Source organism: Pseudacidobacterium ailaaui (genome assembly GCF_000688455.1).
In the GTDB taxonomy this organism is placed as follows: Bacteria; Acidobacteriota; Terriglobia; order Terriglobales; family Acidobacteriaceae; genus Pseudacidobacterium; species Pseudacidobacterium ailaaui.
The window spans coordinates 3,367,320-3,424,990 of the sequence record NZ_JIAL01000001.1; the positions used below are offsets into that span (position 1 = coordinate 3,367,320).

Consider the following 57,671-nt stretch of genomic DNA (forward strand, 5'->3'; position numbering starts at 1 on the left):
TTCCCACGACTGGAGACGAAGACCAGGGAATCATTCGCCTTGATTACACGTTCAATTCAAGGCAGCAACTCTATGGCCGGTACTTTATTGTGGATTACCGGAATCCCGCAGTCTTTGATGGCAAAAACATTCTGGTAACGACGAATCCGGGAAATCTTGAACGAGCACAGGCATTTACTCTGGGTGATACCTGGACCCTCTCTGCGAATCTCGTCAATTCGGCCCACGCTACCGTGACTCGTCGGCGCGATGACCGCGGTCCGTCGCCAAACATGATCAACGGAAGCAAACTAGGCATCAACACATATTTTTATGTACCGAATGATCTGAGGCTGTCTGTCAGCAATGGCTTCAATACGAGTTGTGGCACCTGCGCTCCTGGATTCTTCAACGTAACCACCGGTCAAGCCGCAGATGACGTGGATTTCCTCAAGGGCCGACACCAATTTGCCTTTGGCGCTGACTTCATCCGCACGGACAATAATCTGCTGACAGGTTATCTTGAAAACGGCTACTACCAGTTCAATGGCCAGTTTTCCAATGACCCCTTGCTGGATTTTATGCTTGGCGCGATGAATGGCTATGGACAGAGCCGTCCGCAACAGGTGGCCATGCGCGAGAGCATTGTCGGAGTTTATGGGCAAGACACGATCCATGCGAACCGTCATCTGGTAGTCAACCTGGGCCTCCGCTGGGAACCGCAGCTTTTCCCGCATGATTATTTTCACCGCGGCAGCACGTTTTCGCGGGCGGCCTTTGATGCGGGCCAGAAAAGCACGGTTTTCACCAATGCGCCGGCAGGGTCTTTCTATTATGGAGACAAAGGCGTTCCGGCAGCCTTCACGCAAAATACGCTCACTAATTTTTCGCCGCGCTTTGGACTGGTGTTCGACCCACGCGGTGACGGCAGGCAAACATTCCGCGCTGGATTTGGATTGCTCTACGACTCAGGAATGCTTTATGCAACCCAGCGACTCACCTCCAATCCGCCTTTTGTGAATGAAATTGATTTAACCGGAGCCAATGGGCCGGGCGGATCTATCCTGTTCAATCAACCCTGGTCGGGCTATTCCACCGGCAACCCATTTCCGGTGCCGTATCCGCCGCCTTCCAATGTGAGTTTCCCGCAGTTTCCTCTATTTGTTGTGCTTCCGAAGCAGGTAAAGCCCACTTACATTGAACAATGGAACGCCAGCTATCAGCTAGGGTTTGCAAACAACTGGCTCTTTTCGATGTCTTACTTGGGAAACCGAACGCTCCACGTTTGGGGAGGGCTCCCCATCAATCCGGCTGTATATCTGCCGGGCAATTGTGGTTCTGCTGCATGTTCGACCACAAAGAACACCAATCAGCGTCGAGTTCTCTATCTGGCCAATCCGGCCCAGGGCCAATACTATGGCAGCATTTTGTTATTGCGCGACAGCGGAGTGGCCAACTACAACGGAATGCTCGTCTCTGTAGAGCACCGGATGGCTTCCAACTTTACCATCCTTGCGAATTACACATGGTCTAAATGTCTCAGCGACACGGATTTTGACGGGGACATTCGCCAGTCAAATTACCAAAACCCTGTAAATCCCGGGCCGACTATTCTCATTGCAATTTTGATGTTCCTCATCTTTTCAACCTCACCGCGGTTGCCCTGAGCCACTTTTCCGGAAGCTGGCAGCAAAAGATTTTCGGCAACTGGCAAATCGCGCCGCTTGTCCGGATTTCCAGCGGAATGCCAGCGAATATCACCTCGGGGCAGGACTATTCCTTAACTGGGACAAGCATGGACCGACCGAATCTTATCGGCGATCCCTATCTCTCCCACCGGACCTGCACCCAGGCCGTCTGCCAGTGGCTGAACCCGGCTTCCTTTGTAAAAAATGCTGCGGGAACCTTTGGCAATATGCCGCGCAATGGGGTGCGCACTCCAACCTATTTCGATGTTGATGCCGCGCTGAGCCGCATCTTTCCGGTCACGGAACGCTGGCAGATTGAAGGACGCTTCGAGTCCTTCAATCTACTCAACCACCCGAACTTTGGAAATTCAGCAGGAAACCTTTCCACAAGCCTGAATTCAAGTTCTACTTTCGGAAGAATCACCGCAGCCGGAGATCCGCGCATCATGCAGGCAGCATTGAAAATTCGCTTCTAGCATGGCGGCCTGTCTTCGTTCCGAAAACAGGCCGCTTTTCAAGTTGTGCGTCTGGCATCGATTGCTTCACGCATGGCATAAAACGCGGGCATCGGATGATACTCCGCATCAAAGGGCAAGGGACGCTGCGGCTGACCGTCGCTGCGTCCATGCTCATGATTGAGCCATGTGTACTTGTCGGTTATGCCCCAGGTAAGTACGGCGGTGACGTTGGGCTCAGCCAGCATCATCCGCAGATAGTCTCCGTACAGGCTGCCAACCAACTTGTCGCGCTCGGCAGGCGCTCCCTGCAGCTTGTGATCCGAGACGTCAAGTTCAGTAATGAACACCTGCATGTCCATCTTTCTTAATTCACGTACAAAATCGCGCAGTCCGTTTCCGGGTCTTTGTTCTCCAGCCGTCAGATGACTTTGCACGCCCACAGCGTCTATGGAAACACCGCGCTTTTTCATGCCTCGAACCAAGTCCAATACCCTGCGGCGCTTCTCTGTTTGTTCCGGCGTATCCAACTCGATGCCGTAATCGTTATATGTCAGCAGCGCCTTCGGGTCTGCCCGCCTTGCCGTGCGAAATGCGATGTCAATGTATTCCGGCCCCAAGAGCATTAACCACGGAGACTTACGCAAACCATCGGGACGCCCGTCTTTCGGTTCGATGGCCTCGTTGACCACGTCCCAGGAATGCAGCCTTCCCGCGTAATGACCGGCCACGGTGCAGATGTGTTCGGTCAGGACCTGCTTTGCATTGTCCTTTGTCACCATAGAGTGAAACCAGTCTGGAAGCGCCTGGTGCCAGCAGAGATTGTGCCCGCGGACCCGCTGCTGGTGCGCATCGGCAAAGGCCAGGATCGTATCTGCCGGGGCGAAATCGTACCGGTGCGGGGCCGGATGTAGCGCCTGCCATTTCATCGCGTTCTCAGCCACCAGAAGATTTTCCTGTTCCGCTACAGTCTCTGCATAGATGGGCTCGCCGCGTAGCTTTTCTGGCACAACGGCACAGCCTACCAGCAGGCCGCGTGCTTCAGCATGAGCACGCAATGTATCGGGTGGCGGGAAAGAAGGCAGCATACGGGCCATTCCTGCGCAAAGAGCACCACGAACAAACTCCCGGCGCGCAAGTCTTTCTCTCATTGTTCCAGGCCCCGCGACGTAAACTTCCTGAACCGGTCCATTTCTGCGGTCCAGCGCAAAAACCGCAGAAGCTGCCACTTCTCCTGCCACAGGAAGGAAATGACCTCCCGCGTGTGCAGGGTTTCGGCCCTTTTGCCGGAATATGTCTCGATGCGCCACTTCAGATATTCGCTCTGCCACGGCCTGGTGCGGTGGCCGCGAGTTGCATTCCACAGAAAGCGCAGCGGGGCAAGCATCACCTGCATCATACTGCATTTCCGTTTGCCGGATGCGCGCCCTTTTCCTACACTTTCAGCCATGACGATTTCAGCACGTACTCTGGGAGCGCTGAAGCTGCAAGTGCGCGAATCGCTGATTGCCCGCGTCCTGCAACTCCCCATTCAGCAGTTCATTCATACACAAGGCGTCAGCAGCGCATTTCTGCTGGCTGCTGCACTGCTTGCGCTGATTTGGGCCAACTCACCATGGAGTGCGTCCTATGATCACATCTGGCACATTCATCTCACCCTCTCCGGCTTAGACCTGCCCGTGCACGAATGGATCAACGATGCACTCATGGCCCTCTTCTTTTTCCTTGTTGGCATGGAAATCAAGCAGGAACTGATTCATGGAGAACTCAGAGACCTGCGCCAGGCCAGCTTACCCATCTTCGGCGGCCTCGGCGGAATGGTCTTTCCTGCACTGATCTACGCGCTTTTTAACCATGCCCGGCCCAGTGCGCATGGCTGGGGTGTTCCCATGGCTACGGACATTGCTTTTTCCCTTGGTGTCCTGGCCCTGGTCAAAAACATTCCCTCAGAGCTCAAAGTCTTTCTGCTTTCTCTGGCAATTGCCGATGACATTGGAGCCATCGCCGTCATCGCTGTTTTTTATACCGACACGCTCCATCTTCAGGCCCTGCTCATTGCCGCCCTTCTGGTCATTGTCATCCTGCTGTGTCGCAGAATTGGTATCCGGCGGCAGATTTTTTACGCTGCGCTCGGTTTTGCGGTCTGGCTTGCGACCCTGCGCTCGGGCATCCATGCCACAATTGCAGGCGTTGTTTTAGGATTGCTGGTGCCGGTTACACCAAGTGTCCCGCTGGACCAGTTTTCAAGCGTCTGTAGCGAAATGCTTGAGGAGTTCAAAAAGGCGGAGGCCGCGGGGGACACTTCCCTTGCCAGCCGCCAGCTTGGGGCCATGGAATACCTCATCGCCAACACCGAATCCCAGGCCGACCGCATCACAAGAAAGCTGCACGACTGGATTGCATTTCTTGTTCTGCCCCTGTTCGCACTCTCGAATGCAGGAGTGACCTTTACCCTCAATACCTGGAAGGCCCTTCTGCACAGCCCGTTGGCATGGGGAGTGCTGCTCGGATTATTGGCCGGAAAGCCCCTAGGCATCACCCTTTCCTGCTGGCTCGCTGTCCGGACGAAGATCGCCAGCCTACCGCCGGCAGTGAACTGGAGGCAGATTGCCAGCGTCGGCGTAATTGCCGGCATCGGCTTTACCGTCTCACTTTTCATCAGCGCACTGGCCTTCTCGGATCCTGTGCAATTGGGTGCAGCCAAGACCGCTGTTCTGCTCGCTTCCCTGCTGGCTGGAGTTTCCGGCTATGTCTGCCTGAATCGCTCTACGCGAAAAACCGGCCCCTCGCAGTGATAGGCCCCAGGGCGAGCCATTTTTCAGGAACCCGGCGAGGGCCTTTCGGTGTCTAACAAAATAGAGTGAGCGAGACACTCGGCCGCCGGCGGTTTTTAGGAAAATTCGGGCCTGGCCGCATGGCGGAAGTGCCAGACTCTTCTCCGGTTTGTTACTGTAGAAGGAGTAATCTGGGGTGCAAGCAGGAACAGCAGTGGGAAATCTTGCAGGCGTCATCGCTGTCCGGCCTGAAGAGGCCGAAATCGTTGCAGAGCTGAAGGCCGGCTCTGAAGAGGCCTTTGCATGGCTGATTTCTACCTATCATCAGCCCATTTACAGCGTGATTGCACGCATCCTGCAGAACCCTGCCGATGCTCCGGACGTCACTCAAGACGTTTTTATCAAAGTCTTCCGCAATATTCATAGCTTTCACGGTCATTCCAGCCTGCGCACATGGCTTTATCGCATTGCACTGCATGAGGCGTCGAACCGGCGCCGCTGGTGGTCGCGCCACTGTCGCCAGGAAGTGACGATTGAGGCGGAAACAGGACCCTCTTCGGAGGGACAAGCCCTCTGCATCAAGGACACCCTGGTGGATGAGCATAGCTCTCCCTTTGATATGGCAGCGAATGAAGAAATTCGCGCCCATGTGGAAGCCGCCTTACGCGAGGTCCCGGAGCCGTTCCGCACCGTTCTCGTGCTGCGAGACATCGAAGGATTTGCCTACGAAGAGATCGCTGAGGTCCTCAACGTTCATCTTGGCACCGTGAAGTCGCGTCTTATGCGAGGACGCGCACAACTGAAGGCACGCCTTGCCCCCTTTGCCGAAGCCGCTGGTCGAATCCCCGGAGGAGCGGCGCGGTTTTCTGCTGTTGCCTGCCCAAAGGAGGCATCATGAGCACGTGCTCCAGCATTCGTCCTCAGTTTTCTGAATACCTCGACAGCACGCTTTCCGGAATTGCCATGCAGAAGGTCGCCCGTCACCTGGAAGCATGTGCAAAATGTTCCGCCGAATTTGCCGGCTGGCGACATGCCCAGCAAATGCTCGCAGACCTTGGCCCGGCCAAGGCCCCACCGGACCTTGCTTTGCGCCTGCGGGTTGCCATCTCTCAGGAAAAGACCCACACACCACGCCAGAGCCTGGCCCGCTGGCAGGTCCGCTGGCAGAACACGATTGCTCCGTTCTTATTGCAGGCCGCAGCTGGGTTTGCTAGCGCCGTTCTGTTGGTAGGGACTGTCGCTTTTCTGGTCGGCACTGTGGCAGCCCCGGTGCAGGCTTCGGCCCGCGATGATGAACCCCTGGGAAATGCTTCGGCTCCGCGCTTCTTGTATTCCATACCCGCGGCCACTCCGGCAGTCGTTGGCGAACGTGAAAATCCGGTCATTGTGCAGGCCTACGTGGACGGGACTGGCCGCGTCTACGACTACCGGATCCTCTCCGGACCAACGGATGCCCATACGCGCGCCATGGTTGAAAATCAACTGCTTTTTTCCGTCTTTGAACCGGCCCGGTTTTTCGGCCAGCCAGTCCCAGGAACGGTACTGCTCTCCTTTGCCGGCGTCTCCGTGCAGGGGTGAATGGGAGCAGCCTGCCCGGCAGTTTTTGAAATCCTCCTATCTGGCTGTTACATCTAAAGTTACAGAGATTACCCTGGAAAGGAATTTTCATGGCAAAAACCAAAGCGTATGCCGCATCTGCGGCCAAGGCGCCGCTTGCGCCTCACACAATTGAACGCCGCGAGCTGCGCGAGCATGACGTTGTGATTGACATCCGGTTTTGCGGCATCTGCCACTCAGACATCCATCAGGCACGCGATGAATGGGGGGGCGCCACGTTCCCCATGGTCCCCGGCCACGAAATCGCGGGCATCGTCAGCGCCGTCGGCCCCAAAGTCACCAAGTACAAAGTTGGCGACAAAGTCGGCGTAGGCTGCTTTGTGGACTCGTGCAGGAAGTGCACAGAGTGCCAGGCCGGGCTGGAACAGTATTGCTCTGTGCATACTTCCTGGACCTACAACGGAACAGAGCAGGACGGCACGACACCTACCTATGGCGGGTACTCTGAACGCATCGTCGTAGATGAAAACTATGTGCTTCGTCTGCCCGACCATCTGCCGCTCGATGCTTCGGCACCGTTGCTCTGTGCTGGAATCACACTCTACTCACCCCTGAAGCACTGGGCTGCCGGCCCGGGCAAAAAGGTGGCCATCGTCGGACTGGGCGGCCTCGGCCATATGGGCGTAAAGATTGCCCACGCCATGGGTGCTGAGGTCACGGTCCTGAGCCAATCGCTTAAGAAGCAGGCAGACGCCAAGCGGCTTGGGGCCACCCATTTTTACGCCACCTCTGACCCGGAGACCTTCACCAAGCTTGAACGCCACTTTGACCTCATCATCAACACGGTGTCCGCAGAGATGGACTACAACCAGTACCTGGAGCTGCTCAAGGTAGACGGCACGATGGTGCTGGTAGGCATCCCGGAAAAGCCGCACCAGATCCAATCTTTCTCCCTGATCATGGGACGGCGTAGCCTGGCCGGATCTGCCATCGGAGGCATTGCGGAAACCCAGGAGATGCTGGATTTCTGCGGAAAGCACAATATCGTCAGCGATATCGAGCTGGTCCCGATCCAGAAAGTCAATGAGGCCTACGAGCGCGTGCTCAAAAGCGATGTCCGCTACCGCTTTGTCATTGACATGGCTTCCCTATCCTGAAAATTCCTGCGTTGGCGGGAAGTTCTAACCCTGTCTGCGCGGGGAACTAAAGGAAGAAAACCTCAGGCAAGGCCCGTCAACCGGGCCTTTGCCTTTCAGGGGCCATCTGTGTTTGTTTGAAGGGCACGGTTCTCCATTGGAGAAAACTTTTCCAGTCTGGGACATCACCCAAAGGACTGGTGCTCTTTCCAGAACTCAGGCCATGGCTTGCGGGGAGGACCACAGACAAAAATGTCTCGATGATAACGGCCCTCCTCATTTTGAATTCCCTCCGGATAAGGGACCTGGGCCGCCAGTCGGCAGCCAGTCAGATTCTTGTCTACCCATTCACGGGAAAAACCTACCACGATCAGAGTGGACGGGGGAGGAACAGGGTATCCTCTCAGCCATGCAGAATTGGTGATCCCCATCGGTCGTTGGAGGTGATAGGACGGTCCGAGAATCTCCAACGCACCCTGCTCGCCATAGTTGGCAGTCAAAACACCCAGACTGCTCTGCTGCTGCGGAGAGAGTGAATCGCGGACCTGTGCCACAGTGCCGACCAGCTGGTCCCACCCGATCTCCTCTCGCAGGTCTTCATTATGGGCGAGAACGAAGTTTCGCAACGGTCCGCTTGACGCCAGGGGAATCACGAGCAGGCAGATATAGATGCCACAGGCAGCCAATCCGGTGAAGAAGACGGTCCGGACAGTGCGCCGCCAGAAAGCAGGGAGTGAAGCGCTCCAGCGCTCCGCGACTACCGCCCCCATAGCAATCAGCACGGGATATGCGGCGCCCGAATAGTATCCCCGTCCCCTCGCCACCCAGAGAAGTCCCACCGGAAGGATGTACATCCAGGCCAAAAGACGGTAGCGCGCGCTGCGCAAAAAAGCCAACAGCCCTGCCATCCACAGCGGCACCGCAAACAAATTGGCGCAAATCAGAAACTGGTCTCGCAGGTAATGCTCCGCCCTCCCGATGCTGACATCCCGGCGGTGGATATATTGCAGAAAATGATAAGAAATAAAGCCATGATGGGACTGCCATACAAAATTTGGCAGAAAGACCAGCAGGGCCAGCGCTGTCCCGGCCCAGAACCACGGGTCCAAAAAGTAGCGGCGCGCCCGTGTCAGCAGCATTCCGCCCAAAATGCCTGCAAGGTCGAAGAAAATGGTGTATTTGGTCAGCAGGCCAAGACCTGCCGCTGCTCCAACGGCGAGCCACCAGCGCGGGTCGTCGTCTTTAAGCAGACGGACAACAAAATAAGCAATCAGCACCCACCAGAGATAGTCAAAGGTTGTGTACTGAAACTCGGTGCCCTCAAACATCGGCAGCGGAGAAAGCGCCACCGACAGCGCCGCTGCTGCCTGAGCCAGCCGGCTGCCGCCCAGACTGCGCGCCATCAGGCCGGAGATGACAATCACGATCGCCTGGGCCAAAACGGAAAACAGCCGCAGACCCGGAAGCCAAAGGCCAAACAGGCCCATGCTGATGCGTTCCACAAACGGCGTGAACGGGGGATAAGCAACAAATCCCCATTCCAGGTGCCGCGCATCGCTCAGAAACTGGAATTCATCGCGATGGATTGCGTAGCGATGGTTGGTGAGCAGGTGAAGCAGCGCCACAGCAGCTGCGATGCCCACCAGTGCCAGCGTGCCCTTGCTTTCCGAAACAGCCTTTTGGGGAAGAATTTCGGTTTTCACGTTTTCTTGAGTTTTACGCAGGCTATACCATTCCAGTTCCGTTTCCAAATAAAAACGCCGCAGAGAAGAAAATCTGCGGCGTTTTCTTTGCCAGTCCGGAAAGCAGAAAGTTAAACCAGGGCTTCTGCCTTGACTCCGAGCTTATCGAACCATGAGTGGGCGGCCTTCAGAGCACGGTTTACATTTTCGATGTTCTTCACACCCTCAGTGTTCAACCACTCTTCAAAGGCCTTGGCACCCTGCTTGGCATAGACGGGAATTCCGTCTTTCCAGGTCGCGCGACCGCAGAGCACACCATTGAAACTGGTACCGCTCTCGGCTGCCAGCTCCAGCGTCTCAATGAACACCGGGTTCGAAACTCCGGCCGAGAGATAAATAAATGGCTTGTGGGTCGAAGACGCAGCGGTGCGGAAGTGTTCCAGGGCCTCAGCGCGAGTGTAGGCCTTCTGGCCTTTGAATGCTTTCGTTCCCTCTACATACTCCATCTGCACCGGGACCTCGACCTTCAGCACATCCACGCCATAGCGTTCTTTGCCGAACTCCTCCATGGAGCCGGTCACAATCTCAGGCTTGCGCTTTGCATAGGCGAGTCCCTTTTCGTCTTCGCCATGGACATCGTAGCCGACCGTCTCCAGGAAAAACGGAATGTCATGGGCGCGGCATTCGTCGCCAATGCGTTCCACCCAGGCATGCTTGTGGTCATTGATGGAAGGCTTCTCAAAAGGAGTGTAATAGAGCAGGATCTTGATGCAGTCTGCACCCGCCTCCTTCAGGCGGCGGACCGACCAGACATCCAGCAGGTCTGGCAGGCGACCGGGCAGCGTAGCGTCATAGCCAGTCTTTTCGTATGCCAGCAAAAGGCCCTTCCCATTGCGCCTTTTTGAAGCGGGAAGACCATATTCCGGGTCCAGAAGGATGGCCGAGGCGTGTTTGGTGAGCACTTCCGTGACCAGGCTCTTGAATTCCTCAAGCGCCGAATCAGGAACGTCTGCTCCCTTCTCCTTTGCCAGCGCTTTTTTGAGCGAACCGCGCTGGTCCATAGCGGCTGCGGCAATCACGCCGCGCTCGTCCGAGACTGCCTTGAGTCCGGCCAATTTTCCGGGTGTCAATTTTGTGGACATCGTAATTCTCCTGCTCTTTTTAATCGGTTTCGGGAATTTCGAAAAAGAGTTCCACCCCAAATTGTAAATCAGAGCGGCCATCGCCTTTCTTATCAGACCCGCATCTGGTTTCCTTTCGGGGTGGAAAATGCCTGTTGCAAGGAGGTGTCCGAGCAAATCTGCAGAAGGAGAAAGGCCACAGGCCTAGGCCATGAAATTGCGGAACTCGCACCGGACTTTTGCCTCAGCCTATTGATGCAAATATGAGGCAATCTCTTGACAGTGTTTTTTAAGCTTCTTAGCATTCGGCTGCGGAGTGCAGGACAGAAAGACCTCCTATGAATCCCAGGCGAAAGAAGACCTTGTGGCTTTCTTACCAGAAACCTTCCTTGTGTCTCTCTCTCCTGATGCTGTTTGGGTTGGCCGGCCAGCCATGGCTCTCCTCACAGACCGTGCCTGTGCCTGCCGTAGATACATTTTCCGGAAAACCCCGTGTTGTGGTGCTGAGTGATATCGGCAATGAGCCGGACGATCAGATGTCATTTGTGAGGCTGCTGCTCTACTCGAATGAAATCGACCTGGAAGCGATGATTGCTTCCACTTCTACCTGGCAGAAAACTGCGGTCCACCCGGAAACGATGCTGTCTCTCATTCGTGCCTATGGATTGGTCAGGCGCAACCTGGAACTTCATGCATCCGGCTGGCCTTCGGCCGACGATCTGGAACACCGCGTGTATCCAGGACAGCCCGCTTATGGGCTTGCAGCGACCGGTCCCGGAAAGGCCTCTGCGGGATCGAAAGCGCTGGCACAAATCATAGAAGAAGCCGACCCGCGGCCGCTTTGGATCTGCATCTGGGGCGGAGCAAACACGCTGGCCCAGGCGCTCCTGGACTTGCGTTCGGCCCAAGGTACGGAGAAGATGCATCGTCTTGTCTCACACCTGCGGGTCTACTCCATTTCGGATCAGGACGATGCCGGACCATGGATACGGCGCGAATTTGCTGACCTTCCTTATATTGTGTATCCCAGCAGGCCCAATGGCGAAAACTACTACCAGGCCACATGGACCGGCATCAGCGGAGACATTTATTACCGCAATGGCGAAGGTGCGGACACAACCGTGGTCACAAACGAATGGCTGGATCAGCACATACGCTCAAAAGGCCCCCTGGGCAGGCTGTATCCCCGATATCTATTCATTATGGAAGGAGACACACCGAGCTTTCTTGGGTTACTGGACAATGGACTCAACGCATACCGCCGGCCTGACTGGGGCGGATGGGGCGGCCGATACGTCTATCTCCAACCATTCGGAGAACCTCATCCTATCTGGACCCAGGGTGGAGATGAGTTTTCGCGAGCCACGTCGCAGGACACGGTGACTGGGGCCGATGGCCGGCTGCATGTCTCCGACCAAGCCAGTATCTGGCGATGGCGGCAAGCCTTCCAAAATGATTTTGCCGCCCGTATGGACTGGACCATTGAAGATTTTGCCCATGCAAACCATAATCCCCGCGTTGTTGTGAATGGAAAAAATGGGACATCACCTCTGGAACTGCAGGCGACGTCTGGACAAACCATCACTCTGGATGCCAGGGGCACCAGCGACCCGGACCCGCATCAGACGCTTTCCTATCGGTGGTTTTTGTATCCGGAAGCCGGATTGACAGGGACCCATGGGGCGGATGTTTCTCTCGACGGAGCAGAGGGCCCTGTTGTAACGGTAAAAGTAAACTCGCCGTGCCGTCCCCTGTGGCTGCCAGCAATCCCGTGCCAGGGACCGGGAGTCATGCACATTATTCTGGCGGTCACAGATGACGGAACGCCAGCTTTGACTTCCTATCGCAGGATCATCCTTACTGTTGGGGCCAAAGAATAACTGGAAAACGCCATTGACCTCGGAAGGCTCGATCGGTGGCGGGAAAAACGGAGATCGAACCCCCGACTTTGCTCCCCGTAAAAAACGGGCAGACAAACGGACCTGCGCTTGCATTGCGTATGGGTAACACATCCTTCCGCAAAACCAGCGCACTCAAGTAGATTCACATTTTGGCTTGGAAAGATTTCGCGATCTCTTTTTGAGGAACTTGTTGCTAAAGCACACAATTCAAACAATTTGCAAAAGGCAAGAAGCACAAACCGAGAGCAAATCCGCTCACTGCGTGGTGATTTCAACAAAGTCCTAGACTCTCATTTCTGCGTCAAACTTACTCAGAGAACAACCTGTCCCTTTCCCAGAGGTGATCCGATGGTTCGTAAATCTCTCCAATATACCTGCGTCATGGCCGCCATTCTGGTCAGCAGCGTGGCAGCCTTCGCGGTCCGCGTTGGTGGCCCCGCTCCAGACTTTACCGGGACGGACTCCAATGGTAAGACACACAGACTCTCTGATTTTCGAGGGAAATTTGTCGTCCTCGAATGGACAAACAAGGACTGTCCCTATACCCGCAAGCATTACGAGAGCGGTAATATGCAGGCCCTCCAGAGAGAGTGGACGGCCCGAGGCGTGGTCTGGCTGACCATCCTCTCCTCTGCCCCAGGCCACCAGGGCTATATGACGGCCGCAGAAGAAAATGCCTACCTTGCCAGGGAGAAAGCCTCTCCAACAGCGGCGATCCTCGATCCGACCGGTGCCATTGGCCATGAGTACGAAGCCAAAACGACACCGCATATGTTTGTGATTGACCCTTCCGGAAAGATTATCTATGAGGGCGCAATTGATGATCATCCCACAACGGATCCTGCAGATATCAAAAGCTCGAAGAATTATGTGTCTGCGGCCCTGACGGAAGCGATGAAAGGCCAGCCTGTCGCCGTCTCTTATACACGCCCTTATGGGTGCTCCGTGAAATACGCGGGCGGAGAATAAACCCGCAAGAGCAGATCGCAGAAAATCTTGCGCGGATGCTGTCCCGGTGTCCTCATGGCTCGCTGTCGTACCATCCAGCATCTGTTCGGGATCCCTGTCCTGATTCACATCGGCATCGCCCTCGTGGCCTGGGGCAGGAAGCCGGACGGCAAAGCTTTGTATGATAGTTGGATCCGCTATGGAACAGACAGTAAAAATCGTTGAATGCCCCCGCGATGCATGGCAGGGACTGCCCAAAATCATCCCGGCCGAGGTCAAGGCCGATTATCTGCGTCTTTTGCTGGCCGCCGGATTCAAGCATCTGGATGCTGTTTCCTTTGTCTCTCCAAAGGCCGTGCCGCAGATGGCCGACTCGGAACAGGTCCTCGAATATCTGGATCCACCCGAAGATGCCGAGATCATCGGAATCGTCGTCAATCCGAAGGGTGCCGAACGTGCCATAGCCACTGACGCCGTCCGTACCCTTGGCTTTCCCTACTCCATCTCGCCCGAATTTCTGAGGCGCAATCAGGGGCAGACTCCGGAGGAGTCTTTGGATGTGCTTGAGACGATTGGGCAGATGACATACAAGGCAGGTCTCAATCTGGTGGCATATCTTTCTATGGCTTTTGGCAACCCTTACAACGATGACTGGAGTGTGGAAGAAGTCCTGGCCGCTTGTGATCTTCTTGCAGACATGGGAATCCGACAGATTTCTTTGGCGGACACAGTCGGCCTGGCGACGCCGGAGGAAATCTCACAGCTTCTGAGCGCCGTCATTTCCGTCAATGAAGGCCTCGAAATTGGTGTACACCTTCATGCGCGTCCGGATGATGTGAAAGCCAAGGTAGAAGCCGCGTACCGTGCCGGATGCCGCCGCTTCGATATGGCCATGGGCGGACTCGGAGGCTGCCCTTTCGCTCAGGATACTCTGGTTGGGAACCTCGCTACTGAGCTTGCAATCCAGGAACTCGAGCGGCTTGGGGCCACCCTAGAGCCATTGCAGCCTTTAGGCAGCATTCTGGAAGCAAGCCGCAAGATTGCAGATAAATTTGGCCCGACAAAACATTAAATCAGCCAGAAATGGCAGGGGCCGGAAAGTTACCAGTCAATCTTTTCCGGAAAATATTCTGCAATCAGATCGTCGTAATACGGCTTCAGTTCTTTCAGATTTGGCTTGGTGTGGCCTTTTGAGTAAAGGTCGTACGGATTAAATTTACGCACCCACTCAAACATCTCCTCGTCATGCTTGCTCATCAGGTGTTTGTAAGCTCCATGCTTGTGGGCCGGATAAAACGAGTGGTAACGCAGCATGTAGAGGGCTGGCTCTGGCAAATAAGGCTTGGCCACATGATAGATGTATTCATCGTGTCCCCAGGACAAATGGACATTGTCCAGACCACAGTGGGGCTCATAGATGCCATATTTGGTTTGATATTCGGGGACCTTGCTGTCAGGGTTCGCATCAAAATACTCGCGAAAGACAATCTCATCTGACCAGGCACAGCCAACCGGGAATGTGTCTCCCACAACGGCCCACTGCGGTTCTCCGTAAAGGCAAAGCACTTTGCCCAGATCGTGAATGAATCCGGTCAGCACCATCCAGCGGGGATGACCGTCACGCCGGATGGCTTCCGAGGTCTGAAGCAAGTGTTCAATCTGGGTCAGGTCCGTGTCCGGGTCACTATCATCCACCAGGGTGTTCAGATACTCAGCAGCCTCCCAGATACTCTTTTTGCCGCGGCTGAGGCCGAGAAACTCTTTCTTTTTCTGGAGCACGAAATCGAGTGTCTGATGGGTGTGGTTCAGACGATAAAATTCCGCCACGCCAGGATTTGCGGCGGCATCATAGTTTCGGAACTCCTCCTGTGATTTGCCTTCCTTGTAACGACTGGCAACAAAATCGTCCCAGTCATCGAGGTGCTCCAATGGTCTTTCCGGGGTCACAGTATGCATCGCGAAGAATTCCTCCACTTATGGGATGCCATTATAGGGGTGTGCAACATTGGTTGTCATGCCTCATTTTGACAGTATGGCAGCGATACCATTAGGGTAAATATCCAAATGCTCAAAGCAATTCTGACCGACGCGCAGTTCTGGATCCCGGCTTGTGTTCTGGTCCTGGGAATCCTGCTGCTGGCCTGGTTACATTGAAATGAAATTCCGGGAGTCTCTGTGAGCCATTTCGACGCGGCAAAGCCGAAATCGGCTGCCGCCTTCACCCATAAGCTGGGGGTAGTTTGTGCTCTTGCGGCTGGCGTATGGCTGGGGGGCGCCGAAGCACCCACGAAGCTGGTAAATATCGGCATCTCTCCATTTGCCATCTCGCTGGCCATGGTCCTGGGCGTTTTTGTTGCCCGCTGGACACTGCCGACGCTACTGAAGGGCACCGATTTTGTCTTTCATGACTTATTTACCCGACCCCATTTGATCATTTGGGCTGTCCTGGCAGGAGCACTCTGGGCCGTGGCAAACACGCTGACTGTTTTTGCCATTCGCGATGTGGGACTCTCCATCGCCTTTCCGCTATGGAATGCAAACAGTCTGGTCGGCATTTTCTGGGGATGGTTGCTTTTTCAGGAAATGCGCGGGGCCGGGTTCAGAACTGTGACGCGAGTGCTGGGAGGCGCATTCATCATTGTCATTGCAGCAACTCTGCTGGGTTATGTGACCGTCCAGCACAACCATTCCCCTCATGCGCAGGCTCTGCACGGAGTCGCAGCGGCCCTCGGCGCCAGCCTGCTTTGGGGGACCATGTATGTTCCTTACCGGAAGGCGTATATCAGCGGAATGAATCCGCTCTCATTCGTTACGGTCTTTACCTTGGGCGAAGTGGGCACAATGGCCTTGCTTGCAGTAGCGTTCGGAGGGGGAGCGGCGCAGCTTCACAGGGAGTTAAGCGCTGCGCGTCATGCAATCTTCTGGATCTTCCTGGGCGGCTTCTGCTGGGTGATTGGCGATCTTTTTCAACAGTACGCAACCAAGTACATCGGCATTGGACGTGGAATCCCGCTCTCCAATACAAACCAACTCTGGGGCCTGGCCTGGGGCGCTCTGGTATTTGGTGAACTTGATCACGTGAGCACGCCCGACCGCTGGCTTGTTCTGCTGGGGTCGGTCATGATGATTCTTGGGGCGATGTTCATCAGTACTGCAGTTGCCCCGGCACGGGAGCAGGACTCCGGAAGAGACGCGATCTCCCGTGAATGCGAAAAATACGGCCTCAGCTTTGAACAATGTATTGCGACCCAGCTTGGTCATGCCCATGGACAGCAAAAGGGTCGCCGGCCCTGGTGGGACCTTTTGATTGTAGCCGCAGCAATTGCTGTTTTTCTTTGGCTGGGGCTCAAAGTACAGATTCCGTCATTGGATATGAATTTCTTCTGGATGGGAGTGCTTGGCGCAATCCTGCTTTTTGCGGCCTTGAGTTGTGGATGGTTGCTGTGGAAGCACACACGTTTCTCTTAGCCGCAAGTCACAAAAGCCGGTACTTGAGAGACGCGCTGGTTATTTTCCTGTGTTCAATGCCCGGATGAGGCCCATGTAAGTGTCTGTGATCGCAATATCAGGAAATCCGTCGCCGTTTATATCAAAGATCCCATATTGATTACGCGAATATATAGGAATCGGAGAACTTCCGGAAACGAAATATTCCTCTGCATTGTTAAACGTTCCGTCACCATTGCCCTGGAAATATTGCACATGTCCGAACTCTGTAAACAAGACATCTATATTTCCATCACGATTGAAATCTCCAGTCAGAACTGCATCAGCTGATCCCACATACTGGACAGAACAAGTAAAGTTCGCCGGTGGGCCAAATGTTCCATCACCTTTACCCAAAGCAACACCAATGCCGGCAAAATATGGACTTTGAGAAAGTTGGTATATTCCATAGATCAGGTCAGGAATTCCGTCATGATTCACATCCGCTGCATTGACATCTCCAAAGATATTCGGAGCACTGTAAGGAATGTCTTTGGAGAAGCCGCCTTTCCCATCTCCAAGCAGAACATGAATCTGCACATTGTTTACATCAGAAAGCGGAACTCCGATATAGGCCACATCTGGAAAACCGTCCCGATTAAAATCGCTTACAGTGATTCCGTCTAAAAACATGATGTTACTTGGAAGCGGATTTGTAATCTGGAAAGTGCCGTCGCCGTCACCGAGTGCAATACCCCACTGCCCCACAAGGTCGAGCTTGCCGTCTTGATTCATGTCGGTCAGATAGGCCGTATATGACTGCAAAGCATTGGACAAATTCAGGACTTTCTGCATCATAGGCGCACGAAAGGTCCCATCCCCGTTGCCTAGATAGACGACCACATCATAACTTCTACTATTTGCAATCGCGACCAGATCTAGCTTGCCATCGCCATTGACGTCGCCCGCAATCAGTCCGTAGAACGTTCCTGGAGCGCTCAGTACAACGGGGGCGAGGAAATAGCCTTTCCCTGAGCCAAGAAAGACACATAAAGACAAATTACATGGTGTAGCAGCATCCATGATGCCGTCTCCGTTAAAGTCTCCAGAGGCCAATGGTTGCGCATTAAGATTGCCTTGGGCCACAGTTTCCATGGGCATTTGGAAAAGACCGGTTGGAGTACCTAGTGCAACACTCAGATACGTTCCACCAAATTCAGTGTCCTTCGACCAGATAAGATCCGTATTTCTGTCACCATTGACATCAGCTCCTATCTCATTGCCATAGCCAGAAAGAACTTTGGCAATCGTAAAAACGCCGTTGCCGTGCCCCTCATAGACATATGGACCAACAACAAAGTCGACATTTCCATCATGGTTGAAATCGCCAAGCACAACAGCGAAGTCGCCATAACCGTTCTGCTCAACATAGCGTAGTGGTTTTTGAGAGTTTGCGTCGCTAAACGTACCATCTCCGCGATTCAATAAAACGCTCACACGTGTGGCCTGGGAAAGAATTAAGTCTGGGCGGCCATCATGATTGACATCAGCAATTCCAACGGCCCGCGTTGATGAACTGAGAGAGTCGTAAGCAGGAGGTAGGATCGAGGGTCCAACCTTTACCGTGCCATCGCCATTTCCCCATAACAGCTGTATGCCGCTGTGTGATTGGACAATAAGATCCAGTTTATGGTCGCCATTCATATCTGCCGCGCCATAAATCGTGTAATATGAGCCCGCTACAACTTGCCCCGAGATAAAAGTGCCGTTTCCATTATTTCGGAGAATTTCCACTCCTCCTGGCACGATAGCTATGATGTCTGGTTTCTGATTATTTTCAAGGTCTGCGGGCAGTATGCTATAGACAGCAACATTCAACAGATACCGTTGTGGGTCTTTGAAGGTCCCATCTCCATTGCCTTGATAAACGTCCAGCTCAGTACCGGGAGGGTCGTTGCCTGGTATGCCGAAATCGGAAGACGCAGCGATGATATCAAGGTGGCCATCGTGATTCACATCCGCAAGGCGCACTGATGTCGGAACATTATTGGTAAGAGCGTTGGGAATGGACATTTCCGTGAATGTACCGTCACCATTGCCCTTGAACCATTTCAGGAAGGGCGGAGGGGTTTCTTGTTCAAAATCCAGACCAACGACCAAATCAGGTCTGCCGTCGCCATCGATATCGCCGGCATCTAAGTCATACACCATTGAAACTGCGCTTGTGCCGATCGGCCAGCTTATCGGAGATACAAATCTAGGCTGTGCCAGTTGCGAATGAGCTGAAGTTGATAGAACAAGCAGGGTGAACACAACGGTTAGATTGGGCTTCACGGCAAGGGCCTCCTTAGCGAGTTGGGGCTTATGACTCGTCAAAAAGCAGGCAAGATAAGCGAAGCCGATGCTATTTCCGATGATGAAAGGGCGTCAAGAGCGGTTTGCTCCCGAAATCATGCGAAGAAATTCTCACGCCTTAATTCTTACGAGTGGTCTTTCCGGTACTTACCATGTTTGCAAAGATCCGGTAGGCACCCGGAACTCCTTCTGCCATCTGCCGATAGAGCGCATATGCAACGTAGATATAGACTCCTTTACCATAGCGGGCATAAAGCAGTCCGCCTTTCTGTGGGTCTTGCCCGGGATCATGGGTCTCTAAAAGTGCTGCGTAGCGTGGGTCCCAGGACTGCATGAAGTCGTGTCCGCGCTCCTCCACCCAGCCGTCAAAATCAGCTTGTGTAATGTGATTCGGCCAGGTCAGCAGAGGGTGGTCTGGATCGAGAATTGCTACCGCCGAGTTCTCGTCGACGACTTTCTCCTGCATGCTTCCAAGCGTGTATGGAAAGGGGCCATAGTTGTGGTCGAATTCCAGCCCGTTGTACTGGACGATCATGGTCCCGCCGTTCTTTACATACTCTAGAAGCCGCAGCGTCGCTGTCGCCAGCTCAGGCCGTGCTGCATAGGTCCGAATGCCCAGCACAATCGCGTTGTACTGGCCCAGATCGCCATACAGAACTTCATCTCTGGTCAGCAAGTGGGGCTGAACGCCGATTTGTTCAAGCGCCCGCGGAACTTCATCACCCGTGCCCATGATGTAGCCGACCTTCAACCCCGGAGCGACCTTCACATCAACAGCGCGGGCGCGATAGGTGGCCGAATGATAGTAATCATATGGGCGAAGCCCCGGATAGCCTACAGGCTGCACGCTTTCGCTGAACTGCGCATTGCCACTTTGCGCAATGGCCTTGATGGTGTAACTGGCATCGCTGGTCAAGTGTGCGGGATGAACCATAAATGTAACAGTGACAGAATCATTTGCCTGAAGATGGAACTTCTGCACCCCAGGTTCGGCCGTCCAATCGGGAGGAAGGTCCAAGTGCAGTTCTCCATCGGCAGCATCCTGCTGCTCATTCGTAAGAGTCACATGCAGAGGAAAGGACTTTTCTTCCAACGGGATGACTCCAGCGCCAGTTTCAAAGCCCACAGAAATCTGTGGCAAAACGACTAAGGGCTGGTAGACCGCGCCTGTACCGTGCTCCCAGTGCACTGTTTGGACTACCTGACCGACACGCACTGGTACGCCTCGATAATCAAATTCGGCCCATCCTTCTACCGGATATGGAGCAAGCGGACGGTTCAGCCACCGTTTGTCATCAATGTTGTAATAAGGCTGCTCTATCGAAGGGCGACTGAAATATGGCTTTGTAACCGAAGCATTCCGCGGCACATGGACTTTGAAAAGAATGTCTGCTTCAGATGCACTGGAGGACAGAGGTCCTTCCTCACGCTCTACCGGCCAGTTTTCGCCATCGGGTGTTACGAGCCATGTCCTAGCAAGGCGCAGGTCTCCACCCGGCGTCCAGGGTTGCGCACTTGTAACGTGCAGGCGCACATGAAAATCCATACCAGGGGTCGCGTGGAGAAAGGTCATCTGCGCGGCAGATCCAAAGAATGGATTCTGGTCCGATTGCAGGTTCGGCGTTACCAGCGCATTCATCTGTAAACCAAGCGCCTCTGCCAATGCTGTATTGAACTGGGCCAGTTTAATCTGCAGCTCGTGGTCAATGTTTGCCTTGTCATCGGCATTTAAAGAACTGGCATCGACATCATGGACCAATTGTTTTGTTCTAAGGTATCCATCATGCAGAGCAGGCAAAATCCTTGACGGGTCAGAGGGAACATAGGAGTAGAGCGCCTGCGTGACGGCAGCTTGGATCGCACGCAGTCCGTCCTTGAGGAATGGAGCGTCGCCGTGAGCCAGTGAGGCAATGCCCATCAGAGAGACGTCAATCCCGTCAAAAAAAGAGGATTCATGTTCGCTGGCCGGGACGCGAGAGCCATAGCGATGGTAGGCAACATTGAATGGGCCGGGCAGCGGTGGATTTCCTCCACCATTCTGGGACTTTTGCAGCGCCCATCCTTCTCGCGCCATCTGCAGGTAAGAAAGTCCAAGCACCGGATCGAACGCACCCTCAGGAATTTCGACGCTGGCATCCGGAACATCATCCATCCATTGACCGTTCACGTAATCGCGCAGATGGAGTGGAAAGGATTTTCCAGTCGCATAGTCAAACATGCGCTTGTTCGGGCCTTCTCCACGAATAGAAAATGAGGGTACGCGTGCATAGACCTTCAGCGGGGTCCATGGACGCAGCCCTTCGGCAATCTGATCAGGAAACACATGGGGATCGCCGGCAGCCTTGAAGGCCTCCTGTGCCATCTCTCCGGCCACCTGATGATGACCATGACCATCTGTTACATTTCCAGTGAAAACAGATGTAAGCACCAGCGGCCGGTTGATGCGGATTGCGCGGACGACATCATAAAGTACACGGTCATGGCCCCATTGCTGAAAGGCTTCTTCCATGGTTTTTGAAAAGCCGTAGTCGGCCACGCGCGTCCAGTACTGCTCTGTGCCGCTGTATTCATCGGCCCGCAGCAGTTCATTGGTGCGGATCAGGCCCAATGCATCATATGTCTCGCTGGACATCGCATTCTGGCCGCCCTCACCGCGCGTCAGCGTCAGCATCGCAACACGTGCACCGGCCCCACGTGATTCAAGCGTCAACATACCGCCGTCTTCATCATCCGGATGCGCCACGATCATCATCAGGCTGGCCCAGGTTTGCAATTTGCGCAATGTCTGCCACAGTCCGTCTGCACCCCGATCCTGCGGCAACGTGTCCGCATCGGGAGCCGCTGCGATTTGCGTGGCCCAGGGAAGATTCTGTGCCTGGGACGTAAGTGTGGCGGCAAGCACGAGAGTGGCAATCTGCTTGAGTCTTCTGCTGGCTGGCTGCATCTAGTTGGCTAGTCTCCAGAAAGAACGGGAATGGCTACAGTGTACAATCCATCCACTGCATTGTTTTTTTGATGAAGATCAGACCATGACGTCGCAACTGAAACGCCAGCTTGGGCTGGGTAACGCCATCTCGCTGAACATGATGAACATGATTGGCGTGGGACCGTTCATCACCCTGCCCCTTGTTGTGGCCGCAATGGGCGGACCACAAGCCATGCTTGGCTGGATAATTGGGGCGGTGATCGCCGTTTGCGACGGCCTCGTCTGGGCCGAACTGGGAGCTGCGATGCCTGAGGCTGGCGGTTCGTATGCTTTTCTCAGGGAGATCTATGGGAGGGATGGCGCTGGGCGATGGATATCATTCTTATATATTTGGCAGCTTGGCTTCAGCGCGCCGCTCTCGATTGCATCCGGCTGCATCGGTCTGGCACAATACGCAGGCTATTTGTGGCCTGGGCTTAACCACACGTTGCCTTCTTTTTCTCGTCTTCCGTTGCCGGTTTTTTCTCATCTTCGCTGGTCAAGTGTTGTTGCAGCAGCCACGTGCCTGTTACTGCTTGTCCTTCTATATCGCAACCTCAATACTGTCACGCGCCTTGCCTGGGCTCTCTGGACGGGCGTTCTGCTGACCATCGGATCGGTGATTTTCGCTGGCATGACGCACTTTCATCTTTCGCAACTCGCCATTGCTCCGGGGGCGTTCCATGGATCGCCATCCTTTTTTCAGGGACTTGGCGCAGCCACACTGATTGCAACCTATGACTACTGGGGCTACTATAGTGTCTGCTTTCTAGGCGGTGAGGTCCGCAATCCGGGGAAAACCATCCCACGCGCTGTGTTGTTTTCAATTGCCATCGTTGCCGTGCTTTATCTGGCCATGAACATCAGTGTCCTGGGGGTCATTCCCTGGCAGGAACTTGCCAAGCAAGGGGACGGACGATATGCGGTTGTCGCAATTCTGATGCAGAGAACATTCGGAGCAACAGTTGCGCGTATTTTCGCCTTGCTTGTGATGTGGACGGCTTTTGCATCGGTCTTCTCTCTGCTTCTGGCCTATTCACGTGCGCCTTACGCCGCGGCCCTGGACGGTAACTATTTCCGTTCCTTTGCAAGGTTGCATCCTCGTCACGGATTTCCAGATTTCTCTCTCCTGGCCCTTGGCATTGTCGCCGCAATCTTCTGCTTCTTCGATCTGTCGCGTGTCATTGCGGCATTGGTGGCCATTCGCATTCTTCTGCAATATGTTCTTCAGCAAGCGGGCGTGATTCTGCTGCGCATTCGCAGGCCAGACATGGAACGCCCTTTCCGTCTATGGCTCTATCCCCTGCCACCTTTGTTTGCTCTGGCTGGATTTCTTTTTATTCTCTTCTCGCGCCGAGATGCCATGCGTGAGTTCGTTTATGCGGGCCTGGTCGCCGCAACGGGAAGTATCCTCTATTTTGTACGCGCGTACCGACAAAACAAATGGCCATTTATCGGTCATCAGCCCTGAACCCTATTCTTCCATTGCGGCTGTTACCTTTTCCGTATTTTTTCATCCTAATGAGTGGGGCGGAGGTATTTTCTCACTTTTATGACATCCAAACATCCATACCAGGTGTGGGCCGCGTATTTTAGTCTGTTGGAAAGAAAGCAGGTCGCATAATGCTCATCCGCAAGCCAAACGATATTCCTTCCTCCGAAATTACACCTAAGTCCGTATATCTGAACCGTCGGCAGTTTCTTGCCTCAGCGGCAATCGCTGCGGGCGGGGCCATGCTTTCGAAAGCCCACGCCGAAACGACAAAACTCAATACCGTCAAAAGTGCATATACCGTCCCCGGAGAAGACCTGACACCCTACGACTACATCACGCACTACAACAACTTTTACGAATTCGGCGTGGAAAAGAGCGACCCCGCAAAGAATGCCTGGCGCCTGCAGACCCGTCCATGGACTGTGACTGTGGAAGGGCTGGTCAACAAGCCAAAAACTTTTGATATTGATACATTGCTGAAACTCCGCCCGCTCGAAGATCGGGTTTATCGGTTTCGATGCGTAGAAGCCTGGAGTATGGTCATTCCATGGGTCGGCTATTCATTTTCTGAACTCATTCAACAATGCGAGCCCTTAAGCAAGGCAAAATACGTGCAGTTTCTTTCTTTGGCCGACCGCAAACAGATGCCCGGACTCAGCCAGTCGTCTATTGACTGGCCCTATTCTGAGGGACTGCGCATGGATGAGGCCATGCACCCACTCACGCTGCTCACATTTGGCTTGTACGGTGAAATCCTTCCCAACCAGGATGGCGCACCCGTACGCATTGTTGTTCCGTGGAAATATGGCTTTAAGTCTGCGAAATCCATTGTGAAAATCCGTTTTGTGGAGAAACAACCTCACACGGCCTGGAACGATGAGGCGCCAAATGAATACGGATTTTATTCCAACGTGAATCCTAACGTAGACCATCCGCGCTGGAGCCAGAAATACGAACGCCGTATTGGAGCGCCCATTTTCAAACAGCGCCGCCCGACATTGATGTTCAATGGGTATGCCGATCAGGTAGCCAGTCTCTATAACGGAATGGACTTAAGAAAGTATTATTAAGTACGGGCCAAGTGGAAGATTTTATTGAGAAACCAGGAGCCGGCCTCACGCCAGAAGATCCCTTAACATGTCAAACCGCTTCATTATCTTTCTGAAGGTATGTGTTCACGTTGCCTGCCTTGCTCCCATAACGTGGCTCGTCATCCAGTTCTGGCGGGCAAGCACAACTGCACCGGATGCCCTGGGTCCTGATCCCATTGCAGCGGTCACGTTTTTTACGGGAAAAGGCACGTTACGCCTTCTGGTGCTCACGCTGGCCATTACTCCTGTGCGCCGGCTCATTTCGAAACTTGGCTGGACGATCCGTTTCCGCCGGATGCTCGGACTTTATGCCTTCTTTTACGCCTGCCTGCATCTGCTGACCTATGTCTGGCTTTATTCCAATTTCAGCCTGAGCGCGATGGTCAGCGACATCAGTCAGCGGAGGTTTATCACCGCTGGACTTACCGCCTGGCTGCTCATGCTGCCGCTCGCTTTGACCTCTACCGCCTGGGCCATTCGCAAGCTGGGAGGCAAACGCTGGCGTGCGCTGCATAGCCTGGTATATTTTGCAGCCATTGCCGGGACTGTGCACTACTGGTGGGGGGTAAAGACTGGCGTAAAGACGCCACTGAAGATCACTATCGTGCTGGCAACCCTGCTGTTCTCCAGAATCGTCTTCCGGTTGATTACCCCAAAATATAAGCCAAAACCGCAAATGAGGCAGCCTGCGCAACTCTAGGAGAGAAATTGCTGTCTACAGAAGTGTCAGGAGAAAGTCATGCTGCACACCTCTGCCTTACTGCGGACCCTCGCTTCAGCGCTTCTTCCCTGTAGCCTTCTGTTCGCACAAAGCACGTCACATCATAGATCGACAACAAAAACGGAGTCTTTTCGTCCGCTCAGCAACCAGGAAAAAGCCCAGCACATCCTGGAGCGTTTTACCTTCGGCCCCCGCCCAGGAGAAGTAGCGGCCGTAACAAAGCAAGGCTGGGATGCATGGTTTGAGCAGCAACTGAATCCTGACACGATTCCTGACACAGAGTTGGACAAGCGGCTGGATGCATATCCGGCACTCAAGATGAGTCCTTCAGAAATCGCAGCCAGCTTCCCTGATGCACAGGCCCTGCGCCAGATTGAGATGGGCAAACGCGCCATGCCCCAGGACCCTGTCCTGACCGGAGCCTTTGAAGTGGCACTGGCAAAGTATGACGAGCAACAGGCAAAAAAGAACGACAATCAGGCACCGCCACCCATCGACCTCCCGCAGCAGTCGCAGCAAAACAAACAGGAACAGCTTGCTTCTGCTCAGATGCTCGCCAGCCAGGTCCTTGGCTACCCCAAAAATATGCGCATGCAGGCGATCATGAAGCTTCCGGTGGAACAGCGGATTGTTCTGTGCCGCAATATTGCTGAACCGCAGCGCAGCCTCTTGCTCAATGATTTCACCCCCCGCGAGCGCGAGATCTTCTACATGATGGCGGGCGGTGGAGGTGGCGGCCTCGGCGTTGTCCAGAATGAAATGATGCAGGCAAAGGTCCTACGCGCCATTCTGAGTGAGCGTCAGCTCCAGGAAGTGATGACGGACTTCTGGTTCAATCACTTCAATGTCTTCATGCACAAGAATGGCTTTGAGACATACTATCTGCCTGATTACGAGCGGAACGTCATCCGTGCACATGCACTCGGTAAATTTAAAGATCTTCTTCTGGCCACAGCCGAGCATCCTGCAATGCTTGACTACCTGGACAACTGGACCAGCATCGGCCCGGATTCTGCTGCTGCAGAAAAGTCGAGACCAGGGAAGAAGCAGGCCGACCGCGGCCTGAATGAAAACTATGGCCGCGAAGTCATGGAGCTTCACACTGTAAGCGTAAATGGAGGATATACACAAACCGACGTCACCAATCTGGCAAAGATATTCACAGGATGGACGATCGATCACCCGCAGCTTGGCGGCCCTTTTGTATTTGATGAACGCAGACACGAACCAGGCCCCAAGAAATGGTTCGGCCATACTGTGAAAGAAGATGGTTTCAACGAAGGAGTACAAGCGCTCATGTGGCTGGCCGCACAGCCGCAAACAGCGCACTTTATTAGCTACAAGCTCGCGCAGCGCTTTGTTGCTGATGATCCACCGCCAACGCTGGTAGACCGCATGGCCAGGACATTTCTTTCTTCCGACGGAGACATTCGAGAAGTCCTGCGCACCATGGTGCATTCCCCCGAGTTCTGGTCACGTACCAACTATCGCAATAAAGTAAAAACGCCGCTGGAGTTCGTTGCCTCTGCCTTTCGTGCCACCGATACAAACCCGACCAATCCTGGTGCCTTGGTCACAGTGATTGCACGAATGGGTGAGCCGCTCTACCAGATGCAGCCGCCTACCGGTTATCCAATGACAGCCGACCATTGGATGAACTCCGCTGCCCTCGTAGACAGGCTGAATTTTTCGATGGCGCTTGCAGACAACAGGCTCGGAGGTATGAAGTTTGATGCACCACACCTGCTTGCAGAAGGAATGCTGACGGCACCAGCGATCTCATCGGAATCAGCACATACGGAATCTGTTTCATTGACAGCCACTCCGCCCCCCGCAAATGGCCAGGACGAGGCACTCTCTCTCATGGAGCAACTCCTGGTTGCGGGCGATGTCTCTTCAAAAACCACCGCAGTCATCAAACAGCAGCTCGCTCAGACCCAGGTAAAGGACCCGATCCAATTGCTTGACACAATGACAGCACTCATCCTCGGTTCGCCCGAGTTCCAGATGCGCTAAGGTAGCTTGGATTGATTGGGTGACCGCCGGGAGCTATCGGGGCACAGCGATGTATAGCAGCTTCACCAGCGCACATCATCAAAGCGCATTCGGGTCAAGCGATGGGAAAGTCACTTATCGTTGTTCGCGGCGAAAATGCCCCGCAAAACCTGGGGCCGAACAAGGGTATCCGGATCTGCGATGCCGAACATACGCTGCAGATCAGACTCGCGAAACTCCCGGTATTTGAGTCTGGGAGTGAGTTTGAAAACGTAGAAACATTTCTCACTGCCCAGCTGCGACTCCGCAGTTGGACCAAATCCTTCTGAACTGAACGTCAGCTCGATGGCGACAGCTTCGGCATCGGCATTGACGGCGATGCGGCCGAGGTCCGTCGACATCTCTTGAGGGTCGCACGAGGCATTGTGTACACGGCACCAATCGTAATCCCGAAGTGCTGCGAGGCGCTGCTGGAACTCTTTCCGCAAACGGTCGTTCGCGGGCGGGAACAGGTTGCGTTCGCGGCCAGTAGCAGGGTCAAGCAACGCCAAGCGTAATGGATGAGTGGGGGCGAAGTGGACCTCGCTCCGCTCGAAAAGAATTTCAGAACCGAGCGCCGCGATTTTCCAGCCACTGAACGCTGAAACCAGCTTCAGGTTGGAAGCCAAAATGATCGTGCATTCTGCCGAGGGCGAAAGATGAGTACCTATTAGGAGCAAACCTGCCGCTGTGCTGATCGACGCGGAGCCGAAGCAGTCCTCCACCATCGGCTTCTGGCCGGGAGTCAAACCGGCCGTAAAAGGCACATTCACTTCTCCTTCGTTAAATTCGCGGCGATACCACTGCCGCGCAGTCTTGTCATAGCGGAGCACATGGAGTGGAGGTGTGAGGAAGTCGGTGCCGTTGTACTGGTAGTAAGCAATGACAAACTGCGAAGGTTCATTGAGAACTCCATATGAAGTAATTGTCGTGGCCGTGTCTACATCGGGCGGTGAGAAAGGAAGGGAGTTCTGATGCAGAACTTCGGCAAGCGTAGGCCAACCAGACCGTTGGGCTGAGCACAGTTCTGGTGTGATGAATAATGTGCAGGCAACAACCAGTGCAGTCAATTTTGCCAAGCCGACCCCCAACGAGCGGGATTCCAGCATGATCCCCATTATGCAGCGGGCCGCTCGGCGGAGACAACTGAACAAAACACAGTTGGCCGTTGGCTGCAAGTTGCACGACCGGTAAGACACAGAACGCCTTTGGGCCTGTTCCTAGCAGGAATATCAAGTTTCCCTTGAAGGACTACCTGACGCAGCTAGAATTGCCGTGAAGGTCCTGTTTCAGTAATCGAGGCATCAGGAACTGGAAAAAAGTTTCCGCATCTGAGGCAAGACATACATTTGTATTGGGAGTCCCGGGCCCTTCCTTTGTTTTTCCCTCTTCACTTACGCTGATGTGCATGGCAGTTACCGGACACAACTCAGGCTTGATCGCAAAGGCGACAGCCATTACGTCATAAAGGACTGGTGTTACCTGATGCGATGCCCTTTGCCATTCGGCAGTCAGCACCAGCAATGCGTCTGTAAGCGGAGTGCTCACCGTTGTCAACATCTCCCGCTTTGTTTCGTCCAATGCGAGCTGCGTTGAATCCAGAGGCATCAGGTAAATCGGCACGCCGGACTGAAACAGCTTTCTTGCCGCAGCAACATCCATGGCAATGTTGTATTCCGCATCCGGTCCATGAGCAGGTGTCAGCCCCGTATCTCCGTACCCGCGCCGGATGGAGCCACCCATCATCACGATGCGCTTGAGTTTTTTAAAGGTCACGGGGTCGCGATCCATCGCCGCGCCAATATTTGTGAGGGGAGCGATTGCGAGCAAAGTAATTTCGCCAGGATTTTTCCTGATTGCATCCAACAAGAAATCTACCGCATCTCCATGGACGCGGCCCTCGCCGGCACGAGCCCAGACTTGCTGTGAAAAAACATTCTCTGTTGTAGTTTTCACTCCAGACAGAACAGGAACATCACTTCGTCCTGCCAGACACAAAAGACGGTCGAGCATCTGACTGCGCAGTTCTGTATTGCCCCATGCTGAGGTGATTCCAAGAATCTTCAGCTCAGGGCTGGCCAGTGCAAGGGCAACAGCATAGGCATCATCAATATCATCGCCAATGTCCGTATCCATGATGACCTTCTCCTGCGCAAGCATCTGGGAGGAAATGGTAAGCAAGGTCAACAGAAGCAAAAAGGACAGTTTCATTCTCATGGTTTCTTCATAGTACAAAGAAGCAACGTTGGGGCGAACAGAAACAACCTTTGCCATCTCACCTCCCCAGGTGGCACAATAAACGGTTTGCCTGAAGGAGAATTCATGGGAGCAGCCACTGTAGCCACCGATCTTCGGATCCTTATCGAGGGGCCTCATGTACATCGCAATCTTTCTACGCCGCAATTGGTCGAAGCTTCCATTGCGCGGGGAGAGGCTAGCCTTGCCGCCAATGGCGCGCTTGTGGCACTGACCGGAGCGCGCACCGGAAGGTCCCCGAAAGACAAATTCATCGTAGAAGATGATCAAACACGAGACCGCATTCACTGGGGAAAAGTAAACCAGCGTTTCGATTCAGATAAATTTGAGGCCCTGCTGGAGCGCGTGATCCGGCACATGGCCGAACGGGACCTCTATGTGATGGACCTTTACGCTGGCGCTGATCCTGACTATCGGCTGCCCATCACGGTCATTGCGGAATATGCATGGCATGCCCTGTTTGTAAAACAGCTTTTTGTGCGCCCGCAGCCCTCAGATTTCGAACATCACGCAGCCAAATTTACCGTCATTGCCGCTCCTGAATTTGAGGCGATACCGGCCCGTGACGGAACAAAATCAAGCACATTTATACTGACTGATTTCACGCGAAAAATTGTCCTCATCGGAGGAACGAAATATGCAGGCGAAATGAAAAAGTCCATTTTTGGCGTTTTGAACTTTCTTTTGCCGCAACAGGACGTTTTTCCCATGCACTGTTCAGCCAATGTCGGTACAGATGGCGACACTGCACTCTTTTTCGGTCTTTCCGGAACAGGTAAAACCACCCTGTCCGCTGACCCGGCGCGCCGTCTTATTGGCGATGATGAACACGGATGGAGCCCCGCTGGCATCTTCAATTTCGAGGGAGGATGCTATGCCAAGTGCGTTGACTTGTCCGAAGAAGAAGAGCCGCAGATCTATCGCGCCATCCGCTTCGGAGCCGTGCTTGAAAATGTTGTCATCGATCCGGTCACCCGCGTTCCGGTTTACTCAGACATCCGATATACAGAAAATACTCGCGCTGCCTATCCAGTGGAATATATTGAAAACGCCGTCATCCCAGGGACAGGTGGACATCCCAGAAATGTGCTTTTCCTGACTGCCGATGCTTTTGGCGTTCTGCCGCCGATTGCAAAGCTCACACCGGACCAGGCCATGTATCATTTCCTTTCTGGATATACGGCGAAACTCGCTGGCACGGAAGCCGGGCTTGGCAGCGAACCAGTCCCTGAATTTTCTACCTGTTTTGGAGCACCTTTCCTGCCGCTTCCGCCGCGGGTCTATGCAGAAATGCTGGGCCGGAGACTCAGAGAGCATCATGCACAATGCTGGCTTGTGAATACAGGATGGACAGGGGGTGCCTTCGGCACGGGCAAGCGCATGAGTTTAAAGCATACGCGCGCCATCGTCCATGCTGTGCTGAATGGTAGCCTGTCCAAAGCCGAGTACGCTACGGAAAGTGCTTTTGGTCTCTCCATCCCACTCTCCTGTCCAGAGGTCCCGGCTGAAGTATTAAACCCGCGCAATGCATGGGCCGACAAGCATGCTTATGACAAGCAGGCACACATGCTGGCGGCAAAATTTGCAGAGAACTTTGCGAAATTCGATGTACCGGAAACGATTCGCGCAGCAGGACCCAAGGCGGCAAAATAGGACCCGGCAGAACCAGAATATAGACCGACACAAACACTATGTTTCTGCGTAAATTGGAAATCCTGATTACCGGTCCCGAAGGGACCGTTCGCCCATGCCCGGTTGCCTGGATTGATAACTTTGCGATGCGGAACTTCACGAATGATCCGGTATTCGACGACACTCTTCCCGTAACGGATGGCTTGATGGAAGCCGGCTTTCGCGTACCCCTTGACCGCCTGGAAGCAGCAATGGACAACTGGCTACACCGCAAAGGATATCTGAAGCCGCAGGAAGGGTTGCGGGTCCTGGAGAGGCAAACAAGATAACCTCTACCGTACAGCATTCCTTCCTGTTGTCGCACCAGTCCACAGTTTTTTTGGTTCCCCGACCTCTTCAGCGGTTTCGTTCTTTCGAGCAAATGCATCTCAGAGACAAAGAGAACGTTCGTCCATTCCTACAAATGAGGTGTTTGAGATGAAACTGGAAAATATGAAAGCACTGCTGCTAGACGAACTACAAGACCTGCACTCGGCTGAACTGCAGATTACGAAAGCATTGCCGAAAATGGTGAAGAGTGCATCGAACGAAAGATTAAAAGAGGCATTCCAGTCACACCTGGAAGAAACAGAAAATCATGTGCAACGTCTGGAAAAGATCCTGAAGCACATGAAGATGAACGCTAAGGGCAAAACCTGCGAAGGAATGAAAGGCATTCTGAAGGAAGGCGAAGAGCGGACCAAAGAACATGGTGATCCGGCAGTTATGGATGCAGGTCTGATTTCGGCCGCCCAAAGAGTGGAACATTACGAGATTGCGTCCTACGGTTCAGCCCGGACTTATGCAGAATTACTAGGTGAAAATGAGGTTGTTCGCTTGCTGGAAGAAACACTGGAAGAAGAGAAATCTGCCGATGCAAAACTTACGCAGATTGCAAACCAGATTCACCAGCAGGCGAAAGCGGCATAATTCCATGTCTTAAGCGGAGGAGGCGTTCTGGAATCAGACCTCCTCCGCATTCGTCATCTTTTTAGAAAGAAAAAAGGAGAACTGGTCCCATGTATCTGCTTCTTGCATTGATTCTTGTACTTATCTGGATTGGGAGTTTTGTGCTCTATCATGTAACCGGATTTCTGATTCATCTGCTACTGATTTTTGCAGTGATTTCTCTGGTGCTTCACTTTTTGCGAGGCAAGAAAACAGCCTAGACGAAAACGGCGCCTCCATAGAAGCGCCGTCATCAATTCAATAAAAGTTGGATGCAAACTCTAATTTTGCTACGATTCCCGTTCCTCCATCAGGAGACGGTACACAATCCCACCGGCAACCGCCCCCAGAATCGGCGCAACCCAAAACAACCAGAGTTGCTGCAAAGGCCACCAATATCCGGCAAAGATGGCCGGACCCGTGCTACGGGCAGGATTCACAGATGTATTGGTGATCGGGATGCTAATCAGGTGGATGAGTGTCAGCACGAAACCGATACCCAGGGGCGCAATGCCTGAAGGAACACGCTTGTCAGTAGCTCCCATAACTACCAGGAGAAAGAAAAATGTGAGAACAAACTCGGCTACAAAACAGGAAATTAGGGAATAATTTCCTGGGGAATGGGCTCCATATCCATTGGAAGCAAAGGTGCTTGAGGCGGCATCGAACGACGGGTTTCCCGTTACGATCACATAAAGGACCCCGGCCGCTGCGATCGCACCAAGCACCTGGGCCACAATGTATGCAGGCAGGTCCTTTACAGGGAAGCGTTTGCCCGCCACCAGTCCGCAGGTAACTGCGGGATTAATATGGCAGCCGGAAATATGCCCGATGGCGTAGCACATGGTCAGCAGCGTAAGACCAAATGCAAAGGCCACACCAAGAAATCCAATCCCCAGCTCAGGAAAAGCCGCTGAAATCAAAGCGGCCCCGCACCCACCAAAGACCAGCCAGAAAGTGCCCAGAAACTCCGCAATCGAACGCCTGATTAGTGACGACACAGACTTCTCCTCCCTTCCGGTTCTTGCGCCTGAATGGCCGCTTCGAATCTCGCAAAGACGTTATCACAAAAGTCTTTCAATCTGGGAAATATTTTTTGGGTTCTGGAGCAGAACGGCACACCCGGATCGATCATTCCATGCGAGCTATTATGATACTTCTCTTCTTCCCAGGCTGGTAATCATGAATGCCGCGGCAAGAATCATTCCGCCACCTATCCAAGCATATGGACTCAACTTTTCTCCAAGCAGCTCAACTCCCAGCACCGAACCGAGGGCAGGCTCGATATTGAGAAAGACCCCGGCCCTGGATGCAGGCACCCTGGCAATACCCCAGTTCCACAAAAACATCGCGCTCGTATTACAAAGCAGTCCACTTCCCAGAAGTGCCATCCAGGCGCGAGAACTTACGTTATGCACAGGGGGGAGTCCATTGCGCAACACAACCCAAATCGTCAACATGAGAGTGCCGCTCAACAGCACAAAGGCAGTCACTTGCAATGGGGAGTGCGTTCGCATAAGAAATTTGTTCAACAAGACCCACGCCAGCGCAACCAGCAGCGAAAGGACCACCAACAGATCTCCGGCCAGAGTAGGCCCCTGGGCAGCATTTCCTGCGCGATTATTACTTCCCAAAACAATAAGGGTCACACCGGCAGAGGAGGCAGTTAGAGCAAACCAACCGATGAGGTCCAGTCTTTCATGTGCAAAAATGCAGGCGCCAATCGCTAGGATTACCGGCATCGTCCCTACCATCAGGGCGGCATGGCTGACCGTGGTCCACGCCAGTCCCTGAAATTGCACCAGGTATTGCACTGGAATTCCTAAAAAGGCCGCAATCAGTAAGAGTCGCCACTCTCGCATAGAAAACCGCGGGCGCCGCAGCACAAAAAATAACGGTGGACATGCGAACCAAAAGCGATAAAGCACCATGTGCGGAACAGACATTTCTCTCAGCACGATTTTGCCAAAAAAGAACCCCAATCCCCATAAACAGCCTGCAAGAGCACACGCGCCATATCCAGCAAGCAAAAGGTCTACATGGCGTTTCTCAAGTTTTCTGTTGACTTCAGTAAGTGTTTGATTCATCTGGATGCAGTTTACTTGTTTTGCTTCATAGGCAGATACAACTTCTTCCCTTGTGGATTTCAATACGAGACAATGACATGGGTATGCCTCTTGGAAGAAGACTTCAGACTGAGGAAGAAAAGCGCAGTCATCCCCTGTTGCGCCTGATAGCTGTATTTTTATCGCTGGGAATTGTTGTGGTCGTCGCGGGAACCCTGGGAGGAGCGTGGTGGCTGAAGCACGCCATGCGTGATTCGCTGCCGCAACTTGATGGCAGCTTGCGCTTACCAGGTCTTTCTGCGCCGGTAACAGTGCGCCGCGATCAACACGGTGTTCCTCATATTGAAGCATCGTCACTCGACGACCTGTTCGAGGCGCAGGGATATATTACCGCGCAGGACCGACTCTGGCAGATGGACATGGCCCGTCGCATGGCAGCAGGCGAGGCCGCCGAGGTCCTGGGCAAAAGCCTTGCAGACCATGACCGCCTGGAGCGTGTGCTCCAGATGCGGCCGACGGCAGAGCGCATGGCTGCGAGTCTAACCGAGCGTGACCGCCGCTTTTTTGAAGACTATGCACGCGGCGTCAATGAGTTTCTTGATAGTCATCGTGATCATCTGCCTGCAGAGTTCCGCCTGCTCATGTACAAACCACGCGCATGGCAGCCTGTAGATTCTATCCTTATCGGCCTGAGCATGGTGCAGATCCTGGATGAGCACTGGCCTGAGAAACTGGAACGCGAAAAGGTAGAATCGCGGATTGGCCCAGGCCTGGCTGCAGACCTTTATCCAACCGGGTCCTGGCGCGACCATCCGCCCACGGTTACACCACCGGACCTGACTGCGCCACAGCCTGTCATTCCTGAGGCCCCTCTGGATGAATCCCAAACCAAATTGAAGGACCTCCTTAAACTGCGCGAAGTCATTCGTGGAACACAAGAGATTTGCAGGGAATGTCTTTCGGGATCAAATGAATGGGTCGTTTCTGGAGCCCACACCTCCAGTGGCAAACCACTGCTGTCAAATGATATGCATTTAGAGCACGGTATTCCCAATACATGGTACGAAGTAGACCTGAGAGCGGGGGATTTCCATGTTGCCGGTGTGACCATTGCCGGTATGCCGTTTGTTACGGCAGGACATAATCATCACATTGCGTGGGGTTACACCGCCCTTTATGGAGACACGCAAGATGTGTACGTGGAGCAGACCAACAGCCAAGGCGAGTCCCTGGGCGCAGATGGTTGGCATCCGATTGAACACAGTAAAGAAACCATCCACGTGCGTGGCGGCGCTGATATTCATTTGGATGTGGAACGTACCGAGCATGGCCCTGTTCTGAATCCATTGCTGCCAGGTGAAACACGCACTCTCTCTCTTCGCTGGACCGCATACGATCCCAAAGCTGCCGCGATTCCGCTTTTTGACCTGGACAGCGCCAACAATTGGGACGAGTTCCGTCAGGCCATCAGCAAATGGTGGGGGCCCACGCTGAACATTGTTTACGCAGATGATCAGGGGAATATTGGCTACCAGGCAGCCGGATTGATTCCCTATCGCCCCGCCGGCCTGAAGGGTGTTCCCGTGGCTGACCATCAGCATGAATGGCAGGGCTTTGTTCCCTTCGACCAAATGCCCAGCACGTTCAATCCAACGGATGGCATATTGGCGACAGCAAATTCCCGGATCACTCCTGACAACGCTCCGTATCAGCTCACTCTGGAATGGGCAAGCCCGTATCGCAATGAACGCATCTGGAAATGGCTTTCTGGCAAAGACAGGTTCACGCCCTCTGACATGCTGAAGCTGCAAACGGACATTTACTCCGAGGTAGACCAGGAACTTGCACAACGCTTCGCCTATGCGATTGACCACTCTTCGAAAGCTGATGCGCGCCTGCGGCAGGCAGCGGACCTGATGCGTACATGGAGCGGTGAAGTTGCAATTGACTCTGCTCCGGCAGCAATTGTTGCTGCCGCCAAACATGTTTTCTGGCCCATGCTTCTCAAGCCAAAGCTGGGTGAAGACTGGCAGCTCTATCAATGGGCCGAAAGCGCTTTTGCACAGGAGGAGATCATCATGCATGCGCCGGCGCAGTGGCTTCCTAAAAACTATGCCACGTGGGACGACTTTCTGGCCGCGTGTGTCTCCGAAGGACTGAAAGAAGACCACGCTCCGGCTGATTTAAACACGTGGCGCTACGGATATGCACATCCGGTAGAACTTATGCACCCGCTCTACCGCTTGCTTCCCTGGTTCAAAAGCTGGACAGGCACCGGGGTCCAGCCACAATCTGGCGATACAACTACAGTCAAACAGGTTGGTCGCACCTTCGGGCCCTCGCAGCGCTTCACCATGGACTGGAGCAACATCGACGGATCAACCGAAAACATTGTGATGGGTGAATCCGGCAACCCTCTCAGTCCCTACTACCGCGACCAGTGGTGGTACTGGTACAACGGCAAAACATTTTCTTTGCCGTTTACGGACGGCGCTGTAAATGCTGTCACCGTGCACACACTACGGTTGGTGCCGTGAAAATATCCTTCCGCTTCCCGCAGACTCTGTCTGACCATGCCACACGACGATATCGCAGTCACTCCCTGCTCTTCTGCTGCGCCTTCATCGCTGTATTGCCGCTGGTATGGCGAGGCACTTCGTGCGGGCACGATTTCGATTTCCACCTGCAATCGTGGCTGGAAACCGCGCAGCATTGGCGCGAGGGAGTGTTCTATCCACATTGGGACGCATCTGCCAACTATGGAGCAGGCGAGCCGCGCTTTGTATTTTATCCGCCAGCTACGTGGATGCTGGGCGCACTTTTGGGAAAGATCTTCCCGTGGAACTGGGTGCCTGCCGCTTTCACATTTCTTGCTTTTCTTGCATCTGGCGCTAGCTTTTACAAGATGGCACGCGCGTGGATGCCAGAGGATGCAGCCACTGCTGCGGCCTGCATTTATGTGCTAAATCCATACCTGCTGTTTGTAGCCTACGAACGCACTGCCTATGGAGAATTGCTTTCGGCCGCCCTGTTTCCTTTGCTTGTTGTGTATGGATTGCAGAAGGAAACAGGACTTTTACCGCTTGCATCTATAATCGCCGCTCTATGGCTGACAAATGCTCCCTCGGCTGTGATGGGAAGCTATTTCCTGGCCCTCATTACCATCCTTAGCGCTTTGCGCAGCTCAAGCCTCGAATATGTGGTGCGCTCCACAAAGGCCTTTCTTCTTGGAATTGGACTCGCAGCCTTTTATATCGTTCCTGCCTATTATGAGCAGCGCTGGGTAGAAATCTCACGCGCAATCGGTCCGGGAATGCGTGTAGAAGACAGTTTTCTTTTTGAACACACGGGAGCTGTCTTTCACGATCAGGTCTTGCGGAGCGCTTCCTGGATCGCTGTTGCCATGTTGACCGCAACGTTCATCGCTGCCTGGCTGTCCCTCAAATTCGACCGCATGTTTTGCTCGCAAAAGGACCTTCTCTTTCCTCAGATGGAAAACTGGACACTGTGGCTGGTCATGACCTCCGCGGCCACGGTCATCCTTTTGCTCCTGCTGCCATTCAGCCGCTTTCTTTGGTATCACTTGCCTGAACTCGTCTTTTTGCAATTTCCCTGGCGTTGGCTGCTCGTCCTCGGGGTTGCCATGTGTACGCTCATCGGACTGGCGTTCCGCGGCCATCTGCAGGAAGCAGGCACACGCCGAAGTATCCTCACGCCATCTCTCCTGGTGATTTTGACTGCCGCAATCCTGTCATTCCTTGCTGCTAAGGTTTTCTGGCAACCGTGCGATGAAGAAGACAACGTCGCCGCGCAGCGAATGGCCCTTCAGTATGACGGATTTGAAGGAACGGATGAGTACACCGCAGCAGGCACTGACAATAGCAGTATTCAGCGTCACCGTCCGCTGGTTGAGACTGTACATGCTGCGGATGCAGAACAAGGTGAGAGCGGCAACACAGAGAACCCAGAATGGCAGCCGGAATCCCAGCAGAGCATTCCAGCCAGGATAAAGATCCTTAACTGGCAAACAGAAAACAAGACGATTGAGATCACCACGAAGGCTCCGGCCGATGCGCTTCTTCGGCTCGTGGATTATCCCGCCTGGCGGGTCACCTTGAATGGAAAACTGAGCGCGAAGCGGCCGCACCGCGAAGACGGCCTGATGGTCCTTCCTCTGCCTTCTGGAAAATCCGTGATTTCCATCCGATATACAGCAACCACGGACGTGAAACTGGGTCGTATCTTCTCTCTGTTGGCCTTGGGCATTGCCATTTTGCTTTTTTTGCGGACAAAGAAACAACGGGAACTTCGGGTATGATGAAAAGAAATGCAAGCCGAAGTAAAAGATCTGCTGCAAGCAGGCCAGGAACTGACTGATGCCGCACTGGAGCGGCTGCTACCTCCGGAAACCCAGGTTCCCACTTCCATTCATAAAGCCATGCGTCATAGCACTTTTGCCGGTGGAAAGCGCCTGCGCCCGGTACTCTGCATGGAAGCAGCCCGCATGGTTCGCGGAAATGGTGTTTTGCCCGAAGGAGTTGAGGAGCTGGGCGCAGCGATTGAGATGCTGCACACCTACTCCCTCATTCACGACGATCTACCCGCCTTGGACAACGATGACCTTCGCCGTGGAAAACCCACGTGCCATGTAGTGTTCGGGGAGGCCATTGCGATTCTCGCCGGTGATGCACTCCAGACCCAGGCTTATCAGGTTCTGGCCAGATTGCGTTGCCCGGCCCCATCTGTTGTTGAAATCATCCGGCACATCTCAGAAGCAACAGGCACGGTCGAGGGGATGATTGGCGGCCAAGTCCTCGACCTGGAGGGTGAGGGATCCAGGCCCACTGCCGAATTGGTTGATGCGATCCACCGTGCAAAGACCGGAGCACTCATCCGTGTCAGCGTTGTAACGGGCGGAATTTATGCCGGCGCAACCAAGGAAGATGTGGATCGACTGACGGAGTTTGGCCGGAAAGCCGGATTGGCGTTCCAGATTGTAGATGACATTCTGGACGTAACGCAAAACTCTGAGCAACTGGGAAAGACCGCAGGCAAAGACTTGGCCAGCGACAAAGCCACGTGGCCTGCCGTCTTTGGAATTGACGCATCAAGGAAGGAAGCAAATAGGCTCATCCAGCAGGCCTTCGCGGCGCTGGCCCCTTACGGTCCCGCTGCGGAGGGACTGAAGTCTGTTGCTGCTTATCTGGTAGAACGGACCTATTAATTGGGCCGCAGAATTCAGCTAAGCCGCCGTGAATGCTGGAGATTCATCAGCTTATTGCATTGCGCAGCTTACTTCCCTGTTTCGCAACTTCGTTGACAAAGTCTTCTATACGCACCAGCAAATCCTGCCCTTTTCGCAGGTAATGAGGCAGGCTTTCCCATAATTCTTTGGCTGCTTCAGGATTCTCCAGGAGTCCAACCGTCGCGCCAGCAGCAGCAAGAACCAGAGCTGTTTTGCGTCGCCCTGCCAGAAATAGGCAAGCACCGGCCACCAGCGATCCCGCTGCAGCTGTCCTCTGCCAGGAAAAATTTTGTACCGTCGTCGGAGCGTTTTCCTTAATTTCGTGAGAAATCTTTGTCAGACCCATAGCTACTCCTGCAAAGAATGGGGATTGGCTTACTCAATCAAGATCGAAATCACGCAAAGGCTTGCCTGTGTCCGGTGTTTCTTTGGCTTTGCGAAGAGCCTCGGCAAATTTCTTTTCCAAAAGATCGTTTTTATGCTTCTCCGCGTCCACGGCCTGGCGAAAGAGACTCTCGCGGCGCTCATCCTGCTCCCGCATGGCTTTGGCTGCGGTTTCAAAGTCCTCGAACGTTTTCTTACGAGGAGCCGGTGTATGCGCAATGATTGCGCGGGTCTCCGGATCAATCTTCAGGATTGCCCCGCAATCCGGGCATGAGACTTCGAACGCGGATGGTTTCTTAGATGACATCAATCAGAATTTTAGGCCAGTCCAGATGGATTCGGCCAGTCGCTCAAAGATAGATGACTTTGTGACCCGGACACTCCTGTGCTGCTTGCTGCAGCAGAGTTTCCATCAAGCTGTTCCCATAGCGCGATAAAAAGTACCCCGCGCCAATGGCCCGCTCCTGTAAATGCCGCTCAGGAAACAGGGCCAGATACACCGCTTCCACTTCTCGCCGCAAGCCGGACTCTTTCTGCAACTGAAAATTCGCCGCCATCCGTCGCAGACGGTTCATCTGATAACGCATTTTCGAAGCGGCAACAGCAGCAGAACGGCCCAATCCTGGATCCAGGGAGTGCATCCAGTCCGTCAAAGACTTCAGTTCGGCATCCAAAGCATTTCCTGCCGCAGCAAGTTTCTTTTTGCCCTCAAGGGGCATGGAACGCGCCCCGATGCGTTGCGCCAGGTCCTCAGGACGTAGCACGAACAGATCGCTTAAGGTAATTTCATATTTCGCCATGATTTCGGCAATCTGTGGCTCAACGAAAGTTACGCTCAGGCGGGGCAGTACCGCCGTGGTCCGCCCCAAGACCCTTTCATAAATGACCTGTGATTGAGCAAAATATGCGATCTCGGCCGGACCTGCAATATACAGGGACGTGGGCAGAATGAAATCCTGAAATACCGGACGAAGCAAGGCATTGGGACTTAAACGTTCAGGTTCCGCTTTAAGAATCTCTAGTAAGTCTGCACTGGTGTAGGTCTTTTTTCCTGCCGACCATTCCCCATTCTTTCTCCGCAAGGGCTGCCGCTTTTTTGTTTCCTCATCCAGCAAAAACAACAGACTGCTATGCGGGGCCACCAGAACCTGGGTGTGATATCCAGCCTCTACCAGCTCTTTGTCCCGCGCCAGAAGGGCATTTCTGATCGGCTCTGCATCCGTAATGGCCTGCTGAAAAACGGGCGCTCCGAGAGCGTGAAATTGTTGGTCAGATGCATCGATGACGATCAGACCCTGAGCAGAGAAGATTTGCGCGAGTAAAGATCCAAAGGCCTGGGCAAAAGTAGCGTCCGGCTTATAACACCGCTCCAGGATCTGAAAGAATTCACTCCCCCCTAGAATCTCTGCAACCTGGTCTAGCAGGCTTTGGATACCGGGGCCCAATTTCAGGCCGCCCACCGGATTTCCGCCGTTTTCCAGTTCCAACCTGTATGTGCGCAGCTCACGACGTAAGGGAAAAGCAATATGGTCTGCCTCTGCCAGGTCATGGTCTTCAGTTGCAAGCCAAAAGATGGGAACGTGTGAAAACCCAGCATCCGTGGCATCCTGCGCCTTGCGCACGGCAGTGACAGCCTTGAGCAGTGTATATAGCGGGCCGCCCAAAAGAGTGACCTGCTGTCCGGTCACGACCGCTCCTGCACCATTCCGCAAGCGCTCGATATTGGCAAGGGTCTTCTCTCCGGCGCCGAAGGCCAGATTTTGCCTGCGCAAAAGGTCTGCGATGGCCGAGCGCGCTTCCGGTGCCATCTGTGGAGCCTGCACCATCCATTCACGCGAATATGGGCTTTGACGGTAAAAAGGCAGAGGAGTGTGGCTCTGCGCATAATCAGTAAACAACCGCGAGAGATGCGGCAATATCGTGATTGGGAAACACTCTACGTGCAAGTTCTCGTTCTCCACAGCGAAACTTGTATCCAGTCTCTCACGCGTACGGTCTCAAAGTGTCTTCGGCAGGTCTTGGACCTGCCGAAGCAATTGCCTCAGACCATCGCGTCGCCGGACCGGCAATGTTTCGATCGCATATTGGGCAAGCGCACTGTAAATCTCTTTGAGCATCGGATGCTCGCCGAGCACCTGAAGATGCAGTCTTATTGTAGAAAGGTCGCCACGGAAAAATGGCCCGCTGAAGCTACTGGCCGATCCGCGTTGCAGAAAATTGCGGATTGTTGCCTGTCCCAGCGTGCCAACCCATTTTTCCGCCAGTTTTTCCGGTAAACCAGCCATTCTTGCCATCTCCGCCGCCGCTGTGATTTCACTCAGCAATAAAGGTGAGGCCATGGTGGCCGCTGCATGATACAGGGACTTCTTCTCCGCCTCGATTCGGAACGGTTCACCTCCCAATTTGCGTAAAAGCTCCTCCAGAGTTTCCAGTATTTCTTCCTGCCCCTCCACTGCATACATGGTGCCTTGAAGAGGCACGGGAATGCGTGAGGGAAAGCTCATCACAGGCGCAACCGATCCGACCCGGGCCCCGACTCGCTTTACCGCTTCGAGCTCCTTGGCCGTGAGGGCCCCGCTGGAATGCACCACGATTTGCCCCGTCATATCTCCTCGATGCAGAGCAATTTGATCGGCCAAGGCGGCAATCTCGTCATCGCGCACGCATATCCATATCACGTGTGCATCCAGCGCAGCCCTCTCCAAAGAAACCATCGGAAGATTTCCAAATTGTGCTGCCGGCTTACGGACAACCACTTCCCGCAAAGGCACTCCGGAAGCCAGGCAGCCATTCGCCAGAGAAGTTCCCCAGTTCCCCATGCCAACGATAGCGACATCAATCTGTTTTCTCATGTTCAGGATGATACGGTAGAAAAAACAGCTGTTTTCAAAGAGGAAGCTATGCCATCTAAGCCAGTTCTTACTGCCAAAAAGGCAAAGGTTGACGTTCTTTCATCTAGGACCGCATTTGAAGGCCCGCTTTTCCGGGTCGAGATTGATGAGGTCCGCGAACCTGGCAATCGTATTTCGCGTCGGGATGTAATTCGTCACAATGGATCGGTTGTCATTCTGGCTGTAGATGACTCCAGAAAAAGAGACCCTCTCATTGTGATGGAGCGGCAGTATCGGCACGCAGCCGGGCAGTACATGTGGGAGATTCCGGCGGGAAAAATTGAAGAGGGGGAGAAACGTCTGGCAGCAGCAAAACGCGAATTGCGCGAAGAAACCGGGTACAGCGCAAAAACGTGGACAAAGCTCACCCGCTATATTCCCAGCCCCGGCTTTCTGGGTGAATGGATGCAGATTTATCTGGCCGAAGGGCTGACTTTGGGAAAAACTTCTCCTGATGAAGACGAGTGGCTTGAAGTGAAACTGGCGCCTCTTTCTGAAGTTTTAACCAACATCGAAGAAGGCAAAATTCTTGATGGGAAAACACTGATTGCTGTACTGCTTTTTACGCATCTGCGCGCAAAGCACAAGCGCAAATAAATGATATTTCTGTCTCATTCTGAATTTTGACTGGTTTTACAGGTGTGATTTGTGCAATTTCCTTAAAAAAAGGAAAACCAAAGCCCGCCTGAATGCGTCTTTACTTTCAAGCAGGTTGTTTCCCCAACCGCACTCTGCTTGAGAAGGAAGGACGAAGGCTCGTGTCTACATACAAAGGCAAGGTGAAGTGGTTCAACAACGCCAAAGGTTATGGATTTATCGGACGTGACGATGGACCAGATGTATTTGTTCACTACAGTGCAATTCAGTTGGATGGGTACAAGAGCCTGAAAGAGGGCGACGAAGTGGAATTCGACATTGTACAAGGACAGAAAGGCCCGCAGGCCGACCAGGTAGTGCGTACGCGCGAGGTGGCTTGATCCGTAATCCAGCAGCCTATTCAACAAGAAGTGCCAAGAACCAATCCATCGCGTAAAAATTCACCTTGAGCGGTGAACATACCAAAATCTGCCCAGACCCAGCTTCTTTGCTGGGTTTTCTGTTTTTACAGTGCTATGCGCGATAATGCTTTCGATGGACAACCGCACGATCGCGCAGCTGCTCTACGAAACCGCTGATTTACTTGAAATCAGCGCCGCTGATCCTTTTCGCATCCGCTCGTATCGCCGGGCTGCAGAGGCAGTCGAATCCAGCACCACGCAACTTAGCGAGATCGCCGGAGACGCTAAGAAATTGCAGGAAATCCCAGGGATTGGCAAAAGCATGGCTGCAAATATTCAAGAGATTGAGAAGACCGGGACCCTGCCCCTGCGCGAGGAGCTTTTAACAAAATACCGTCCCGGCATGTTGGACCTATTGAAACTCCCGGGCATGGGCCCGAAATCAGTCGCACTTTTTTGGGAATCGCTGCAAATTTCATCCATTGAAGAACTCGAATCTGCCATTGCCGAAGGCAAATTGGCCTCACTGCCGCGGATGGGGGCGAAACAAATAGAAAAATTGCGCAAAGGCATTGAAGACTATAAAAAGAACAGCGGCCGCTTCCTGGTCGATGAAGCTGAGATCGCTGCAGAAAAGCTCATTTCCTATCTGCGCAATTTCGACGGAATGGACGTTATCACTCCAGCCGGGTCTCTGCGACGTGGACGTGAGACCGTCGGCGACCTTGACATCCTGGTCACGGGAAAAGCCTGCGCGGAGGACAGGGTACAGGCTGCGGTGGACTATACAGCAGCCTATCCGCCAATTGTTGACCTGATTGCCAAAGGTCAGAACAAGGTGAGCTTTCGCCTGCGCGCTGGACTTCAGGTAGATGTGCGCTTGCTTCCGGAAGACTCTTACGGTGCGGCCCTTCAATACTTCACTGGCTCCAAGATGCACAACGTTGCCATCCGGCAGCGGGCCCTGAAGCTCGGCTACACACTCAGTGAATATGCGCTGGCCCGCGTGGAAGACGGCAGCGTTGTAGCGGGAGCCACGGAAGAGGACATCTACGCTGCTCTAGGTCTGGATTGGATCCCGCCCGAATTGCGGGAAAACAACGGTGAAATCGAGGCTGCCGAACAGCACCGTCTGCCTGCTCTCATAAAATTGAGCGACATTCGTGGCGACGTTCACATGCACACGAATGCGACCGATGGAAAGTGCAGCATCCGCGAAATGGCCGAAGCTGCGGTTTCGCGTGGATATGAGTACATCGCAATCACTGACCACACGAAAAATCTCGCCATGACGTTTGGCCTGGATGACACTCGCACAATCGAACAGATACGCCGCATCCGGGAAGTGGAAAAAGAGATGGGTGGACGCATCCGCATCTTCGCGGGCATGGAGGTGGACATACTGGCCGACGGTCAGCTCGACCTGGCTGATGAAACGCTTGCGCAACTGGACATCGTAATTGTCAGCGTCCATTCACTTTTCAACATGCCTGAAGAGGAAATGACGGAGCGCGTTCTTCGTGCCCTGGAAAATCCCTACACGCGCATCCTGGCCCACCCTACAGGAAGGCTTCTTCTTCGCCGTGAAGCATACAAGATTCATCTGCCTCGGATACTTCGCCGTGCCGCAGAATTGGGCGTTGCCGTTGAACACAATGCTTATCCGGACAGACTGGACCTCTGCGATCGCGACCTGCGCATGGCAAAAGAGATGGGCTGCAAAATTGTTATCAATACCGATGCACACCATACCAGCCACATGGAAAAGCTGCGTTACGGAATGAGCCAGTTGCGTCGTGCATGGCTTACAAAAACTGATGTACTGAATACATTGCCTGCAGACGAGTTCCTTGCGGCTCTGCGTCCAAAACCGCAGACACCGCTCCAGTGAGCGCAAGCCTGTACTCAACTCTTGTTCGCACACTGTGTGGGGCCGACTCCGGGCCCGGCAAGGTGGTCCTTTGGCAGGATAAAATGGAAGAAAGAACATTCCTGCTTTTTGCCCTGGCAGCTTGGGGCCTTGTTGTTACTATTCTGCATCCCTGTTTCGTTCCCAACAGAACCGGAATGCGTTACATTTCATCTAATAGGGCTGAAGCGAAAGGAACGCCGTGACCTCTAAGGAAGTGCGAGACAAAAGCGAACTTCGGAAACTCCCCATGATGCCCATTCGGGACATGGTGATTTTCCCCTATATGATGACGCCCTTTGTCGTAGGGCGTGAAACCAGTGTGCGGGCCCTGGAAGAGGCACTCACTGGTGACCGCAAGATCTTTCTTGCTACGCAGCATGATGCACGTGTCGATGAGCCAAAGGCTGAAGACATCTATTCCGTTGGAACCATCGGCAATATTGTCCAGAGCGTCAAGATGCCCGACGGCAACATTAAAGTGCTGGTAGAGGGTTTGGAGCGTGCGAAGGCGGTCGAACTAAACGATTCTGATGGTTTCTTTGTGGCCACGCTGCGCGTTCCTAAACTTGAAGCCGAACGGCCGTCAGGCATTGAACAGCTCACGCAGCGCGTCACTTCCCTTTTTGAGCAATACATCAAGCTGCAGCAATCTCTGAACTATGAAACCATCATTGCTGCTGTGCGCACCGATGAGCCAGGAAAGCTGGCAGACACCATCGCCGCCAATCTGCAGCTTGAAATACCGGAAAAACAAGAGCTTCTGGAAATCTTTGAACCGGCCGAGCGTCTTTTACGGCTGGCCGATGTGCTTGACATCGAAATTGAAAAGCTCAACATGGAGCGCAGCATCCAATCGCGCGTAAAGCGGCAAATGGAGCGTGCGCAAAAAGAGTATTACCTGAACGAAAAGATCAAGGCCATCCAGAAAGAACTGGGTCGCAGCGAGAAGAGTGAATTTGACGAGCTGAAAAAGAAAATCGAATCTGCTGGAATGCCAAAGCCGGTTTTCGAAAAGGCAATCCAAGAGTTGAAGAAGCTCGAAGCCATGCCTCCTATGTCTGCCGAATCCACGGTTTCGCGCAACTATCTGGACTGGCTGTTGGCTGTGCCGTGGAAGAAGAAGTCCAAGGAAACGCGTTCCATAGAAAAAGCAGAAAAAGTACTGAATGAAGACCATTACGGTCTGGAAAAAATTAAGGAGCGCATCCTGGAGTTTCTGGCAGTACGCCAGCTGGTAAAGAACCCCAAAGGTTCCATCCTCTGCTTTGTAGGACCTCCCGGAGTCGGAAAGACCTCGCTTGGTATGTCCATTGCCAAGGCCACGGGGCGTAAGTTTGTCCGCATGTCTCTGGGTGGCGTGCGTGACGAAGCCGAGATCCGCGGGCATCGGCGCACTTACATCGGCGCACTCCCGGGGCAGATCATCCAGTCCATGAAAAAGGCCGGCACAAAAAATCCGGTATTCATGTTGGATGAAGTGGACAAAATGGCCTCAGACTTTCGCGGCGACCCAGCATCGGCGCTGCTGGAAGTCCTGGACCCAGAACAAAACCACAGCTTTCAGGACCACTACCTCGACGTTGAATACGATCTTTCCGAGGTCCTCTTTGTGGCAACGGCCAATGTGCTGCATACCATTCCCGGGCCTTTGCAGGACCGCATGGAAATCCTCCGCCTGCATGGTTACACAGAGACTGAAAAACTGGAAATTGCGAAGCAGTATCTTATCCGAAAGCAGCGGGAAAATACGGGACTGACAGAGAAAAACATCGTTTTTACAGACGAGGCAATTGTTGAGATCATCCGCCGGTATACGCGCGAAGCGGGCGTGCGCAACCTGGAGCGGGAAATTGGCAATGTTTGCCGTAAAGTCGCGCGGCGGGTTGTTAAGTCGGGCCCCAAACACAAAGAAGAAATTACACCTGAAAACCTGGCTGACTTTCTGGGGGTGGCCCGGTTCCGGGATTCTCAGGTCCATGAAAAAAGTGAGGTTGGTTTGGTTACTGGCCTGGCATGGACCGAGGTCGGAGGTAGTATTCTGCCCGCAGAGGTCCAAGTTCTGGATGGAAAAGGTAAATTAACACTTACCGGACAGCTTGGAGATGTGATGCAGGAGTCGGCACAGGCTGCGCTCTCATATGTGAGGAGCCGTGCTGCTCAGCTGGGGCTTTCCCGTGATTTCTACAGGAATGTAGACATCCATATCCATGTTCCCGAAGGGGCCATTCCCAAAGATGGTCCTTCCGCGGGTATTACTATGGCCACGGCCCTGGCCAGTGCGCTGACCAAGATCCCCGTGCGGCGCGATATCGCCATGACGGGAGAAATTACGCTGCGCGGCAAAGTACTTCCTATCGGGGGACTTAAGGAAAAGCTGCTGGCTGCGCATCGTGCGGGAATCTTTGAGGCCATTCTGCCCAGAGACAATGAAAAGGACCTGGCTGAATTGCCGGAGAATCTGAAAAGCGCCATGAAGCTGCACTTTGTGGACTCGATGGATGAAGTACTGCAATTGGCGCTTGAAGGTCCTCTGCCGGAACTGCGAGAAGAGAGCGCGAACGTTCTCTCTCCGGTGCCTCCGGCCGTGGTCATCAACCCGGAGCAGCGTCCACATCAATAAACTCAGACCCGGTCAACCAAGGACAGCAGCAAGATTGGTCTTAACAACCTGGGTCACGGGTAAACTTCCATATGGTACTTCTCCGCCAATGCGAGAAGCCTCTGGAGTGTATCCGCGCTCTCTTCGCTGTCCGGGCATTCGCGGGTCCCGGCCTTTCCTGCCTCGGCAAGAATCTGCTCGAAGCCACCGGGTGAAAAAACCGCGAGCAGCTTTCCTGGAACCGCCCCAACGTTTTGATATGTATGCAGCGTTCCCTTGGGGATTCGGACAAAATCGCCATCAGCAATGTCCAGAACTCTGCTGCCTAAGATGATGGAAAAAGCGCCTTCAATCACGTACAGGCATTCATCTTCCTGGTGATGGATGTGTGGCGGAGGTCCATTCCCAGGAAAAGACTCGATTTCGACAATGGAGCAGGTCCCACCGGTCTGAGCGGGAGCGGATTTAATGGCATAAAAATCACCCATGAGCCAGAAACATTCACCCTGGCCTGCTTCCAGAAAAACATCAGAAAGATTGCTCATTGGATGGCAATACATCTTAGTGCGTTGACCGATTGTAGCTGGATTCTGTCCTGTTCTAACAACCAAAAACCAGAAAATCGCACTTATGCATTCGCCCGTTTGCGTCCAGAAGGCTGGTCAGAGAAGATTTTCCCATCACGGATGTGCACAACGCGATGCGCAAACTCTGCGATGTCCGGCTCATGCGTAACCAGTACAATTGTGTTTCCGTTAGCATGGAGTTCATCAAAGAGTGCCATAATCTCGTCGCCAGTCTTGGAATCGAGATTGCCGGTAGGCTCGTCGGCGAGAATAATCGAAGGCCGATTGATAAGCGCGCGTGCAATGGCAACACGTTGACGCTGACCTCCGGAAAGCTCATTCGGCTTATGGTTCATGCGCTCCCCCAGACCAACGGCCTTGAGTGCATCCTCCGCGCGTTGCATCCTCTCTGCGGCCGGTGTGCCGTTATAAATCAAAGGCAGCTCCACATTATGCAGTGCGGTAGCGCGGGCCAGCAGATTGAACGTTTGAAACACAAAACCGATTTCTTTATTGCGGATCCGTGCCAATTCATCATCGTTGAGGTCACTCACCAGATGACCATTCAGCCAATAGTCTCCTCGGGTTGGCGTATCCAGGCAGCCAATCAGGTTCATCAGGGTAGACTTCCCTGACCCGGAGGGTCCCATGATTGCGACATACTCATTCTGTTTAATGCGCAAAGAAACGCCCTGCAATGCATGGACCTGCTGTTCGGACCCCATGTCGTAGGTCTTCCATAAGTCACGCACCAGGATGACATCTCCCGGCTCAGGGCTGAAATCAGCAGCCTTCCCAGATGTCAATGTGGTCTGCGTGCCGGCTTCGCTGGTTGTCTGGACGATCATCCGCAATACTCCTGCCTATGTGGCCGAATCATTCGTATCTTTGCTGGTATTTACGGGCGTGGTATCACGTTTGACCAGGGCCCCATCTTTGAGTGCCCGCAGCGTCCGGAAGGTGCCAGTAACAATCTCATCGCCCTGCTTCAGGCCGCTTGTGACCTCGATGTCCGTGGCCCCCGTGATACCCGTTGTAACTGGTACAAAATGTGCCCGCAGTTTGCCATTCTTGTCTGGACGCACGACAAAAACACCTTGTACCTTCTGCGCATCCTGCGCGGGAGCATTCGAGCTAGCAGAGGTCTGTTGTACATGCGGCTTCTGGTCTTTTCCATCCTCGGGGCTTCTCATGGTGAGCGCCTGAATGGGAATCGAGAGCGCGTTTTCACGGCGGGCTGTAATGATCTTTGCCGTTGCCGAAAGACCGGGCTTTAAAAGATCTGAAGTCTGGTCCAGGGTGACCACAACCTTGAAGTCTTTTGCTTCCTCGGTTCCGGTGGTGGATTGACTCGTCGCCAGGCCGGTGGAACGCAGAAGAGCCTGATCACCCACCTCGGTCACATGACCTTTAAAGACCTTTCCGGGAAGTGCATCCACTGTGACATCTGCTTCCTGGCCTAGAGCGACATTCACGATGTCAGTCTCGTCCACCTTGACTTCGGCGGTGATTACGGACATGTCGGCCAAGGTCATCAAGGTCGACCCTTCGGCATTCTGAATACCAACAACTACCGTCTCTCCCTCCCGGACGGGGAGATTTGTCACTAAAGCATCAAACGGAGCAACACTCACTGTCTTGTTGAGTGCGTCTTCGTTGTATCGGAGAGTTGCCACCTGGTTCTGCAAATGGCCGCGTGCCGATGCGGTCTGCGCGCGGGCCTGGACTAGAGAAGCCTGGGACTGTTCCAGGGTGGCTACAGCCGTATCATAGGCGGCCTTTTTGGCGTCATAGTCAGCTTTGGAAACCAGCTTGTCTGCGTATAAAGCCTGATACCGGTCCCAGTCCAGGCGTTTTTGCTCAAGATCGGCCTTGGCGTGGTCCACGTTGGCCTGGGCAGTCTTCTCGGCAGCAAGATAGGAGGCGATATCCGTCTTTGCCGCCGCGATCGCGGCCTTTTGGGCCTCCACATTGGCCTCCGGCTGCACGCTTTCGACGGTGGCCAGGACCTGCCCCCTTTTTACGTGGTCGCCTTCCTTTACATAAAGATGCGTAATTCTTCCGAATGCTGTAGCCCCGATATTTACGTAGGTCTTCGGCTTGATCTGGCCGGTGCCATTCACGATGGCAACCAGATTGCCTCGGGTTACCTTGCCAGTAAGAACCTTTGTGTAACCGGACTGAGCACGGACCACGGTAAGCGTGATGATTAACACAACAGCGATAACGGCAGCAGTGATAAGAATAATTTTCTTCAAGCTGATTTCTTCCTGTGTCTTGCTGTTCCGTGTCAGATATACGAAAACAGGCACTCCCAAGTTCCTGAGAAAAACGAATTTCCGCAGGACAAAAAGTCTTTCGCTCAGGTGCCATTCATGATAACAGTCACGCCGTCCGGGCTGCTAACTGAAAATGGGCCTCGAGCGTCAAAAAGAGCATCGATAATCCCACCCTGGACCGCTTGTATTCTGCCTTTGCAAATCTTTAAAATTAAGGAGCGGTAGAGGGGTAACCAGGTATCAGTATGTTCAAGGGCCGTTTTCCTGTTTTTCTAGCAATTTTCTTCGGAGTGATCACAACGACGCTGGCTCAGCAGGCGCAGACCACCTCTCAGAACCAGAATGTTCCTGATGGCCAGCCGCAATTAAAACAGCGAAGCGATATTCCGGACAACACTGCCAATCCGACCGATTCCCAAGACCCACTGAAGCGCCAGCTCTCTGACAAAGAACGATTTAAGCAACAAAAAGAGTTAAAGCAGGAGTTAAAAGGCCCTTACAAAAAGTGGGTGGATGAGGACGTCCGCTGGATCATTACGGATCAGGAACTGAAGGCATTCAAGAGCCTGAGCAATGATGAAGAACGGGACGCCTTTATTGAACAGTTCTGGCAGCGTCGCAATCCAAATCCCGACTCCCCCGAGAACGAATACCGCGAAGAACATTATCGCCGCATCGAATATGCAAATGAGCACTTTGCCGCAGGAAAACCGGGTTGGAAGACAGACCGCGGCATGATCTACATCAAGTACGGCAAGCCGGATTCCATCGATTCGCACCCGAGCGGTGGAACCTATGACCGCCCAATGGAAGAAGGCGGCGGAACTACGGCGACCTTCCCTTTCGAGGTATGGCATTACCGATACATTGAAGGTATTGGCGAAAACATTGACATCGAGTTCGTAGACACCTGCATGTGCGGCGATTACCACATGACCATCGACCGCTCGGAAAAGGACGCTCTGCTGCATGTTCCAGGAGCGGGCCTGACCCTCTACGAACAGATGGGTATGGCCAAACAGGCTGACCGATTCAAGGGCGGACTTGAATCACTGGGTAATGGCCCCATGTCCAGCATGCAGCAGAGCAAGCAATTTGACCGCCTTGAGCAATATGCCAAGCTTCAGGCGCCTCCCGTCATCAAGTTCAAGGACCTCCAGCTTGAATCCTTCATGTCAAACCACAAGCTGATGACAGGTCCCTACTTCCCCTTTGATGTAAGGACGGATTTCGTAAAGGTCACCGATGATACGGTGCTGGTGCCAATTACGCTCCAGATCAAAAACCGCGATATCACCTTTAATACCAAGGATGGCGTGGCTACCGGCGAAGTCCATATTATTGGCCGTGTTTCCACCATTACAGACCGTATCGTGCAGAGTTTTGAGGACACTGTAGAGGTGCAGGAACCAGCCGAGCTGCTTTCCAAGGCCCTCGATTACAAACGACTTTACTGGAAAGCGCTTCCTCTGCGCCCGGGACGCTATCGTCTGGATATCGGAATCAAAGACGTGAACAATCCGGACCATCTCGGGGTTTTTGCCCAGGCCATCAATGTTCCGCGCTATGACGATGACAAACTGGCGGCCTCATCCTTGATCCTGGCCAACCGCATGGAGTTGGTTCCTTCAAAGGAGATCGGCGCAGGCAACTTTGTGATTGGCAATACAAAGCTCTTGCCAGCAGTGACAGCGAATCCTACAATTCCTGTGACTTTCCAGCGCTCGCAAAAGCTGAATTTCTGGATGCAGGTCTACAATTTGGGAATTGATGAAAAAAGCAAGCAAAACAATGCGACTGTTCAGTACCAAATCATCGACCTTGCGTCTAATAAGGCAATTCTGGACATGCAGGAGGACTCGAAGAAACTGGGCGCCAATTCGGATCAGTTGACTCTGGAGCACACTGTTCCCCTGTCTAACCTGCAGCCCGGAAAGTACGAACTGAAGATTAAGGTCAACGACAGCATCTCCAACCAAGAGATTGCCCAGTCGGCCAGCTTTACAGTGGAATAAGACCGAGACAATCAGCCACAAGAGCTGATGTCCTAAAAAAAACACGATTTTGGGGCACGGCCAGGGAGTGTAAAGGGCTGTGTGACGGATCCGCAAGGTCGCCGTCAAAGCAGCCCGACAACGACAAAATCGGTGAAGATGACAGTTCCCAATCTGCAAATAAAAATCGGTGCAGTGCTCGCGCTGTTTGCGGCCATGCTGGCATTGCCCGTACACGCGGAAAATCCTGCGACTGTTTCCGGGGTGGTCCGCGATGCAAAGGGGACCCCGCAAATAGGAGCACTGGTCGAATTACTCGGCCCAAACCTTTCCGTACTGGCGCAGACCTTCACGGACAATAAAGGTCGATATTCTCTGGCCGGCATTCAACCAGGCACCTACAACATTAAGGCGACTGGATCGCTCTTCCTGCCGACGCTCCGCGAAAATCTTCGCGTTCTCGCCAATTCCAGAGTTGTTGTCAATCTCACACTCAACACCCTGTATGAGGCCTTTCGTTGGCTACCGGCACAGCCCCGCCAGGTCAACGAACCGCAGGACGACTGGACATGGACGCTTAGACTTTCGGCCAACCGTCCCTTGCTGAGACTTCTTGAGGATGGCCCTCTCGTTGTAGTTTCCGATGGGGATGGCTCAGCTCCGGCCCTGAAGGCCCGCGTCGTAGTTCGCGGCGGCTCCAACCAATTCGGCGATGGTGGTGTTCATAACGACTTTGAAATTGAGCATTCTAACGGTGATGGGCAAGCTGTGCTTTTGCGCGCGGACCTGAGCCAACCGGAAAGCGCTGCCGCACTTACTGCAGTTCATGCCTCTCTGGGATATGCTCGGGACCTTGGCATGGGACGGACCTTCCGCTCCGTGGTGGCCTACCAGGACCAGCCTGGGATCGAAAGCGGGATCCAAGGGCAGGGTATGCAGGCGGTCATACTCCGCACAGCGGAGACCATGGAGCTCATGGACGGCCTCTCTGCCGAATTTGGAAATGATCTTCAAGCCGTTCATCTGGGACAAAGTCAATTCGCCAGCCACCCCTTCGGCGGGCTCACTCTGCATACAGAGAGCAATCAGATTTCCTATCATGTAGCCACCTCTCCCGGCGCCCAGCACGCAAGTGAGCTTGACCGTGAAAATACCCTCATCCCAGCATTGACGGAAAAGAATGGCAAGCTGTTGCTGGAAAGTGGCCTGCACCAGGAACTTTCCGTTGCACATCATGCAGGAAATACCAGCATGCGTGTGACATTTTTCCGTGACGACATTTCCCATCCTGCGATTAATGGAGGTGGCACTCTCTCTTTGGCGGACTGGAACAGTGGGAACCTGCTTTATGACCCCAATACAGATCTGATGAAGGTCGCAGGGCAGAGCTATTCCGGAAATGGTGTGCTGGCAGAGATGAACAGTGAAGTGAACGACGATCTCTGGATCAACTTTGCATTTGCTTGGGGCAATACTCTGGCCATGGACCATCTTTCCGGACCTGTGACCTTACAGGACGGGATTTCCGACCTGTATCAGCACAGTGCAGAGATGCTTTCAGCAAGCATGACGGGGAAGATGAAGCATACCGGCACGCAATGGCGTGCATCGTATCGCTGGCAGCCTCAAGATACTGTCACTGTGGTCGCCCCCTTTGACTCTTCCCTGCCCTCTCCATATCTCAGTCTTTACTTTCGCCAGCCCATACACTGCCACATGCTTCCTTATCGCATGGAAGCCTTGATTGACGTGCGCAATCTTCTGGCCCAAGGATACCGACCCTTCGTGACGCGGGACGGTAGCACCCTGTACTTTGCCCAGGCCGAACGAAGCATACAAGGCGGACTGGCATTTACCTTCTGAAGTGATTGTTTTTCCTACACAAGCTATAAAATTTTCTATGCTATATTTGTAGAAGGTGATCATTCACATGATCCCCTTCTCACACCAGACTTCTGCTAAACCTTCTCATAGGGATTGTGGACGCGTAGCTCAACTGGCAGAGCATTCGACTCTTAATCGACAGGTTGTAGGTTCGATTCCTACCGCGTCCACCAAGATTTCAGATTGATCCGTTCACGGCACCTCATGGATCAGTCTGGCCGTTCTCTCTCTCTTGTGATTGTTACTTTGCCTGCACTGCTTCAGATCTAGACCGCACACGACCCTCGACCGGTGCAATCAGTTCAATTCGTTTTGGTCTTGAAAGATAAAAAAACGGGAGGCCCTCATGTTTGAAAGGCCTCCCACACGGAAGCAAAGCAAATTTTCGCGTCCGGGCTAAAACATGACACGAGCTCCAAGCCACATGGTCCGATTTCCAGCATCGGGTCCAAAAAATCCACCTGGTTGTGCGGTGCCCGTGATGACGCCGAAATTGTTGTTGGTCCCTGTATTACAGAGCTGTCCTGGTAATGTTGCATTGGCCGGACATGAAACATTCGGATTCGCAAAATGAGGTGTGTTTGTAAGGCCAAAAGCGTCAGCGCGAACCTGCAAAGTGGCCCACTCTTTTATTTTGAAGTCCCGTACAACACTTAGGTTCATGTTGAAGAATCCAGGACCGCGAAACTCATTGCGATTCGTGTTTCCATAGTGTGGAGGCGAAATTCCTGCCGGGCATGAGCTCGGATTAGGATTCGTGCAGATCCACGGCGCCGCAAATGACCGGGGATCAAAATATTCACAACTCGTATCTCCCAGGGCGCAAGTCACGCCTGTTCGAGGCGGTTTTCCATGCGTCAGGCGGAACGGCTTCACCAGGTCTGCTGTTTGGCTTGAGCCATTTGCATTCAGGTTACCTCCAGCGCTCACGGTAAAAGGACTGCCGCTCATGATGCTTAAAATTGGATTGATGAGCCAGCCTCCCAGTATTGCGCTGCCAACACCACTTTTTGCCCAAAGACCTTCCTTTCCGAAAGGCAACGCGATTACGCCGGCAAATTCAAAATTGTTAGTTCGGTCGAAACCCGCTGGTGCGTAGTTTTTTTCCCAATAATCAGGATAGGGAAAAGACAGAAAGCCTAAGTCTTCATTGTCCGCATAATCCATTGCCTTCGACCAAGTATAGGCTGCCCGAATATTTGATCCGCCGGCAAACCGATAGGTCAAACTGCTTTGCAATGAATCGTACCGGCTATGTTTAAAAGGATTCAGCTTGTTAATTGTTCCCGTGTAGTTGGCACCATAAGCCTGACTCAGAAGACCTCCCGCACTTCCGGCGCCCGGAGCGGAAGCATTTGCGTTCATATTGACAACAGGTCGGACGGCGTATGTGCCTACATAGCCAATGTTGAAAGTGAAGTTATTTTGTATCTGCTGTTCGACTGTAAAGTTATAGGAATGAATGTATCCTCGATGAAACGGGTTGGGCACAGTGGTTGTGCTGATATTTTGGGGTAGAGAGATCATTCCGCTACTTAGGTCGGGCAAAGGCGCCAAGACGATTCCGGTTGGAACAGAATAGCTACCGCTTCCAAGCCCGGTTCCGTTTGCGCCTGTCAGACTAGCTGCAGGAATAAAGTCCGCGGTATTCGCAGGGGTATTCGTATCCAACAGTACCGACGGATAAGCATTGCGTAAGACATGCCATGTGTAGGGGTCTGCACTCATTCCATATCCTGCGCGTATCACAGTGTCAGGAGTAGCGCGATAGGCAAGCCCCAAACGGGGTAGGAACTGACCTGATCCTACGTCCATGCCATCATCCCGAGGAACATTCCCGTATCCGCCAAGCAGCACCTTGCCAGTGGTGAGATCCAGAACGCGGAGACCTTTTCCATTATCGCTATAGCCAAATGGATAAAACTCCCAGCGCACACCATAAGTCAAAGTAAGCCTCGCGGTGACCTGATAGCGGTCCTGCAAATACCATGCCCACTGTGTCCATCGCAGCGCCGTAGGATTGAAAAGCGCTCTTGCTTTTCCTGTCGTGCTTGGCAGTCCCAGCAAAAAGTCGGCCCAGGAGTTGAACCAAGTCGGGGTAGATCCCTGCAGTGCTGTTACATTGCCGTTAAACTGGAATGCACCGCGAGGCTGTTGAAATGTTCCCCCCTGAGGCTGGAAATGATTGATTTGAGAATGGTTCCATTCGATACCACCCCGGAATCCATGCTTCCCTTTATTCCAGCTCAGATTGGCGCCCGTTACAAACTGCTGATCACGAAAGAGGAATGGATTTGCGGGCTGTGCATTTCCCAGGCTTGCTCCTCCTGTAGGAAAGGTAAAACCGGGCCAGCCATAGTAGAGGGAAGGATCTCCAGTAGCTCCGGCATTGTTGGTTCCTGGAATATGGAGTTCATCCAGACCTCTGGCAGAGGTCAGATCGAAGGTGGATCCCAAGCGCTGGCGGGTAAAACCAAAATTCCAGTCCACTAAAAGGGCGGGAGTGAAGGCGTGGGTTGCTCCAAGTCCCACACTCTGTACAAGCCCGGGGGCATTCCCGAGCTGTCCACCGTTTGTGGCATCTCCGATGGCAGCGCCTAAAAGGGGCGGATCGTAAACCAGAGTTTTTGAAAAGCTATAGCGCCCGAAA

The 57,671-nt window shown here is 53.5% G+C and carries 45 protein-coding genes, 1 tRNA gene and 1 pseudogene (2 of these 47 cut by a window edge); 28 read left to right on the forward strand and 19 right to left on the reverse strand.

The window, feature by feature from the left end; all coding sequences use genetic code 11:
* Window positions 1–2,143: pseudogene (locus N655_RS19330) on the forward strand (TonB-dependent receptor); it begins 1,168 nt to the left of the window's first position.
* Between the two features lie 38 nt (window positions 2,144–2,181).
* On the opposite strand, the gene N655_RS19335 reads toward N655_RS19330, so the two are convergent.
* Window positions 2,182–3,273 (reverse strand): endo-1,4-beta-xylanase, encoded by a 1,092-nt coding sequence (locus N655_RS19335; protein ID WP_044934829.1) that lies wholly within the window; start codon window positions 3,271–3,273, stop codon window positions 2,182–2,184.
* Window positions 3,270–3,521 (reverse strand): hypothetical protein, encoded by a 252-nt coding sequence (locus N655_RS0115095; RefSeq protein WP_238324782.1) that lies wholly within the window; start codon window positions 3,519–3,521, stop codon window positions 3,270–3,272. Before N655_RS0115095 ends, N655_RS19335 begins: the two co-directional genes overlap by 4 nt.
* A gap of 49 nt (window positions 3,522–3,570) precedes the next feature.
* On the opposite strand from N655_RS0115095, the gene nhaA reads away from it, so the two are divergent.
* The 4 genes from nhaA (at window position 3,571) to N655_RS0115115 (ending at window position 7,610) form a co-directional block, all read left to right on the forward strand.
* Window positions 3,571–4,917 (forward strand): Na+/H+ antiporter NhaA, encoded by a 1,347-nt coding sequence (gene nhaA / locus N655_RS0115100; protein WP_049961473.1) that lies wholly within the window; start codon window positions 3,571–3,573, stop codon window positions 4,915–4,917.
* 193 nt (window positions 4,918–5,110) lie between these two features.
* Entirely contained in the window at window positions 5,111–5,794 is a 684-nt protein-coding gene (locus N655_RS0115105) for an RNA polymerase sigma factor (RefSeq protein ID WP_238324784.1), read from the forward strand.
* Complete coding sequence (locus N655_RS0115110) at window positions 5,791–6,474, forward strand: anti-sigma factor family protein (RefSeq protein WP_026443658.1); 684 nt, start codon at window positions 5,791–5,793, stop codon at window positions 6,472–6,474. Before N655_RS0115105 ends, N655_RS0115110 begins: the two co-directional genes overlap by 4 nt.
* An 89-nt stretch (window positions 6,475–6,563) precedes the next feature.
* Complete coding sequence (locus N655_RS0115115; protein ID WP_026443659.1) at window positions 6,564–7,610, forward strand: NAD(P)-dependent alcohol dehydrogenase; 1,047 nt, start codon at window positions 6,564–6,566, stop codon at window positions 7,608–7,610.
* 164 nt (window positions 7,611–7,774) lie between these two features.
* Here N655_RS0115115 and N655_RS0115120 read toward each other — a convergent pair whose 3' ends face one another.
* On the reverse strand, window positions 7,775–9,292 hold the full coding sequence (locus N655_RS0115120; RefSeq protein WP_044936093.1) for a glycosyltransferase family 39 protein: 1,518 nt from the start codon (window positions 9,290–9,292) through the stop codon (window positions 7,775–7,777).
* A 110-nt stretch (window positions 9,293–9,402) separates the two neighbouring features.
* Window positions 9,403–10,413, reverse strand: a complete 1,011-nt coding sequence (locus N655_RS0115125; RefSeq protein WP_026443661.1) for a tagatose 1,6-diphosphate aldolase — start codon at window positions 10,411–10,413, stop codon at window positions 9,403–9,405.
* Window positions 10,414–10,730: 317 nt separating this feature from the next.
* Here N655_RS0115125 and N655_RS19340 point away from each other — a divergent pair, with 317 nt between their 5' ends.
* The 3 genes from N655_RS19340 to N655_RS0115145 all read left to right on the forward strand — a co-directional run bounded on the left by N655_RS19340 (window position 10,731) and on the right by N655_RS0115145 (window position 14,313).
* On the forward strand, window positions 10,731–12,272 hold the full coding sequence (locus N655_RS19340; RefSeq protein WP_049961474.1) for a DUF1593 domain-containing protein: 1,542 nt from the start codon (window positions 10,731–10,733) through the stop codon (window positions 12,270–12,272).
* Window positions 12,273–12,641: 369 nt separating this feature from the next.
* Window positions 12,642–13,262, forward strand: coding sequence for a thioredoxin family protein (locus N655_RS0115140; protein WP_026443663.1), 621 nt, complete (start codon window positions 12,642–12,644; stop codon window positions 13,260–13,262).
* 178 nt (window positions 13,263–13,440) lie between these two features.
* Window positions 13,441–14,313 (forward strand): hydroxymethylglutaryl-CoA lyase, encoded by an 873-nt coding sequence (locus N655_RS0115145; RefSeq protein ID WP_026443664.1) that lies wholly within the window; start codon window positions 13,441–13,443, stop codon window positions 14,311–14,313.
* 29 nt (window positions 14,314–14,342) lie between these two features.
* Here N655_RS0115145 and N655_RS0115150 read toward each other — a convergent pair whose 3' ends face one another.
* A complete protein-coding gene (locus tag N655_RS0115150) occupies window positions 14,343–15,197 on the reverse strand; it encodes an inositol oxygenase family protein (RefSeq protein ID WP_026443665.1) in 855 nt (284 codons plus the stop codon).
* Between the two features lie 108 nt (window positions 15,198–15,305).
* On the opposite strand from N655_RS0115150, the gene N655_RS20135 reads away from it, so the two are divergent.
* Together N655_RS20135 and N655_RS0115160 are read left to right on the forward strand one after the other, a co-directional pair.
* Window positions 15,306–15,395 carry a translocated intimin receptor Tir gene (locus N655_RS20135; RefSeq protein ID WP_069955833.1) on the forward strand — a complete coding sequence of 30 codons (90 nt, stop codon included), beginning with the start codon at window positions 15,306–15,308 and terminating at the stop codon, window positions 15,393–15,395.
* 21 nt (window positions 15,396–15,416) lie between these two features.
* Window positions 15,417–16,709, forward strand: coding sequence for a GRP family sugar transporter (locus N655_RS0115160; RefSeq protein WP_044934833.1), 1,293 nt, complete (start codon window positions 15,417–15,419; stop codon window positions 16,707–16,709).
* 39 nt (window positions 16,710–16,748) lie between these two features.
* Here N655_RS0115160 and N655_RS0115165 read toward each other — a convergent pair whose 3' ends face one another.
* The gene (locus N655_RS0115165) at window positions 16,749–19,001 is read right to left on the reverse strand and encodes an FG-GAP repeat domain-containing protein (RefSeq protein WP_155987615.1); all 2,253 of its coding nucleotides are present in this window, start codon (window positions 18,999–19,001) and stop codon (window positions 16,749–16,751) included.
* Between the two features lie 139 nt (window positions 19,002–19,140).
* On the reverse strand, window positions 19,141–21,966 hold the full coding sequence (locus tag N655_RS19345) for a PIG-L family deacetylase (protein WP_081823747.1): 2,826 nt from the start codon (window positions 21,964–21,966) through the stop codon (window positions 19,141–19,143).
* Window positions 21,967–22,051: 85 nt separating this feature from the next.
* Here N655_RS19345 and N655_RS19350 point away from each other — a divergent pair, with 85 nt between their 5' ends.
* From N655_RS19350 to N655_RS0115190, 4 genes are all read left to right on the forward strand, one after another.
* A complete protein-coding gene (locus N655_RS19350; RefSeq protein ID WP_044934835.1) occupies window positions 22,052–23,458 on the forward strand; it encodes an APC family permease in 1,407 nt (468 codons plus the stop codon).
* 152 nt (window positions 23,459–23,610) lie between these two features.
* A complete protein-coding gene (gene msrP / locus N655_RS0115180) occupies window positions 23,611–24,552 on the forward strand; it encodes a protein-methionine-sulfoxide reductase catalytic subunit MsrP (protein ID WP_026443669.1) in 942 nt (313 codons plus the stop codon).
* Between the two features lie 67 nt (window positions 24,553–24,619).
* Window positions 24,620–25,273, forward strand: coding sequence for a protein-methionine-sulfoxide reductase heme-binding subunit MsrQ (gene msrQ / locus N655_RS0115185; protein ID WP_026443670.1), 654 nt, complete (start codon window positions 24,620–24,622; stop codon window positions 25,271–25,273).
* A 39-nt stretch (window positions 25,274–25,312) separates the two neighbouring features.
* Window positions 25,313–27,310: a DUF1800 domain-containing protein gene (locus tag N655_RS0115190; RefSeq protein ID WP_238324786.1), complete on the forward strand. Its 1,998-nt coding sequence runs from the start codon at window positions 25,313–25,315 to the stop codon at window positions 27,308–27,310.
* 110 nt (window positions 27,311–27,420) lie between these two features.
* On the opposite strand, the gene N655_RS0115195 is transcribed toward N655_RS0115190, so the two are convergent.
* Window positions 27,421–28,446 carry a hypothetical protein gene (locus tag N655_RS0115195; RefSeq protein WP_155987616.1) on the reverse strand — a complete coding sequence of 342 codons (1,026 nt, stop codon included), beginning with the start codon at window positions 28,444–28,446 and terminating at the stop codon, window positions 27,421–27,423.
* Window positions 28,447–28,579: 133 nt separating this feature from the next.
* Window positions 28,580–29,545, reverse strand: a complete 966-nt coding sequence (locus N655_RS19355; RefSeq protein ID WP_238324788.1) for a nucleoside hydrolase — start codon at window positions 29,543–29,545, stop codon at window positions 28,580–28,582.
* A 105-nt stretch (window positions 29,546–29,650) separates the two neighbouring features.
* Between N655_RS19355 and pckA the strand changes: the two genes are divergently transcribed.
* The 4 genes from pckA to N655_RS20630 all read left to right on the forward strand — a co-directional run bounded on the left by pckA (window position 29,651) and on the right by N655_RS20630 (window position 32,424).
* Entirely contained in the window at window positions 29,651–31,237 is a 1,587-nt protein-coding gene (gene pckA, locus N655_RS0115205) for a phosphoenolpyruvate carboxykinase (ATP) (RefSeq protein WP_026443673.1), read from the forward strand.
* 38 nt (window positions 31,238–31,275) lie between these two features.
* Window positions 31,276–31,545: a hypothetical protein gene (locus tag N655_RS0115210; protein WP_026443674.1), complete on the forward strand. Its 270-nt coding sequence runs from the start codon at window positions 31,276–31,278 to the stop codon at window positions 31,543–31,545.
* A gap of 148 nt (window positions 31,546–31,693) precedes the next feature.
* On the forward strand, window positions 31,694–32,185 hold the full coding sequence (locus N655_RS0115215; protein ID WP_026443675.1) for a ferritin-like domain-containing protein: 492 nt from the start codon (window positions 31,694–31,696) through the stop codon (window positions 32,183–32,185).
* 89 nt (window positions 32,186–32,274) lie between these two features.
* Entirely contained in the window at window positions 32,275–32,424 is a 150-nt protein-coding gene (locus tag N655_RS20630; protein WP_155987617.1) for a lmo0937 family membrane protein, read from the forward strand.
* Window positions 32,425–32,493: 69 nt separating this feature from the next.
* Here N655_RS20630 and aqpZ read toward each other — a convergent pair whose 3' ends face one another.
* A complete protein-coding gene (gene aqpZ / locus N655_RS0115225) occupies window positions 32,494–33,204 on the reverse strand; it encodes an aquaporin Z (RefSeq protein WP_044934839.1) in 711 nt (236 codons plus the stop codon).
* A gap of 147 nt (window positions 33,205–33,351) precedes the next feature.
* Complete coding sequence (locus N655_RS0115230; RefSeq protein ID WP_081823839.1) at window positions 33,352–34,290, reverse strand: DMT family transporter; 939 nt, start codon at window positions 34,288–34,290, stop codon at window positions 33,352–33,354.
* 137 nt (window positions 34,291–34,427) lie between these two features.
* Between N655_RS0115230 and N655_RS0115235 the strand changes: the two genes are divergently transcribed.
* Genes N655_RS0115235 through N655_RS0115245 form a run of 3 tightly spaced genes read left to right on the forward strand, consistent with a single transcriptional unit; the run spans window position 34,428 to window position 39,493 of the window.
* The gene (locus N655_RS0115235) at window positions 34,428–36,806 is read left to right on the forward strand and encodes a penicillin acylase family protein (protein WP_238324790.1); all 2,379 of its coding nucleotides are present in this window, start codon (window positions 34,428–34,430) and stop codon (window positions 36,804–36,806) included.
* A complete protein-coding gene (locus tag N655_RS0115240) occupies window positions 36,803–38,587 on the forward strand; it encodes a hypothetical protein (RefSeq protein ID WP_155987618.1) in 1,785 nt (594 codons plus the stop codon). Before N655_RS0115235 ends, N655_RS0115240 begins: the two co-directional genes overlap by 4 nt.
* Before the next feature lie 9 nt (window positions 38,588–38,596).
* Window positions 38,597–39,493 carry a polyprenyl synthetase family protein gene (locus N655_RS0115245; RefSeq protein ID WP_026443680.1) on the forward strand — a complete coding sequence of 299 codons (897 nt, stop codon included), beginning with the start codon at window positions 38,597–38,599 and terminating at the stop codon, window positions 39,491–39,493.
* A 46-nt stretch (window positions 39,494–39,539) separates the two neighbouring features.
* Here the strand turns inward: N655_RS0115245 and N655_RS0115250 are convergent, their stop codons facing one another.
* Genes N655_RS0115250 through N655_RS19360 form a run of 4 tightly spaced genes read right to left on the reverse strand, consistent with a single transcriptional unit; the run spans window position 39,540 to window position 42,750 of the window.
* Entirely contained in the window at window positions 39,540–39,860 is a 321-nt protein-coding gene (locus N655_RS0115250) for a hypothetical protein (RefSeq protein WP_026443681.1), read from the reverse strand.
* Between the two features lie 33 nt (window positions 39,861–39,893).
* Window positions 39,894–40,205: a hypothetical protein gene (locus N655_RS0115255; RefSeq protein ID WP_026443682.1), complete on the reverse strand. Its 312-nt coding sequence runs from the start codon at window positions 40,203–40,205 to the stop codon at window positions 39,894–39,896.
* A 43-nt stretch (window positions 40,206–40,248) separates the two neighbouring features.
* Window positions 40,249–41,844, reverse strand: a complete 1,596-nt coding sequence (gene bshC / locus N655_RS0115260; RefSeq protein ID WP_026443683.1) for a bacillithiol biosynthesis cysteine-adding enzyme BshC — start codon at window positions 41,842–41,844, stop codon at window positions 40,249–40,251.
* Window positions 41,845–41,895: 51 nt separating this feature from the next.
* Entirely contained in the window at window positions 41,896–42,750 is an 855-nt protein-coding gene (locus N655_RS19360; protein WP_081823748.1) for a Rossmann-like and DUF2520 domain-containing protein, read from the reverse strand.
* Between the two features lie 48 nt (window positions 42,751–42,798).
* Between N655_RS19360 and N655_RS0115270 the strand changes: the two genes are divergently transcribed.
* The 4 genes from N655_RS0115270 to lon all read left to right on the forward strand — a co-directional run bounded on the left by N655_RS0115270 (window position 42,799) and on the right by lon (window position 48,319).
* Complete coding sequence (locus tag N655_RS0115270) at window positions 42,799–43,386, forward strand: NUDIX hydrolase (protein ID WP_044934845.1); 588 nt, start codon at window positions 42,799–42,801, stop codon at window positions 43,384–43,386.
* A gap of 161 nt (window positions 43,387–43,547) precedes the next feature.
* Window positions 43,548–43,766 (forward strand): cold shock domain-containing protein, encoded by a 219-nt coding sequence (locus N655_RS0115275; protein ID WP_026443686.1) that lies wholly within the window; start codon window positions 43,548–43,550, stop codon window positions 43,764–43,766.
* 154 nt (window positions 43,767–43,920) lie between these two features.
* The gene (gene polX / locus N655_RS0115280; protein WP_044936104.1) at window positions 43,921–45,678 is read left to right on the forward strand and encodes a DNA polymerase/3'-5' exonuclease PolX; all 1,758 of its coding nucleotides are present in this window, start codon (window positions 43,921–43,923) and stop codon (window positions 45,676–45,678) included.
* A 268-nt stretch (window positions 45,679–45,946) separates the two neighbouring features.
* The gene (gene lon / locus N655_RS0115285; protein WP_044934848.1) at window positions 45,947–48,319 is read left to right on the forward strand and encodes an endopeptidase La; all 2,373 of its coding nucleotides are present in this window, start codon (window positions 45,947–45,949) and stop codon (window positions 48,317–48,319) included.
* Between the two features lie 53 nt (window positions 48,320–48,372).
* Here the strand turns inward: lon and N655_RS0115290 are convergent, their stop codons facing one another.
* From N655_RS0115290 to N655_RS0115300, 3 genes are all read right to left on the reverse strand, one after another.
* Window positions 48,373–48,843, reverse strand: a complete 471-nt coding sequence (locus N655_RS0115290) for a cupin domain-containing protein (protein ID WP_049961476.1) — start codon at window positions 48,841–48,843, stop codon at window positions 48,373–48,375.
* An 83-nt stretch (window positions 48,844–48,926) separates the two neighbouring features.
* A complete protein-coding gene (locus N655_RS0115295; protein ID WP_238324836.1) occupies window positions 48,927–49,589 on the reverse strand; it encodes an ABC transporter ATP-binding protein in 663 nt (220 codons plus the stop codon).
* 138 nt (window positions 49,590–49,727) lie between these two features.
* Window positions 49,728–51,122, reverse strand: coding sequence for an efflux RND transporter periplasmic adaptor subunit (locus tag N655_RS0115300; protein WP_349509499.1), 1,395 nt, complete (start codon window positions 51,120–51,122; stop codon window positions 49,728–49,730).
* A 266-nt stretch (window positions 51,123–51,388) separates the two neighbouring features.
* Here N655_RS0115300 and N655_RS0115305 point away from each other — a divergent pair, with 266 nt between their 5' ends.
* From N655_RS0115305 to N655_RS0115315, 3 genes are all read left to right on the forward strand, one after another.
* Entirely contained in the window at window positions 51,389–53,158 is a 1,770-nt protein-coding gene (locus N655_RS0115305; RefSeq protein ID WP_026443692.1) for a GWxTD domain-containing protein, read from the forward strand.
* A gap of 138 nt (window positions 53,159–53,296) precedes the next feature.
* Complete coding sequence (locus N655_RS0115310; RefSeq protein WP_026443693.1) at window positions 53,297–55,000, forward strand: carboxypeptidase-like regulatory domain-containing protein; 1,704 nt, start codon at window positions 53,297–53,299, stop codon at window positions 54,998–55,000.
* A gap of 118 nt (window positions 55,001–55,118) precedes the next feature.
* A tRNA-Lys gene (locus N655_RS0115315) sits at window positions 55,119–55,194 on the forward strand.
* Between the two features lie 223 nt (window positions 55,195–55,417).
* Here the strand turns inward: N655_RS0115315 and N655_RS19365 are convergent.
* A protein-coding gene (locus N655_RS19365; RefSeq protein ID WP_238324793.1) for a TonB-dependent receptor crosses the window boundary here: on the reverse strand, window positions 55,418–57,671 show its 3' portion. The gene runs 1,241 nt beyond the window's last position; 2,254 of the gene's 3,495 nt are visible here — the last part of the coding sequence; the start codon falls outside the window, past its right edge; its stop codon occupies window positions 55,418–55,420.

Bases quoted from the DNA above. Each gene is read 5' to 3' on its own strand.
- N655_RS19360 (WP_081823748.1), bottom strand. From the start codon at position 42,750: ATGAGAAAACAGATTGATGTCGCTATCGTTGGCATGGGGAACTGGGGA.
- N655_RS0115245 (WP_026443680.1), top strand. From the start codon at position 38,597: ATGCAAGCCGAAGTAAAAGATCTGCTGCAAGCAGGCCAGGAACTGACT.
- N655_RS0115255 (WP_026443682.1), bottom strand. From the start codon at position 40,205: ATGTCATCTAAGAAACCATCCGCGTTCGAAGTCTCATGCCCGGATTGC.
- msrP (WP_026443669.1), top strand. From the start codon at position 23,611: ATGCTCATCCGCAAGCCAAACGATATTCCTTCCTCCGAAATTACACCT.
- N655_RS0115150 (WP_026443665.1), bottom strand. From the start codon at position 15,197: ATGCATACTGTGACCCCGGAAAGACCATTGGAGCACCTCGATGACTGG.
- N655_RS20630 (WP_155987617.1), top strand. From the start codon at position 32,275: ATGTATCTGCTTCTTGCATTGATTCTTGTACTTATCTGGATTGGGAGT.
- N655_RS0115210 (WP_026443674.1), top strand. From the start codon at position 31,276: ATGTTTCTGCGTAAATTGGAAATCCTGATTACCGGTCCCGAAGGGACC.
- N655_RS20135 (WP_069955833.1), top strand. From the start codon at position 15,306: ATGCTCAAAGCAATTCTGACCGACGCGCAGTTCTGGATCCCGGCTTGT.
- N655_RS0115125 (WP_026443661.1), bottom strand. From the start codon at position 10,413: ATGTCCACAAAATTGACACCCGGAAAATTGGCCGGACTCAAGGCAGTC.
- N655_RS0115290 (WP_049961476.1), bottom strand. From the start codon at position 48,843: ATGAGCAATCTTTCTGATGTTTTTCTGGAAGCAGGCCAGGGTGAATGT.
- N655_RS0115305 (WP_026443692.1), top strand. From the start codon at position 51,389: ATGTTCAAGGGCCGTTTTCCTGTTTTTCTAGCAATTTTCTTCGGAGTG.
- N655_RS19340 (WP_049961474.1), top strand. From the start codon at position 10,731: ATGAATCCCAGGCGAAAGAAGACCTTGTGGCTTTCTTACCAGAAACCT.
- N655_RS0115115 (WP_026443659.1), top strand. From the start codon at position 6,564: ATGGCAAAAACCAAAGCGTATGCCGCATCTGCGGCCAAGGCGCCGCTT.
- N655_RS0115230 (WP_081823839.1), bottom strand. From the start codon at position 34,290: ATGAATCAAACACTTACTGAAGTCAACAGAAAACTTGAGAAACGCCAT.
- N655_RS0115145 (WP_026443664.1), top strand. From the start codon at position 13,441: ATGGAACAGACAGTAAAAATCGTTGAATGCCCCCGCGATGCATGGCAG.
- N655_RS0115270 (WP_044934845.1), top strand. From the start codon at position 42,799: ATGCCATCTAAGCCAGTTCTTACTGCCAAAAAGGCAAAGGTTGACGTT.
- N655_RS0115215 (WP_026443675.1), top strand. From the start codon at position 31,694: ATGAAACTGGAAAATATGAAAGCACTGCTGCTAGACGAACTACAAGAC.
- N655_RS19345 (WP_081823747.1), bottom strand. From the start codon at position 21,966: ATGCAGCCAGCCAGCAGAAGACTCAAGCAGATTGCCACTCTCGTGCTT.
- N655_RS0115295 (WP_238324836.1), bottom strand. From the start codon at position 49,589: ATGGGGTCCGAACAGCAGGTCCATGCATTGCAGGGCGTTTCTTTGCGC.
- lon (WP_044934848.1), top strand. From the start codon at position 45,947: ATGATGCCCATTCGGGACATGGTGATTTTCCCCTATATGATGACGCCC.
- N655_RS19335 (WP_044934829.1), bottom strand. From the start codon at position 3,273: ATGAGAGAAAGACTTGCGCGCCGGGAGTTTGTTCGTGGTGCTCTTTGC.
- polX (WP_044936104.1), top strand. From the start codon at position 43,921: ATGGACAACCGCACGATCGCGCAGCTGCTCTACGAAACCGCTGATTTA.
- N655_RS0115190 (WP_238324786.1), top strand. From the start codon at position 25,313: ATGCTGCACACCTCTGCCTTACTGCGGACCCTCGCTTCAGCGCTTCTT.
- N655_RS0115250 (WP_026443681.1), bottom strand. From the start codon at position 39,860: ATGGGTCTGACAAAGATTTCTCACGAAATTAAGGAAAACGCTCCGACG.
- N655_RS0115195 (WP_155987616.1), bottom strand. From the start codon at position 28,446: ATGGGGATCATGCTGGAATCCCGCTCGTTGGGGGTCGGCTTGGCAAAA.
- pckA (WP_026443673.1), top strand. From the start codon at position 29,651: ATGGGAGCAGCCACTGTAGCCACCGATCTTCGGATCCTTATCGAGGGG.
- N655_RS0115110 (WP_026443658.1), top strand. From the start codon at position 5,791: ATGAGCACGTGCTCCAGCATTCGTCCTCAGTTTTCTGAATACCTCGAC.
- N655_RS0115095 (WP_238324782.1), bottom strand. From the start codon at position 3,521: ATGATGCAGGTGATGCTTGCCCCGCTGCGCTTTCTGTGGAATGCAACT.
- N655_RS19355 (WP_238324788.1), bottom strand. From the start codon at position 29,545: ATGAGAATGAAACTGTCCTTTTTGCTTCTGTTGACCTTGCTTACCATT.
- N655_RS19350 (WP_044934835.1), top strand. From the start codon at position 22,052: ATGACGTCGCAACTGAAACGCCAGCTTGGGCTGGGTAACGCCATCTCG.
- msrQ (WP_026443670.1), top strand. From the start codon at position 24,620: ATGTCAAACCGCTTCATTATCTTTCTGAAGGTATGTGTTCACGTTGCC.
- N655_RS0115140 (WP_026443663.1), top strand. From the start codon at position 12,642: ATGGTTCGTAAATCTCTCCAATATACCTGCGTCATGGCCGCCATTCTG.
- N655_RS0115310 (WP_026443693.1), top strand. From the start codon at position 53,297: ATGACAGTTCCCAATCTGCAAATAAAAATCGGTGCAGTGCTCGCGCTG.
- nhaA (WP_049961473.1), top strand. From the start codon at position 3,571: ATGACGATTTCAGCACGTACTCTGGGAGCGCTGAAGCTGCAAGTGCGC.